The sequence below is a fragment of the Psychrobacter halodurans genome, assembly GCF_017498075.1.
GTDB classification, from domain to species: Bacteria; Pseudomonadota; Gammaproteobacteria; order Pseudomonadales; family Moraxellaceae; genus Psychrobacter; species Psychrobacter celer.
In genome coordinates this window covers 115,343-168,458 of the sequence record NZ_JAGBKN010000003.1, presented here as the reverse complement: position 1 = coordinate 168,458, position 53,116 = coordinate 115,343, and the positions used below count along the sequence as shown (strand labels likewise).

44 protein-coding genes and 1 tRNA gene are annotated in these 53,116 nt (G+C 47.5%); 19 read left to right on the top strand and 26 right to left on the bottom strand.

The window, feature by feature from the left end:
* The first annotated feature begins 379 nt into the window (after positions 1-379).
* Complete coding sequence (locus tag J3491_RS02725) at positions 380-1,510, top strand: endonuclease/exonuclease/phosphatase family protein (RefSeq protein WP_100749192.1); 1,131 nt, start codon at positions 380-382, stop codon at positions 1,508-1,510.
* A gap of 567 nt (positions 1,511-2,077) precedes the next feature.
* Here the strand turns inward: J3491_RS02725 and J3491_RS02720 are convergent.
* Positions 2,078-2,153: transfer RNA gene (locus tag J3491_RS02720), tRNA-Asn, on the bottom strand.
* A 257-nt stretch (positions 2,154-2,410) separates the two neighbouring features.
* Positions 2,411-3,613: a pyridoxal phosphate-dependent aminotransferase gene (locus J3491_RS02715; RefSeq protein WP_207969118.1), complete on the bottom strand. Its 1,203-nt coding sequence runs from the start codon at positions 3,611-3,613 to the stop codon at positions 2,411-2,413.
* Between the two features lie 490 nt (positions 3,614-4,103).
* Here J3491_RS02715 and J3491_RS02710 point away from each other — a divergent pair, with 490 nt between their 5' ends.
* The gene (locus tag J3491_RS02710; protein WP_075101554.1) at positions 4,104-4,649 is read left to right on the top strand and encodes an acyl-CoA thioesterase; all 546 of its coding nucleotides are present in this window, start codon (positions 4,104-4,106) and stop codon (positions 4,647-4,649) included.
* Positions 4,650-4,759: 110 nt separating this feature from the next.
* Positions 4,760-5,845: a cation diffusion facilitator family transporter gene (locus J3491_RS02705; RefSeq protein WP_207969117.1), complete on the top strand. Its 1,086-nt coding sequence runs from the start codon at positions 4,760-4,762 to the stop codon at positions 5,843-5,845.
* A gap of 210 nt (positions 5,846-6,055) precedes the next feature.
* Here J3491_RS02705 and dps read toward each other — a convergent pair whose 3' ends face one another.
* Entirely contained in the window at positions 6,056-6,538 is a 483-nt protein-coding gene (gene dps / locus J3491_RS02700) for a DNA starvation/stationary phase protection protein Dps (RefSeq protein WP_075101556.1), read from the bottom strand.
* 450 nt (positions 6,539-6,988) lie between these two features.
* Between dps and uvrB the strand changes: the two genes are divergently transcribed.
* The 3 genes from uvrB to J3491_RS02685 all read left to right on the top strand — a co-directional run bounded on the left by uvrB (position 6,989) and on the right by J3491_RS02685 (position 11,089).
* Positions 6,989-9,100 carry an excinuclease ABC subunit UvrB gene (gene uvrB, locus J3491_RS02695; RefSeq protein ID WP_207969116.1) on the top strand — a complete coding sequence of 704 codons (2,112 nt, stop codon included), beginning with the start codon at positions 6,989-6,991 and terminating at the stop codon, positions 9,098-9,100.
* A 268-nt stretch (positions 9,101-9,368) separates the two neighbouring features.
* A complete protein-coding gene (locus tag J3491_RS02690; RefSeq protein ID WP_207969115.1) occupies positions 9,369-10,421 on the top strand; it encodes a pyridoxal phosphate-dependent aminotransferase in 1,053 nt (350 codons plus the stop codon).
* A gap of 293 nt (positions 10,422-10,714) precedes the next feature.
* Complete coding sequence (locus J3491_RS02685; protein ID WP_207969114.1) at positions 10,715-11,089, top strand: hypothetical protein; 375 nt, start codon at positions 10,715-10,717, stop codon at positions 11,087-11,089.
* Positions 11,090-11,393: 304 nt separating this feature from the next.
* Here the strand turns inward: J3491_RS02685 and J3491_RS02680 are convergent, their stop codons facing one another.
* From J3491_RS02680 to J3491_RS02670, 3 genes are all read right to left on the bottom strand, one after another.
* Positions 11,394-13,088, bottom strand: coding sequence for an alkaline phosphatase D family protein (locus J3491_RS02680; RefSeq protein WP_207969113.1), 1,695 nt, complete (start codon positions 13,086-13,088; stop codon positions 11,394-11,396).
* A 186-nt stretch (positions 13,089-13,274) separates the two neighbouring features.
* Positions 13,275-13,682 carry a hypothetical protein gene (locus tag J3491_RS02675; RefSeq protein ID WP_207969112.1) on the bottom strand — a complete coding sequence of 136 codons (408 nt, stop codon included), beginning with the start codon at positions 13,680-13,682 and terminating at the stop codon, positions 13,275-13,277.
* A 514-nt stretch (positions 13,683-14,196) separates the two neighbouring features.
* Complete coding sequence (locus tag J3491_RS02670) at positions 14,197-14,712, bottom strand: hypothetical protein (RefSeq protein ID WP_075101043.1); 516 nt, start codon at positions 14,710-14,712, stop codon at positions 14,197-14,199.
* Between the two features lie 342 nt (positions 14,713-15,054).
* On the opposite strand from J3491_RS02670, the gene recJ reads away from it, so the two are divergent.
* Positions 15,055-16,806 carry a single-stranded-DNA-specific exonuclease RecJ gene (gene recJ, locus J3491_RS02665; protein WP_207969111.1) on the top strand — a complete coding sequence of 584 codons (1,752 nt, stop codon included), beginning with the start codon at positions 15,055-15,057 and terminating at the stop codon, positions 16,804-16,806.
* Positions 16,807-16,876: 70 nt separating this feature from the next.
* Here recJ and J3491_RS02660 read toward each other — a convergent pair whose 3' ends face one another.
* The 7 genes from J3491_RS02660 to J3491_RS02630 form a co-directional block, all read right to left on the bottom strand.
* A complete protein-coding gene (locus J3491_RS02660; protein ID WP_207969110.1) occupies positions 16,877-17,542 on the bottom strand; it encodes a trimeric intracellular cation channel family protein in 666 nt (221 codons plus the stop codon).
* Between the two features lie 118 nt (positions 17,543-17,660).
* Complete coding sequence (locus J3491_RS02655) at positions 17,661-18,296, bottom strand: trimeric intracellular cation channel family protein (protein WP_207969109.1); 636 nt, start codon at positions 18,294-18,296, stop codon at positions 17,661-17,663.
* A gap of 105 nt (positions 18,297-18,401) precedes the next feature.
* A complete protein-coding gene (locus J3491_RS02650) occupies positions 18,402-19,562 on the bottom strand; it encodes a multidrug resistance efflux transporter family protein (RefSeq protein ID WP_207969108.1) in 1,161 nt (386 codons plus the stop codon).
* 143 nt (positions 19,563-19,705) lie between these two features.
* A complete protein-coding gene (queE, locus tag J3491_RS02645) occupies positions 19,706-20,437 on the bottom strand; it encodes a 7-carboxy-7-deazaguanine synthase QueE (RefSeq protein ID WP_207969107.1) in 732 nt (243 codons plus the stop codon).
* A gap of 459 nt (positions 20,438-20,896) precedes the next feature.
* The gene (gene dapD, locus J3491_RS02640) at positions 20,897-21,718 is read right to left on the bottom strand and encodes a 2,3,4,5-tetrahydropyridine-2,6-dicarboxylate N-succinyltransferase (protein WP_100749202.1); all 822 of its coding nucleotides are present in this window, start codon (positions 21,716-21,718) and stop codon (positions 20,897-20,899) included.
* Positions 21,719-21,819: 101 nt separating this feature from the next.
* Complete coding sequence (locus J3491_RS02635) at positions 21,820-22,779, bottom strand: alpha/beta fold hydrolase (RefSeq protein ID WP_207969106.1); 960 nt, start codon at positions 22,777-22,779, stop codon at positions 21,820-21,822.
* A gap of 59 nt (positions 22,780-22,838) precedes the next feature.
* Entirely contained in the window at positions 22,839-24,602 is a 1,764-nt protein-coding gene (locus J3491_RS02630; protein WP_243456051.1) for an amidohydrolase, read from the bottom strand.
* Positions 24,603-24,977: 375 nt separating this feature from the next.
* On the opposite strand from J3491_RS02630, the gene arsS reads away from it, so the two are divergent.
* The 3 genes from arsS (at position 24,978) to J3491_RS02615 (ending at position 27,396) form a co-directional block, all read left to right on the top strand.
* The gene (gene arsS / locus J3491_RS02625; RefSeq protein WP_207969105.1) at positions 24,978-25,955 is read left to right on the top strand and encodes an arsenosugar biosynthesis radical SAM (seleno)protein ArsS; all 978 of its coding nucleotides are present in this window, start codon (positions 24,978-24,980) and stop codon (positions 25,953-25,955) included.
* 80 nt (positions 25,956-26,035) lie between these two features.
* Complete coding sequence (locus J3491_RS02620; RefSeq protein ID WP_207969104.1) at positions 26,036-26,746, top strand: TIGR04283 family arsenosugar biosynthesis glycosyltransferase; 711 nt, start codon at positions 26,036-26,038, stop codon at positions 26,744-26,746.
* A 14-nt stretch (positions 26,747-26,760) separates the two neighbouring features.
* Positions 26,761-27,396 (top strand): TIGR04282 family arsenosugar biosynthesis glycosyltransferase, encoded by a 636-nt coding sequence (locus J3491_RS02615; protein WP_207969103.1) that lies wholly within the window; start codon positions 26,761-26,763, stop codon positions 27,394-27,396.
* A gap of 79 nt (positions 27,397-27,475) precedes the next feature.
* On the opposite strand, the gene mtnP is transcribed toward J3491_RS02615, so the two are convergent.
* A complete protein-coding gene (mtnP, locus tag J3491_RS02610) occupies positions 27,476-28,357 on the bottom strand; it encodes an S-methyl-5'-thioadenosine phosphorylase (RefSeq protein WP_207969102.1) in 882 nt (293 codons plus the stop codon).
* Between the two features lie 569 nt (positions 28,358-28,926).
* On the opposite strand from mtnP, the gene J3491_RS02605 reads away from it, so the two are divergent.
* Genes J3491_RS02605 through J3491_RS02595 form a run of 3 tightly spaced genes read left to right on the top strand, consistent with a single transcriptional unit; the run spans position 28,927 to position 32,501 of the window.
* Positions 28,927-29,940, top strand: a complete 1,014-nt coding sequence (locus J3491_RS02605; protein ID WP_207969101.1) for a TAXI family TRAP transporter solute-binding subunit — start codon at positions 28,927-28,929, stop codon at positions 29,938-29,940.
* Positions 29,921-30,445, top strand: a complete 525-nt coding sequence (locus tag J3491_RS02600) for a DUF1850 domain-containing protein (protein WP_207969100.1) — start codon at positions 29,921-29,923, stop codon at positions 30,443-30,445. The genes J3491_RS02605 and J3491_RS02600 overlap by 20 nt, the downstream gene beginning before the upstream one ends.
* A gap of 10 nt (positions 30,446-30,455) precedes the next feature.
* Positions 30,456-32,501, top strand: coding sequence for a TRAP transporter permease (locus J3491_RS02595; RefSeq protein ID WP_424108340.1), 2,046 nt, complete (start codon positions 30,456-30,458; stop codon positions 32,499-32,501).
* Between the two features lie 300 nt (positions 32,502-32,801).
* On the opposite strand, the gene lipA is transcribed toward J3491_RS02595, so the two are convergent.
* Together lipA and J3491_RS02585 are read right to left on the bottom strand one after the other, a co-directional pair.
* Positions 32,802-33,845 (bottom strand): lipoyl synthase, encoded by a 1,044-nt coding sequence (gene lipA / locus J3491_RS02590; RefSeq protein WP_192995664.1) that lies wholly within the window; start codon positions 33,843-33,845, stop codon positions 32,802-32,804.
* A 148-nt stretch (positions 33,846-33,993) separates the two neighbouring features.
* Positions 33,994-34,389, bottom strand: a complete 396-nt coding sequence (locus tag J3491_RS02585; RefSeq protein WP_207969098.1) for a carboxymuconolactone decarboxylase family protein — start codon at positions 34,387-34,389, stop codon at positions 33,994-33,996.
* Between the two features lie 438 nt (positions 34,390-34,827).
* Here J3491_RS02585 and acnB point away from each other — a divergent pair, with 438 nt between their 5' ends.
* Both acnB and J3491_RS02575 read left to right on the top strand, forming a co-directional pair.
* Entirely contained in the window at positions 34,828-37,431 is a 2,604-nt protein-coding gene (acnB, locus tag J3491_RS02580) for a bifunctional aconitate hydratase 2/2-methylisocitrate dehydratase (RefSeq protein ID WP_207969097.1), read from the top strand.
* Between the two features lie 214 nt (positions 37,432-37,645).
* Positions 37,646-38,092, top strand: a complete 447-nt coding sequence (locus J3491_RS02575; protein WP_207969096.1) for a PACE efflux transporter — start codon at positions 37,646-37,648, stop codon at positions 38,090-38,092.
* 97 nt (positions 38,093-38,189) lie between these two features.
* Here the strand turns inward: J3491_RS02575 and J3491_RS02570 are convergent, their stop codons facing one another.
* Positions 38,190-38,987, bottom strand: a complete 798-nt coding sequence (locus tag J3491_RS02570) for an enoyl-CoA hydratase/isomerase family protein (RefSeq protein WP_207969095.1) — start codon at positions 38,985-38,987, stop codon at positions 38,190-38,192.
* Between the two features lie 394 nt (positions 38,988-39,381).
* Here J3491_RS02570 and J3491_RS02565 point away from each other — a divergent pair, with 394 nt between their 5' ends.
* On the top strand, positions 39,382-40,194 hold the full coding sequence (locus J3491_RS02565) for an alpha/beta fold hydrolase (protein WP_207969094.1): 813 nt from the start codon (positions 39,382-39,384) through the stop codon (positions 40,192-40,194).
* Between the two features lie 138 nt (positions 40,195-40,332).
* Here J3491_RS02565 and J3491_RS02560 read toward each other — a convergent pair whose 3' ends face one another.
* The 4 genes from J3491_RS02560 to J3491_RS02545 form a co-directional block, all read right to left on the bottom strand.
* Positions 40,333-41,409, bottom strand: coding sequence for an HpcH/HpaI aldolase/citrate lyase family protein (locus tag J3491_RS02560; protein WP_207969093.1), 1,077 nt, complete (start codon positions 41,407-41,409; stop codon positions 40,333-40,335).
* Between the two features lie 372 nt (positions 41,410-41,781).
* The gene (locus tag J3491_RS02555; RefSeq protein WP_100749215.1) at positions 41,782-42,969 is read right to left on the bottom strand and encodes a cysteine protease StiP domain-containing protein; all 1,188 of its coding nucleotides are present in this window, start codon (positions 42,967-42,969) and stop codon (positions 41,782-41,784) included.
* A 53-nt stretch (positions 42,970-43,022) separates the two neighbouring features.
* On the bottom strand, positions 43,023-43,841 hold the full coding sequence (locus tag J3491_RS02550) for a hypothetical protein (protein ID WP_100749216.1): 819 nt from the start codon (positions 43,839-43,841) through the stop codon (positions 43,023-43,025).
* Entirely contained in the window at positions 43,838-45,085 is a 1,248-nt protein-coding gene (locus J3491_RS02545; RefSeq protein ID WP_207969092.1) for a phosphoribosyltransferase domain-containing protein, read from the bottom strand. Before J3491_RS02545 ends, J3491_RS02550 begins: the two co-directional genes overlap by 4 nt.
* Before the next feature lie 836 nt (positions 45,086-45,921).
* Between J3491_RS02545 and J3491_RS02540 the strand changes: the two genes are divergently transcribed.
* Positions 45,922-46,647, top strand: a complete 726-nt coding sequence (locus tag J3491_RS02540) for a hypothetical protein (RefSeq protein ID WP_207969091.1) — start codon at positions 45,922-45,924, stop codon at positions 46,645-46,647.
* Positions 46,648-46,778: 131 nt separating this feature from the next.
* Positions 46,779-47,525, top strand: a complete 747-nt coding sequence (locus J3491_RS02535; RefSeq protein WP_207969090.1) for an MHYT domain-containing protein — start codon at positions 46,779-46,781, stop codon at positions 47,523-47,525.
* Between the two features lie 195 nt (positions 47,526-47,720).
* Here J3491_RS02535 and J3491_RS02530 read toward each other — a convergent pair whose 3' ends face one another.
* Positions 47,721-48,581: an ATP-grasp domain-containing protein gene (locus J3491_RS02530; RefSeq protein ID WP_341534372.1), complete on the bottom strand. Its 861-nt coding sequence runs from the start codon at positions 48,579-48,581 to the stop codon at positions 47,721-47,723.
* Between the two features lie 6 nt (positions 48,582-48,587).
* Positions 48,588-48,845, bottom strand: a complete 258-nt coding sequence (locus tag J3491_RS12060) for a hypothetical protein (protein ID WP_341534371.1) — start codon at positions 48,843-48,845, stop codon at positions 48,588-48,590.
* 409 nt (positions 48,846-49,254) lie between these two features.
* Between J3491_RS12060 and J3491_RS02525 the strand changes: the two genes are divergently transcribed.
* Positions 49,255-50,502: a TerD family protein gene (locus tag J3491_RS02525; RefSeq protein WP_207969089.1), complete on the top strand. Its 1,248-nt coding sequence runs from the start codon at positions 49,255-49,257 to the stop codon at positions 50,500-50,502.
* 145 nt (positions 50,503-50,647) lie between these two features.
* Here the strand turns inward: J3491_RS02525 and J3491_RS02520 are convergent, their stop codons facing one another.
* From J3491_RS02520 to J3491_RS02510, 3 genes are all read right to left on the bottom strand, one after another.
* The gene (locus J3491_RS02520) at positions 50,648-51,256 is read right to left on the bottom strand and encodes a TerD family protein (RefSeq protein ID WP_075101067.1); all 609 of its coding nucleotides are present in this window, start codon (positions 51,254-51,256) and stop codon (positions 50,648-50,650) included.
* A 46-nt stretch (positions 51,257-51,302) separates the two neighbouring features.
* A complete protein-coding gene (locus J3491_RS02515) occupies positions 51,303-52,055 on the bottom strand; it encodes a TIGR00266 family protein (RefSeq protein ID WP_075101068.1) in 753 nt (250 codons plus the stop codon).
* Positions 52,056-52,400: 345 nt separating this feature from the next.
* Complete coding sequence (locus J3491_RS02510) at positions 52,401-52,976, bottom strand: TerD family protein (RefSeq protein WP_075101069.1); 576 nt, start codon at positions 52,974-52,976, stop codon at positions 52,401-52,403.
* Positions 52,977-53,116 lie beyond the last annotated feature (140 nt).

Here is a 53,116-nt window from a genome sequence, read left to right as displayed (position 1 = left end):
TAAGCGTCTATTTTTACCAATGAAGCGGCAAAAAAGAGTCCTGTCCCTACGGCTGATGCTAAAATTGCGCCATACTGCGTTGCAAACCTAGCTAAACCATCTGCCTTATCGTCGCTTTGCGCCTTGTCTGGAAAAATTTTAGCGATCAGCAGTGCCTATTTGTGAATGTTCAACACGCCCTAGTATGCAGATACTTGACATTGTAATGTTTTATAGTTGTTGTCATATAATTCGGCTGTAGCAGTAGGCGTCACTGGATTGAAGTGCTAAAGTAAGCGCTAGCATCAGTATCGTGAGCCGTACGCCTAAAGATGCCTGAACACCCAACATATCTTATGCAGCGGCAAACCAAAATTTCAATCAACGGTTAATACATACTATGGATCTTTCACTATTATATTATTCTGTCCAGTGGCTAGCAGGGCTTGTCGCGTTTGTGACGATTTGGGGCTGGCTGCCGCTGGATAATTGGTGGGTGCGCGGTGTCGAGTTTCCTCGTATTCAGATCATGGTGCTGGGGGTGATCGCTTGGGTTGGTATGCTGGTATTTTGGCCAGACTGGCAGCTAGGGCAGTGGTTATTGTTTGTGGTTTTGAGCATCACATTGGCGTTTCAGCTAAGAATGGTGTTGCCCTATACCAAACTATGGAAAAAAGAAGTACAACAAGCAAAATCCAAACCTGCAGGGCAAGCGCATCAACTAAAACTCATGGTGTCAAATGTCCTAACGCCCAATGATCATACCCAAAAGCTGGTCGAGCTGGTCAAGCAAAAGCAGCCCGATATTTTAATCACCTTAGAGAGTGATAAAAAGTGGGAAAAAGCACTGGAGCAGATTGAGCCAGACTATCCTTATACCGTCAAGGTGCCATTAGACAATTTATATGGCATGCACCTATACTCGAAACTTGAACTGATCGATCCTGAGGTCAAGTATTTGATGATAGATGACATACCGTCGATTCACTCACAGCTGCGCCTGCAAAATGGTCAAGTGATTTGGCTATACTGCCTACACCCCATGCCACCCAGTCCTACTGAAGCCGACAAATCGACCACTCGCGATGCCGAGCTGCTAATGGTCGGCAAACACATCAAAGAGCACGATCAAACCGCCATACTGGCAGGCGATCTCAATGACGTGGCTTGGTCGAAGACGACGCGCCGCTTTCAGCGCATCTCAGGCTTGCTAGACCCGCGTATCGGTCGCCATTTTATCAATACCTTTCATGTCAATTATCCATTTTTGCGCTGGGCGCTTGATCATATTTTTCACAGTGCTTGCTTCACAGTCGTTGATATTCAGCGTTTGCCGTCTATAGGCTCTGACCACTTTCCAGTCATGACGACGCTGCAGTATGAGCCAGAGGAAGCCGAGCAACAACAAAAAAACGCCCCAACAGCCGAAGTAGACGATATCAAAGAGACAGATAACAAAATAGAAGAGGGCAAAGAAGAAGGCGAAAAAGTCTCTAAAGAGCATGCTAAAAAGCAGCAGTTATTGGGATAGAATAGGGTAGTAGGCTAGATTGGTTCTAGATAAGTCACGAGCCGCCAAACAAGGCAAGTGTGGCAGTAAGCGGGTGTACAAATGTAAGCATATGCTTACGCGAAATAAGGTCTTTAGCCTCTAGGCGCATCAAAGTGATTGCCCTACAATACAACCATCAACACAAGGAGAGGCAAGGATGCAGTGTTGAGGCAGTATCGATAAAAGCACAGGTCAGCCCGCTGTCTTATAGATGACTGTTTATGACTTAGGATAAGTCGACATGGAAGAAATAATAATAACAACAACATGAAGCGCCGTAAGCCCTGAACCAATCGCCCTAGGTTCGGGGCTTTTCTTTGTCTGCCTATCTTCTCTTTATTTGCTGATCTTAGCCGCCATACCACCGAGGCGTTACACTCCTTAAATTCCATGCTACAAGCGCCGAGCTAAAAGAAACCAGACTGCTGACAAAGCCAAACTGCATAAAAAACAGACGACCATAAAAAAACCCTCATCAAAGTGATGAGGGTTTTGGCAAATGCCATAATTGAATTAAAAATAATTCAAAATTTTACAACTAAAATGTGGCTCTCCAACCTGGGCTCGAACCAGGGACACACGGATTAACAGTCCGTTGCTCTACCAACTGAGCTATTGGAGAATAGGCTGTACGTACATGATACGTGACAACAAGACTTAGAAAGTCTCTAACGAGTTCTTGCTAAGTGGGGCGTATTCTAGCAAAGATAAAAAATACGTCAAGCCTTTTTTTGCATAAATTGCAAAGATTGTCATTTTAATGAGAAAAGAGAGCTATTTTATCAAAAGCCGTCATAAAAAAACGCCCACATAACAAATATGGGGCGTCTTTTTTATAGTTTTTAACAATCAAGCTATTTAGCTTAAAAGCCTTTTTGCTTATTCAGCAACGTCCAAGTCAGCCACGGCTTTTTCGATACGTGATAGCGCATCTTTTAGCGTCGCTTCGTCAGTGGCATAAGAGATGCGCATATAGCCGCCAAGACCAAAGGCATCACCAGGGACGACCGCTACGCCGACTTTATCCAGCAGCCATGCGGAAAACTCTGTACATGAAGACAGGCCAGCGGCTTTGATCAATGGCTTGATTTGAGGATAGACGTAAAATGCGCCATCAGGACGCAGGCACGTGATGCCTTTAATGGCATTTAGACCATCAACGACCAGATCACAACGCTTCTCAAAGGCTTCTACCATCGGTGCCAGTACGCTTTGGTCACCACTGATGGCGGCTTCGGCGGCCACTTGGCTGATAGAGGTTGGGCATGAAGTGGACTGCGACTGTACTTTTTTCATCGCGCCGATGAGTTTGGCAGGGCCACCAGCGTAGCCGATGCGCCAACCTGTCATGGCATAGGCTTTTGATACGCCGTTTAGGATGATGGCGCGCTCTTTTAGCTCAGGTGCGGCGTTTAAGATATTGTAGAATTTATCACCCGTCCAGCGAATGTGCTCATACATATCATCTGAGGCCACATAGACTTGTGGGTGTTTTTTCAATACTTCCGCAATGGCTTTTAGCTCATCCAACATATAGATCATACCTGTTGGGTTCGATGGGCTGTTTAGCACTAGCAGTTTGGTTTTGTCCGTGATGGCGGCTTCTAACTGCTCGGCGGTGATTTTGAAGTCTTGTGCTGCTGGGCATTCGACGATGACGGGTTTACCGCCTGCGATGATGACCATATCAGGATAGCTGACCCAGTAAGGTGCTGGGATGATGACTTCGTCGCCTGGATTGATAAAGGCTTGGGCAAGGTTAAAGAAAGACTGCTTACCACCGACCGATACTAGGATTTCATTTGGCTCATAGCTGATGTCGTTATCACGTTTGAACTTATCAATGATGGCTTTTTTGAGCTCTGGTGTACCATCGACAGCGGTGTACTTGGTAAAACCGTTATTGATTGCATCAATGGCTGCCTTTTTGATGTGCTCTGGCGTATCAAAGTCAGGTTCGCCAGCACCTAGGCCGATGATGTCTTTACCAGAGGCTTTTAGCTCTTTGGCTTTATTGGTAATCGCTAGCGTTGGTGATGGTTTGATGCTATTGACGCGGTCAGACAGTTGCAACTCGCTCATGAGGGATCCTTTTTATAGTGAAGGGTGGTTGGAGGTGGCTGATGTTAATTATATAACGTTTTTATCGTCATCAGGGCATGATGTTGATATATAGTCAATCCTAAATAAAACGGGCAGTGACTATATAGGCCACGTGCTACTGATAGGTAGTTTGCGCGGCCTTTGTCGGTGTAGTGCCTATTGTAAAGTAGCTCAACTGTAAAGAGGCTCAACTATAGACTGAATATTGTAGCACGCTGATATTTCGCTGTCGCATGGGGCTGGTAACAAAAATTATGGTGATGCTGCATAAAATTCATCCCAGCCACACTGTGTCGTTTTCTATTTATATTGAATTATCTATATTTACCGATGGGCTATTATTTATATTTTATTTACACAATGTAGACCATCTGATGACACAGGGGCGTTTGTGATATATAGCGAGCTGCTGTATAAATGATAAGCAAGCTAAAAACATAAATACGTGTACAACCCTTTAAGGAACATTATGCCGCAGTTCAACACCAGCTCCACCGCCAAAAAAGCCCCTTTAAACCACGAATTGTATATGTCGGTGCTGATGACGCCTGATATGGCAAATTTTATCGGCAATGTCCATGGTGGCGATTTGCTTAAGATGCTCGATCAGGTCGCTTATGCCTGTGCCAGCCGTTATAGCGGCAACTATGTGGTGACGCTATCGGTCGATCAAGTGATGTTTCGGGAGCCTATCTATGTCGGAGAGCTGGTGACATTTGCTGCTAGTGTCAATTATGTGGGTACGACTTCAATGGAGGTGGGTATTCGCGTTGAGGCCGAAGATGTGCGTGCGCGTACGGTACGCCATACCAATAGCTGCTATTTTACCATGGTTGCAATCGATGACAATGGTAAGCCAACGCCAGCGCCGCCTCTTGAGATCAAAAACGAGATGCAGCAATGCCGTGCCGATGCGGCCTTGGCGCGCAAAAAGCTGCGTATGGAGAGCTCACACCGCCCCAGTTGCGATATCGATAAGATGACTGGCGAGCGAGGTGGTGAGCCGCGTAGTTAGAGCATGCCCGGCAATCTGCACGGCAGGCGATTGTTTTCTTTTTATCTCACTATCTTTGCATCACTGCCCTATATAACCTGTTTATATGAGTCAGCGATAACGAGGCTAACATGACCATCAAGCCAAAAGACACCTTATCGAATGACGCGTTAGCACCGAGAGGCCGTACTCGCGGCACAGGCACTGTCAAAAACCAGTCTGACGACCAGACACATCGCCATGCTAAGCCGGCAGATAAAAAACCTGCGGGTTCATTGATTACGGTCTTGATCGCTGTTGGGGCAAATCTGATTATCGCCATTGCAAAGACGGTCGCGGCCTTTATGACTGGCTCTGCCTCTATGATTGCTGAGTCTGCGCACTCTTGGGCGGATGCTGGCAATGGGGCGCTGCTGATAGTCGCAGAAAAAAAGTCCGTCAAACCTGCCGATAGAAGCCATCCGCTCGGCTATGGTAAAGAGTCCTATGTCTGGTCGATGATTGCGGCTTTTGGCGTGTTTATGGCAGGCTCTATCGTCTCTATCTACACCGGTATCACCGAATGGAATGCCGCTGAGAGCGAGACCAACTATACCATCGGCTTTGTTATCTTGGCCATCGCCTTTGTCCTCGAGGGTTTTTCGTTGGTGCAGGCTTATTTGCAAAGTAAAAAACACGGCAAAGCCATCAATGTCAGTGCAATTGGTTATGTGGTCGACACCTCCAATCCAACACTGCGCGGGGTGTTTTTCGAGGACTTGGCAGCGGTTGTCGGTTTGGTAATCGCAGCGGCAGCGATGGGGATGCATGCTTATACAGGCCAGCCGTTTTGGGATGCGCTTGGCTCCATCATCGTGGGCGTGTTATTGGGCGCTGTGGCGATATTTTTGATCAGTCGTAACCGCGACTTTTTGGTTGGCTATAAAGTGTCTGATAGCATGCACGATTATGCGCTCAGTGAACTGCTCAACCACCCTGATATCGATAGCGTGTCGTACCTGCATTTAGAATGGGTCGGTCCCAAAAAGATATTTATGGTCGCTGCAGTCGATATCGCAGGCAACCAAAAAGAAGAAAAAATCGCGCAAAAATTTGAAGATATCGAAAACCAGTTTCGAGACAATCCCCTGTTTCAAGAAGCCATTCTCACGTTATCTGTACCAAATGCAGCCGTACTGACACCCCCTAGTGATGCAGGTAAAGCGCATCTTTCATAGCATGTTTTATGACATCAGCCAGCATCTCAACCAGCGCATAAATGACAAAGCGTGGTTAGGTTGACCTTAGTAATAAACATCGCATATTTATATTTATCACCACAAAAGTCGTACCCACAAAAAAAGCCACCTTTATTGGTGGCTTTTCTATGATTATTTTTCATTAATTATGATTATAAATTGATTTGACCGCTATGGATCAAGCCCATATTACTTCTTTGGAGCGTTGGCACCGATAAACCATGCGTCTTTGTCGACGATACGGCTCACCTCTGTTAATAAATCTGCCGTGTCTTCATCGCCTGCATCACCCGCGGTATCGATTGCTTCGCGCAGTGAGGCGGCGATGGTTTTGTAGCGTTTGGTCAGCTCGCGCACATGTTCATCGACCTCAGTGATATCGGTGGGATACGTCTCTAAAATCGAGTCCTCAACCACCCGTTTTGAGATGCCGTTGGCTTTACCACCCAATATTACGATGCGCTCAGCTACCGTGTCATAAGCTTCTGTCAGGCGCTCATAGGTCTCGTCTAGTAACTGATGCACACCGATAAAACCTGTGCCCTGAAGATTCCAGTGGCACTGCTTGCTATCCATGCTTAGATCGATCAAGTTGGCCAAATTGGCGTTTAGCAAATCCACCATTTTTTTGGCAGTGTCATCATTGATACCACTTGCATAACGTTCTCTCATATTTTGCTCCATTATTATCATTGTAAATAAAAAATCATTGGTTTAAGACGGTCTTAAATAGAATACTGAACTTGTTGTTATTGATGTATCCGTGGTCTTGCTGAATGAATCGTTATAAATGATAGCAGTTTGTCACGCGGTTGGAACCGTTAAGCATAGGCTTTATGAAGGGGTCATGTAATGGGTTTGTTAATCATGAAAGCCTTTGTAACGTTTGCAGGCGTTCTGTGAATTTTTATATTCAACTCTATTCAACAAGGGTGACTGACACCGCGATAATGGCAGCAAAATATATCGCCACCGCATCATAATTTGACTTAAAAAAGAGCCTTTTGGACGCAAAAAGCTCTAACGGGCAGCGATTGGTTAACCTTTAAAAACGGTGGATGGGGCCCCATATTGTTATAAACCTTGAGAATTGTTATAAACCTTGAGAAGAAGAAAACCAATATGCGAATGCCCGAACCGCGCTCGTCGCGTCAGTTAAATCAATTGGCCACTCAGCTACAAGGCGAAGCTGAAATCAGTGGTGTCAATGCGTCAGGAACGCAGATATCAAGCCGCGCCTTTGAGATGGTGACCGACTTTGAGCCAGCAGGCGATCAGCCGCAAGCGATTGAGAAATTGGTCAATGGTGTCAATAAAGGAATGGATGAGCAGTTACTTCTTGGCGTAACGGGCTCTGGTAAGACTTATACCATGGCCAAGGTCATCTCCGAAACTCAGCGCCCGACCATTATCATGGCGCACAACAAAACCCTTGCCGCCCAGCTATATGGTGAGTTTAAGTCGTTTTTCCCCAATAACGCTGTTGAGTATTTTGTCAGTTATTATGACTATTATCAGCCCGAGGCGTATGTGGCGGCCAGTGATACCTTTATCGAAAAAGACAGCGCCATCAATGATCATATCGACCAGATGCGTCTATCTGCGACGCGCGCCCTGCTTGAGCGCCGCGATGCCATCATTGTCGCATCCGTCTCTTGTATCTACGGTCTGGGTGATCCTGAGAGTTATCTTAAAATGCTCTTGCACGTCGTCGTCGGTGACAAGATCGATCGTACCGCGACCATCAAACGTCTGGTCGAGATGCAATATACCCGCAACGAGCTGGATTTTGGCCGTGGTACTTACCGTCTGCGCGGTGAGCTTTTGGATATCTACCCTGCAGAATCTGAGCAGCTCGCGGTACGTATTCATCTGTTTGATGATGAGGTAGAAAAAATCACATGGTTTGATCCCTTGACAGGCAAAACCGTGCGCAGCGTGCCGCGTATTACTATTTATCCAAAGTCGCATTATGTGACACCGCGTAATCGCCTTGAGGCCGCCAGCGAGACCATTCGTGCTGAGCTTGAGCCGCGTCTTGAGTATTTTCGTGACAACAATAAGCTGGTCGAAGCGCAGCGCCTCAAAGAGCGTACCCAGTACGATCTAGAAATGATTCAGCAGCTAGGTTACTGTAATGGTATCGAAAACTACTCACAGCATCTCTCTGGTCGGCCCTGGGGAGAGGCGCCGCCGACGTTGTTTGATTATGTACCAGAGGATGCGCTGCTGTTTATCGATGAGTCGCATGTGACGGTCTCGCAGATTGGAGCGATGTATAAAGGCGATAGATCACGCAAAGAAAACTTGGTGAACTATGGTTTTCGCCTGCCAAGCGCGATGAATAACCGGCCGATGAAGTTTGAAGAGTGGGAGCGTATCAAGCCCAAAACCATTTATGTCAGCGCCACGCCAGCACAATATGAGCTTGAGCGTAGTGAGCAAATCGTCGAGCAAGTGGTACGTCCGACGGGGCTGATTGACCCTGAGATTGAGATACGTCCTGTATTGACCCAAGTCGATGATGTGCTCTCAGAGATTACCAAACGCCGTGAGCTTGATGAGCGTGTGCTGATTACCACCTTGACCAAACGCATGGCGGAGGATTTGACCAGCTATCTTCAGGAGTATGATGTCAAGGTCGCCTATCTGCACTCAGACATCGATACGGTGGAGCGCATGCAGATTATCCATGAGCTGCGTACGGGTGTGCACGATGTGCTGGTCGGTATTAACCTCTTGCGTGAAGGACTGGATATGCCTGAGGTGTCATTGGTGGCGATATTTGATGCCGACAAAGAAGGGTTTTTGCGCTCTGAGAGATCTTTAATTCAGACCATCGGCCGCGCCGCGCGCCACTTAAATGGTAAAGCGATTCTTTATGCCGATCGTATGACGCCGAGTATGGAAAAGGCGATAGAGGAAACCGATCGCCGCCGCGAAAAGCAGATTGCCTTTAACATCGAGCATAATATCACGCCAAAAGGTGCGCGCCGTAGCATCACCGATAAGATTGATACCGGTGAGAGTGTGGATGCCAATGACAATCAAGTGATCCCAGTCAAGAGCAACCTGCCTGATGTTGATATCAGTATCTTGCGTAGCCCTGATTTGCTCGCCAAAGAAATCAAACGTTTAGAGAAGCAGATGCAGCAGCTGTCTCGCGATCTCAAGTTTGAGGAAGCCGCAAAAACGCGTGACAAAGTCTTAGAGCTAAAAGCGCATTTGCTCTAATAAATTATTTGTATTGTCATTAACATTTCTTTGTATTTAAATGTTAAAAGGTGAGTTGCATATTTGTAGCTCACCTTTTTATGATCTACTAAACACTTGAAATAATATGGCTTTTTGCCGAATACAATTAATAACTTATGTTTTGGGTTTGGGGAACTTGTAATCATACCAAATGCCACTTAATATGATATCAATGATTAAATTTGATCTTATTCTTACTCTTACTCTTACTCATACTCTCCACTGACAGTTAGGTGTATCGTCCATCATGCAAAATAATAAAATGATAGAGTTAAATGCGAACGAAAACTCGCTGGGCATGTCGGATTCTGCCAAAAAAGCCGTTACAGAGTCTTTAAGTGAAGGTTTTCGTTATCCAGATAATGCACGTGCTGCACTCATTAGTAAAGTTGCCAGCATTCATGGCGTGGCAGAAAACCAAATCTCATTGGGTAATGGCTCGACTGAAAATATGCGAGCTACCATTCAGATGCTGCAACATAAAGCATTTACGGAGGGCCGAGAGTTTCAGATGGTAATCCCTGTACCAACGTTTGATTGCGCAGAGATGTATGCAAACTCTATCGGGGCGTCTGTAGTCAAGATACCATTAACTGCCGAAAACTATGATTTAGATCTTCAAAGACTGCAAAAAGCGGCCGACGAGTTTAGCGGTATTAGCTTGTTATATGTTTGTAATCCTAATAATCCAACCGGAACCATTACATCAACGAACCAGCTTAAAACATGGATAGGTAACGCACCAGACAACCACTACTTTTTATTAGATCAAGCTTACTTAGAATACGTGAATGACCCAAGCTTTGAGAGTGGGGTTGAGTGGGTAAAACAAGGGTTATCAGACAATCTTATTGTGATTCATACTTTCTCAAAGTTATGTGCCTTGGCTGGTATGCGAGTGGGCTATGCGATTTCTAACCCGAAAGCTATTGAAGCTGTCGAAGCATTTATGTCTATGGATAACACCAACTTATCAGGTGCGGTCGCCGCCATTGCGACATTAAATGATGCAGAGTTTTTAGAGTTAAGTTTGCGCACGACCAATCAGTCGCGCCAGATGATTGAAACAGTATTGGACGAGCTTGGACTTCGCTACTTACCATCCCAGACCAATTTTATTTTTCATGAAATAAAAGGTGACTTAAAAACCTACATCGCTAGAATGCGAGACAGTGGCATCAAGGTCGGTCGAGACTTTCCACCTGTCACGGGGTTCAACCGCGTAACGTTGGGTACGCCTGATGAGATGGCAGTATTTATCGAAGTGCTAAAGTCGTTTCGCAAAAAAGGCTGGGTGTGATAAGCCTCTAAACAAGCCATCCACTTTTACCAACATCAAACGCAGTTTTACATATCCCGCCTTAAAAAACAGCCATGCCTCTTATAGGATAAAGAAATCAAGCACGCTCTAGCCACCCGATGAATCAAAGCCAGTATTGGGCGCTCGTCATAAAGATAAGTATAACGGCAGGGGCAGGCGTGCGACTGTATGGTTGAATCCTATAACACTGATGCCAGTAGTATTGGCAATATCAGCATTTTTAGAATAAGGACACGCACCAGTAAAAGCTATTAAGAATAAAGGATGGATATATGTTTGATATCAAGTCGTTTTTTAAGCGAGAAGTAGAAAAAAAGCTTATTGATGTGGATGATTATATTTTTATGCCCGAGCGCGTCGAGATGATGCTCGAAGGCGGTCAGTTAAATTGCGTGCTAAACAGTGATGGCCGCGTCGATATTTTTTATAGTAAGCAGGGCGTGACAGAGGTCAGTTCAGCGGCGCGCAAGCATCCCTTTACCGCATTTGAGACCGAGTTACATCACGGTGTTTATGATGATGTGATTCATGATTTGATCAAAGAAGTCGATAAAATCATCGATAGCTCGTCCAAGTATTTTCGCCGCAGTAAAATATTGCCAACGGCGGCGGCTTTGCCTAGCAGCTCTGCGGCGACTGATAAGTAGTCATCAGTGAACAGTGAATGCAGCAGATGAGTTTAAAATTGCTAAATATGCTTAAAAACCACAAATAGTAAAAGGGTGCGTCAGCTAACGCACCCTTTTGCTATCAGACAGTTAAGATCGGATATAGTCGGTTTTAAAGAAAACAGATACATTAGATGCCAACGCGGCACTGGTATAAATCTTTTTGCCGTACTATGCCTGCACCGCTCGATGTTGCGTAAAACTCATCCCAGTCTCGCTGTTTCGTTTTTATACTGAAATACTGAACTCACTGTCGTTCAATAGTTCAGTGGGCGCTAAAGATTTATGCCTCGCTCATCGCCGCTGGGTTTGTTGTCGTCTTTTTGATTGATACGGCCTTGTCCGCCGCGGCTAGGGCAGCCACATTGCTGATAGGGCGAGACTGGACTGCATCAACTAAATGATGGGCGCGTGATTGTGTGGCCAATCCTTTGGCAAACTGGGTGCTACTATCACGGACGGTGAGCGTATCGGTATAGTACCATTCACACTGAAACGCCTGCTCGGTGATGTCTAGTAGCATATAGCCGTGGTCGGTTTGGTTGTTAAACTTTTGGTGCGGATTGACGTCGGGCCCTGTATTTGGCTCAGTAAAGGCAAGTGAGGTGAGGGCAGGGCAAACAAACTCAACCGCCAGCGCACCTGCACCAGTTGCTGGATTATAGCTGTCACTATCAAAAGGGTTTTTGGCGACATCAAAGGCAAAAGAGGCGTGATAGTCCCCCGTCAACACGACGGTGTTTTTGATGTCGTTATTGTCAATATAGTCTAATAGGCGATCGCGCGCACTGGCATAGCCGTTCCAGATGTCGCCTGAGCTGCTGGCAAAAGCGCCTTTAAAAGGTGACAAGATTACTTGCTGACCCAATATTTGCCATGTGGCGCCACGGCGTTTGCTCTCAGACATATTCAGATAGAGCCAGTTTTCTTGCTCAAGCCCCAATAGCTGGCGTTCTGGCTCCTGACTGGCGGCTGCATCGAGCTTTTCGCGGCCAAAGATGCGCGTGTCGAGCATGTTTAAATCAAACAATTTACCAAACTCAAAACGCCGATAAATACGTAGCTGGCTGTCAAGAGCATTGCTTTTGTCGTCCCGAATGGGCATCCACTCATGATACGCACGGACAGCCGCCATTTTGCGCTCTAAATAGCTGCCTTTGCTGTCGTTATGAAAGCGTGCACCCCCTTTCCATGAGTTATCAGCGATTTCATGGTCGTCCCAAACCGCGATAAAAGGATGCTGGCGATGGCATTCTTGTAGGTCGATATCCGTGCGATAACACGCATAGCGTTGGCGATAGTCGTCTAGGCTGATGATCTCGTTTTTGGGAAACAGCGGGCGCTCTTCTATCAGTGACTGATCGCGATAAAACCCTTCCTTGTATTCATAGATATAATCTCCCAAATGCACCACGGCGGAGATATCGGCTTGTTTGGCGATATGGGCATAGCCATTAAAGTACCCAAAACCATAGTTGGAGCAGGACACCACTGCCAAGCGCACACGCTCTATCTCGCTCGCTGCCATATCAGACGGCGGAATGGTACGGGTACGGCCAGTAGGCGAGATATAGCCCAGGGCTTCAAAGGTATAATAATACGTGGTATCAGGCTGAAGGGAGGTGGGGTCGACTTTGATAGTAAAGTCAGAGGCGGCGGTAGCAATGGCGCGGCCTTGGGCGACGATATTGGTCAGATCAGGGTCTGTGGCGACCTTATAGCCGACAGGGATGCTGGTGGCCTCAATACTGCCGTCATTGGTGATACGGGTCCACAGTATCACCCTATCTTGTAGTGGGTCGCCACTTGCGATGCCATGTACAAAGGGCTGGGCACCTTGGTAACCCAAATCATCGACGTCGTCTAGTGCCACCACGGGGCGCTCGTCATCGTCTGATGAGCAGGCGCTCAGCTGCGTCAACAGAGTCCCCGCCACGGTCGCTTGACCGCCCATTTTTATAAAATCACGTCTTTTCATCATTCATCCTTGATCTGATACAAAAGTAAAGTCCATTGACTGATAATCTATCGTAATAGACAGCGTGACGCAATCGTTAACCTGCCTATTGGCGTTATATCTACTGATAAAGGATTTTAATTAATGATAAAGGATTTTGACTAACGGGAGGTATGCTTGAGTAAATCGCATTCCATGACAGTCTAATTATTTCATAAAACTTGCATAGCAGCTCTGCAGTGATTTTGCGACGACTCGGGTAACCAGCTGCGTGCGATAGCTAGGGTCGATGGCCGCGTTGCCCAGCTCGACGAGGCTGACTTGCTGCGGGGCTTGCTCACTGACGCAGCCACAGACATTGCTTTTTATGGTTTCTTGCTGCGTCTCGGTCATGGCAACGCTAGCGATACGCCACGCATTTTGTTTTTCGATTTGGCTGCGGCATTGGTTGTCAATGGCTGCGCGAAACACATTCATACCGATCTCATTGGCGGTACCAATGGCAGTGCCAGCGTCATTATTGACGCCGCCTGTGGTGGTGCAGCCGCTCAAGGCAAGCGCAGTCAGTAAGGCAGTAGATGCCAGTGTTTTTTTTGTAAGCCCGTGTTTTTTCACAGAATACTCCTTGGTATGGTTATAAAAATAATGGTTGTAAAGGTAATGGTTATAAAGATAAACATGGTGCCACGATAGTCCTAAAAAAGCACATAAAAAAACCAGCAAAGGCCATTTATTTTGGTCTTCGCTGGCGTTTTAGGATCGCGCAGAGCATCAAAGCGAGACTGAAATAAGTAGATCCCAGTCTAGCGAACTGATGCAGCGTATCTTTTTTATATAGGGCGTGTTGGACATTCAAATGTGGCACTGGCGGCGGCTATTTTTCAGGCAATACGCAGTGAAATTTTCGAAGCCTAGTCATTCTAGGGTAGACAATTTCGTCATGTATTGGCAAAAAATAGCCCCGCCCCGAAGGGCTGATGCTAAAATCACCCCAAACGGTGTTGTAAACCTAGCTAAGGCCTCGACATTATCGTCGGTTTACGCCTAGTTTAGTGAGGTTTTATCTATCAGCAGTCCTAATATTTGAATGTTCAATACGCCCTAGTTCTTTTATTTAGTAATGCCGATATTAGACGTTTTTACCGTGCTGCTTTTGCTGAATGTCTTTGGCCAACTTATAGCAGTCGTTGATATGGTCGGTGGCGATTTTCTTAAAAATAGTATAGCCCATCGTTGCAGCCACCAACTGCCCACCCAACGGGATAAATTTGGTCACTTGTTTGGCAGCGATACGACCACCAAAACCTTGAATGGTTTTTTTGACGAGACCGCGCGTCGCCATCAAACCTGCAAAGTCAACCGTACGGTCTCTAATCGCGCTCCAGTGCACTTCGCGTGACTCCAAGTCAATCGCTGATTTACGGTCTTCGATCAAGCCAAAGCGCTCACTGATCTCAGGGATGAGCTGGGTCAACATGCCTGCATCGACTGCCACATCAAAAAATGGCACAGGTACGATGGCGACACCAGCTGAGACTCTGGCACGTTTTTTGACTAAACCCAGACATTCTTGTTTGACTTTATCAAGATCAAGATTGGGGTCGATGGTATTAGGGAGTTTTTCAGCGACTGGTGTGGTTTTCATAAAAGGTCCTTGTACGTTTTTTTAGATAATGAATAATAGGGTTTTTATATCACTCACAGTGAAAATATATTGATTGACATCTATTTTATGGATTTATCGGTAGCATACAATCATCGCTTTGTAGCAAAATGCAGAAAATTACAGTCACTGTGCACCGTTTTTGTAAAGTTAGCCTAAGCCAGAGGTGTGCGCAAACATAGAGCGTAAGCACTGTATGTGCTGCTGAAGGCTGACAAAGTGTTTTAAAAAGTGTTTTAAGAAGTCAAAAGCAATCGTAAAGAATAAACCTGACCGCTATAAATTGGCATTGTGACCCTGCATGAAAGCCAGTAGAATACCATCATGCTAAATTTAACCCCCCGTTATACCAGCACTCGCATCGACGAGTTGCCCGCCGCTTTGCAGCCTCTTGCCGCCCATTCACCGACGCTTGCCCGACTATACGCTGGTCGCGGCATCACCAATCCTGAGCAGCTGGAGATCAGTCTCTCTGGGCTACTGCCCGCTGAGCAGCTGCATGGTGTCACCAAAGCTGTGGATCTGTTAGATGCTGCCATTGATAAAGGTCAGCGGATTTTGATCGTCGGCGACTTTGACTGCGACGGCGCGACCAGCACGGCGCTGATGATGCGCGTGCTCACTAAGATGGGCGCGGTGGTGGACTTTTTGGTGCCAGATCGCTTTAAGTATGGCTATGGGCTGACGCCTGAGATTGTGGAGCTGGGGATAGAGACTTATCAGCCAGATATGATCGTGACGGTGGACAATGGCATCTCCAGTCATGAAGGTGTCGCCCGTGCGCAGGCCGATGGCATTACGGTGATTATCACCGACCATCACTTGACCACCAAAGCGACCCCGCCAGCTGAAGCGGTGGTCAATCCCAATCAGCTCGACTGTCATTTTTCCAGCAAAGCATTGGTGGGGGTTGGCGTGGCGTTTTATGTGCTGGGCCGCTTGGCAAAACGACGCCGTACAGCTGGTAAGTCCACTGTACAAGTCAGCCAGTATTTAGATTTGGTGGCGCTTGGCACGATTGCTGATGTTGGCGTACTGGACAAAAACAACCGTATCTTGGTGCATCATGGGCTAACTGCCATTCGTCAAGGACGCTGCTGCATGGGTATCTTGGCGCTCCTCGAGCAAGCAGGCCGTGATCCAAAGCAGCTGCACGCGCAGGACTTTGGGTTTGTCTTAGGCCCTCGTATCAACGCTGCTGGGCGTATGGATAACATGCGTATCGGCATTGAGTGCTTGTTGACCGAAGACTGGCACACCGCACAGCGTTTGGCGCAAGAGCTAGAACAGCTAAACCGTACGCGCCGTCAGGTAGAAGGCGAGATGCGGGCGCAGGCGGACAATATCGTACAAACGCTAGCAGGCACCGCCAGTAGCACCGATAAGCGCAGTATTATTTTGTATCAAGACGATTGGCACCAAGGCGTCATCGGTATCGTCGCTGGACGATTAAAAGAAACGCATTATCTGCCCAGCATTGTCTTTGCGCCAGCAGATAAAGCGTGTACCGGAGACGATGATGCGATCAAAGGCTCTGCGCGGTCGATTGCAGGCGTGCATATTCGTGATGCCATTGAGCTGGTCGCTGAGCGCTATCCTGACTTGATCAGTCACTTTGGTGGCCATGCGATGGCGGCAGGCTTGACGATCAAGCGTCGTCACTTTGACGGGTTTGTGGCGGCATTCAATGAGGTCATGGCAGAGATAGATGACGAGGTGTTTGCTGAGCAAAAACTCACTGACGGGCCACTGCAGGCCAGCGACTTTAGCCTATGGTTTGCCGAGCATTTGGCAGATGCCAGTATCTGGGGTCATGGCTTTGCACCGCCGATATTTGATGGGGTATTTGAGGTATTAAGCTTTAAGGTTTTAAAAGACAAGCACTTGAAGCTATCACTGCGTTATCCCGACGTGCAGTATCCGATTGACGCCATTTATTTTAACTTTGATAGCGCGGCGTGGGATTATCGCGCCCAGCAAGTGCATGTATTGTTTGAGCTGGACATCAACGAGTGGAACGGCAAACAAAGCTTACAACTCATGATCAAAGACTTGGCAGTGGTAGCAGCGGCGTAGCTCGTAAAGCGCTTTTACCGCCAGTGCTTTGACTGTTTAGCATTGAGACCCGCGTGCCAGCGCCGTGTGATTAATATCGCCATTCTATGGTCGGAAACTGCCAATCATAACGTATCGCCAGCATGCGCAAAATAAAAATCGTACTCATCGCTGAGACGTCAGCCACCCAAGGCGTCACGCCGAGATTGTGCAGCGCAAAGTAGAGAATGCCGCCTGCCAACGCCGCGGTGATATAAATCTCTTGCTGCAAAACCAGCGGTATCTCATTGCAGATCATATCGCGGATAATACCGCCGACCACAATGGTAATTACCCCTAGGAGTAAGGCCACTGGCACGTTGGCGTCCATACTGTCTGCGACTTTGATGCCGATGAGGGTAAAGGCTGATAGGCCAATGGTGTCTGAGAGTTTGAGAAACCTATCGACGCGTCTGGAGTTTGGGTGAAAAAATATCTGCATCACCAGTGAAGACAAAGTAATGACGGTCAAGTAGCTCATATCGACCATCCAAAACAGCGGATGACGGTCTAAAATGACATCACGTACCGTACCGCCACCGATGGCAGTGACAATAGACACCAGCAGACAACCAAAGACATCGAAGTTTTTGTGCTTAGCCAGTATCGTACCTGAGACGCTACAAGCGACGATACCGATCATATCAAACAGATATATCAGCGAGCGCGGATCGAACGTGGTGATCAGAGCAGCAGGGTCTAATGCGATGGTCAACATGCGCAAGTCTCATTAGGTGAGGATGGGGCAGCGGGTCGAATCGGCAGAAGAGGACAGAGGCTATCTGCAATCAATCTGACAATCTGATATTAGTTAGCTGCCAATGAATCGTCAACCCTTAATCAACTAAGCGAATAGACGGCAGATGCCAGTCAAACCTCAGTGCCAACATCCGCACGGCAAAAATCACAAACAGCATAATAAACTCATTGATGCCAGCATCGACCCCCAAATACTGCAGCAGCAGATAGGTTGTAGAGCCTATGATGCTGGCCGTGATATAAATCTCACGCTGTAGCACCAGCGGTATCTCATTACAGATAATATCACGTAATAGCCCACCGATAATCGCGGTCCAAACCCCCATCATAATCGCAATAATCGGTGACATATCTTGCGTGAGCGCCACCTTAAAACCAATGACACTAAATGCGGCCAAGCCAATAGCATCAAAGAGCTTTAGCGCATTGTCAATATTATGATAAAGGTGAAAAAATATCTGTAAAATAAGCGAGGTCACCGTGATGACGATCACATAATTGAGATCCGTCATCCAAAACAGCGGATGACGATCAAGCGCCATATCACGTAGTGTACCACCGCCGATGGCATTGACCAGCGATACCAAAATACAGCCAGCAATATCAAAGCCTTTGTGCTGCGCCAGCAAGGTCCCCGCGATCGCGCAGGCTATCACCCCTACCATATCCAGTAAGTACAACAAGATATCAGGGAAAATCAAATCATTAACCATCGTTATAGTACCAAGTCGTGACCGTCAAAATGAGATGACTGAGCGCAATAAAGGCTATTGCATTCGTCGTGTAGCAAAAAAATCAACGAGACAGCTGTGTACGACTTAGCCATCCTTGGCAAAAAATATCAGCCCGATAATGATCAAACCAATACCGAGCAAACCCATCGCTGAAGGTATCGAGTTACCCAGTAATAATATCCCACCGATAAGGGCAAATATCACCTCACTGGCTTGGGTGGCATCGACGCCAGCCACCTCGCTTGAGGTCACCGCCTGACCGCGCGCGTACAAAAATATAGTAGTAGCCGCCACCCCGGCCAACAAAGCCACCAGTAATGTATTAAACACCTGTGTGCTATCGGGCAGCTCGGGTCGCACTATCATGCCCAAAAGCAGCCAAAATGGCAAACTCCCCAGAGTCATTAGCCAAACTTTGTTAAAGGCATTGTGTAGTAAGGTAGTCTCAATCGAGGGAATACGATGGATCAGAGTTTGCAGTAGTGACGGCGCAGGTGCGGCGGCAGGCAGAGCATTTAGAGCGATGCTGGTGGTACTAGTGTCATATAAAGTAGGCGGCAGATCATAAGCTTCTGAGATGAGTGGCTCGTCATGGGTGTCGGCAATGCCAGATACGGCGTGCGACTGATCTGCCAAGTCAGTGGGTAACGCTGGCGTGCGGGAATTACGAGTAACTTGCCAGACCAACTGGTTGCCAATCGGGTAGCTAAAAGCGGCAATAAGGGCGGGCAGTGCGCCATAGAGCAGCATCTGTGCCATAGGGACGGCATGGGCAATATCAGTGTCGGCAAGTGCAGCGGCGTGCAAGCCCTCACTGACATTGACCATCACCACCCCAACAAACACTAAAAGGGCATAAAGGATGAATTTTTTATCAAAACGCTGGCCAAAGACCATCAGCACCAATAAGCTGGTCACGACGGTAAACATAAAGGTCGCCGCGACCACCCAGCCTGCCACATGATCGGCGGCATAGCAGATACCTGCATAAAACAGCCCAAAGCCAATACTGCCTGTGAGACACCAAAAAACCCAGTGCTGAAAAAAGACCGCTGTCAAAGCTTTGAGGCACCCCATCCCTTGCTGAAACAAGATGATGCCGGTGATTATCAGCCACATAAAGACATAGCGCAGACTCGCCGACCAAAACCAGTGGCCGCCTGCCGCGCTCATCATCTCATTTAAAATAAATGTCGAGCTAAAAAACGCGCCCGCCACTAAGCCCAGTAGTATTAGCTTGACCATCCTTGTGCCCTTATCCTTATTTCCGTGTCGTGTGAGCGATTTATACCGTTTTTCTTGTATCCTTGATACAGCTATTTAGGCGTTTAGGATAACGCCGAGGCGATGTCCTATCGTTATTTACCTTTTCACTGTTTGCCTGTTCACTATTTACCTTTAACATCTGCCCAAATGATTTTGTGCAATTGCAGCTGAAAGCGCACGGGCAGGGCGTCGGTCAGTATCCATTCGGCAAGCTCGCGGGCAAGCACAGGCACCTCTGGACTGACCGCGTCATCGATATCATCTGCAATAGTAAACATCGGCGAAAACCAAACCGTGCCGACGCGTTTATCCAGCTGATGCTCAATGAGTGTGGCTTTTGCCCAGTCATAGTCAGTGCGGTTCATAATGACAAACTTAATCTGATCATGCTGGGTTAAGTGGTCAAGATTTGACCAAAGGTTTTTATCAGCTTCGCCTGAGCTTGGAGTTTTGAGATCCATGACTTTGCTGACCGCCGCTGGTACGTCTTTGACACTGAGCGCCCCTGCCGTCTCAAGGGAAATCTCATAGCCATCGCTGAGCAGGCGTTGCATCAGCTCGATGGCATTGGGCTGCGCCAATGGTTCACCGCCCGTCAGACAAATCCGCTTGCACGGATAGGTTTTGATTGTCGCTATGATGGCATCTAATGACTGACGCTCGCCACCTGTAAAGGCATACTTAGTATCGCAGTAGACGCATCTGAGCGGACAGCCGGTTAAGCGGACAAATATGGTCGGTAAGCCTGAGGTCAGCGCCTCACCTTGTAGCGAGTAAAAAATCTCTGTCAAACGCAGACCTGCGCTCGGGTCGGTGACAGGAATGGCGGCGGTGCGTAACGGCGACTGGTTCATAATGGTTTCAAATACAATATAGTTTCAACGACAAGTGAGCGTTGATAAGGCGATAGTTTGATAAAACGCTCGGCGATAAGCTTGTGCAAAAAGTCAGGTCGTAGGTGCGGCCGATTTATGCGAGGATAGCGCAAAAAATCACGGTGAATTATAACGTAACCAATGATATTACACTGCGGCTAATACATAAAAAATTAAAACATAAAAAAAGATGCTGAAGCCATGCTCCAGCATCTGTATATAAAGCTATTTTACTAGGGCGTGTCCTCATTTTAAAAATGGTGATAAAAATGAGATAAATCGCAGTCAAACAAGGAAGATGGCGCAAGTAATATCGAGATATTAGTCAGCTATTTGACACCGTTTGGCCAGATTTAGCCCATTTAGATGGCTATCGATTGAATTGAGGACACGCCCTAAAAACAGTTTGGTATAAAAACCAACGTATACGCGAGCAGATTAATCTAAGCGTAGCAGCTCATTGACCGCTGTCTTTGCGCGCGTCTGTGCATCGACTTTTTTGACGATGATGGCGGCATAGAGGCTATGGCTACCGTCTTTTGATGGCAAGCTACCTGGTACGACGACAGAGCCTGCGGGTACGCGGCCGCGATGAATCTCGCCTGTCTCGCGATCATAAATGCGTGTTGATTGACCGATATACACGCCCATAGAGATGACCGCGCCTTCTTCGACGATGACGCCTTCAACGATCTCAGAGCGCGCACCGATAAAGCAGTTGTCTTCAATGATGGTCGGGTTGGCTTGTAGTGGCTCAAGCACGCCGCCGATACCCACGCCGCCTGAGAGATGCACGTTTTTGCCGATTTGGGCACATGAGCCGACCGTCGCCCATGTATCAACCATCGCGCCTTGATCGACATAAGCGCCGATATTGACGTATGATGGCATCAGCACCGCGCCTGCCGCGACATATGAGCCTTTACGAGCGACCGCAGGTGGCACGACACGTACACCAGCTTCTTTAAACTGCGCTTCGGTCCAGTCAGCAAATTTGGTCGGTACTTTGTCATAAAACTGCACATGTTCGCCAGCGGCTTGTACGTAGTTGTCATTTAGGCGAAATGACAATAGTACTGCTTTTTTGGCCCACTGATTGACGACCCATTCGCCATCCTTTTTTTCTGCTACGCGCAGGCTGCCGTTATCTAGTTGCTCAAGCACTTGCTCGATGGCATCGCGCACATCTTGCGGCATGGTGCTTGGGCTATATTCGTTACGGTTTTCAAAGGCTTGTTCGATGGTTTGTTGTAATGACATAAAGGTTCCTAAAATTAATAAAAGAGAAGTCTTATAACAAAATAAGGGCGTAAATGTGGTGAAAAAACACGTTCGCTGTATTGTCGCTAATTTGACCGCTTTTAGCAAACGTCCGCAGTATTATCTTCTATCCATTCTAGGATATCTTGATAAACGGTTTGATGGTCTTTTTCATGGAGCGGCTCATGACGCATATTTGGATAAAGCTGGATATCGACGTTGCTAAAGTTTTGCTGGTTTAAGCGGGTGACGATGCGACGAATGCCGCGACCCATATTGCCGATAGGGTCGTCCTCGCCGCTGATAAAGAGCATCGGAAAGTCCTTGGTAATGGTGGCAGCCCAGTGTTTATTCAGCCCCGTTTCCATCAAACAAAACAGCGTCATAAAGCCGTTATTGGTAAAGTCAAAGCCTGTCAATGGATCAGCCTCATAGTCTGCGATGGCTTCGGGGTTTTGATTTAACCAAGCAAACTCAGATTCTGATTGGCGGTTCTTTAGCTTGCTATTGAGGACTTTATTCATGACCGTGGCAAATACAGGATTTGGGGTTTTTGGGGCGACTTTTGCCAAGAGTTTATTGGCAGGTACCAGCACTTTGGTCAAGGGGTTGGCATCTGCACTGCCCATCAAGATAGCACCTGCAAAGCGATGAGCGTGATGTTTGAGGACATTGCGGACGATAAAGGAGCCCATTGAGTGCCCCATGACAAAGTGTGGCACCTCCGGATGACGCGCTTGTAACTGATCTGCCATCACGATGACGTCTTTTAGCAATGACTGCATAGGATGCTCGTCAGCGAAAAACCCTAAGTCCGCTTGGGTTTTGACGGTTTTACCATGGCCTAAATGGTCGTAAGTGGCGACGGCGATACCGTGATCGGCCAAAAACTGCGCAAAATCTGCATAGCGGCCACTATGCTCGGCCATACCGTGTACGACGAGTAGGGTGGCCTTGATATGGGTTTGCGTATCGCTTGGCACAAAAAACGTATGATGTAGATGGTGGATATTGTCTGAGGACAAAATATGCTCGTGACTGCTATCGGTGCTACTACTCATAAAAAACTCCTATGATTCGGTAAAATATGGGACGAATGATGGGTCATATCATTTGGCTGCTATTGTACTGGACGCTGATAAATAGTGTTGCCTTCTTTGATGGTTTTTACTACTTTAATATTGCGGATATCGGCTGGTTTTATGGTCAGCGGGTTGTTATCTAAAATCACCAAATCCGCGAGTTTACCAGGAGCCAGTGTGCCTTTGGTGTCTTCTTCAAAATACTGATACGCCGCGTTGCTGGTGATGGCCTTGAGAGCTTGGTACGGCGTGATGCGTTCATCAGCACCGATGACTTGACCTGTACGTGAGGTGCGATTGACCGCTGTCCAAACAGAAAACAGCGGATCGACTGGCGTGACAGTGTCGTCGGAGTGATTGGTATAAGGGATGCCCATTTGATCAACTGTGGCAAGAGGGCTTAAGGAATTGGCGCGTTTTTCGCCCAAGTTTGTGATATGGACATCGCCCCAAAAATAAGCGTGGTTGGTAAAAAATGACGGCACCATATTGTACTTTTTAAACGCCGCTAGCTGGTCTGGCCGCGCAAACTGCGTATGAATCGGCACGATACGGCGGTCTTTATCAGCAGCTTGCCCCGTTTGTTTGACCGCATATTCGTGCGCTTGGAGGATCATATCAGTGGCCGCGTCACCATTATTATGAATAAATAACTGATTGTCATTTTTATAGGCTTTGACAAACATCTCATTCATCTTCTCTTGGCTGATACTCGGCAAGCCGCGGCAGTCGCTCTCGCAGTCTGGTACAGGCGTCAGATAGGGCTGAGTAAAATAAGCGGTCTTGCCTTGCGGGGAGCCGTCGGCGATGATTTTGGTGCCTTGTACCTTAAAACCGTTTTGATAGGTTTGCCATTTAAAGTCTTTATCGGCCAAGTTTTCGTCCAAATCACTAACCCCTGCCAAGGAGACCAAGTCGATTTTTAGCTTACCATTATCGGCTTGTTTTTGAAAAAACTGAATAGCATCACGGGTCGTAGAGCCGTCTTGCGCTGTGGTCACGCCGTACTTGGCGTAGTAGTCTTGGGTTTGATCAAAAAACTGCGCTTGCTTGGGCTCAAGCGTCTTAAGCAGTTGATACATAAGCGGATACATCGCTGTCTCTTGTAGCAGACCATTTGGCTCGTTTGAGCCTTTGACTCGGGCGATATTACCACCTTCAGGTGACTGGCTATCGGCAGTGATGTCCATAGCAGCCAGCGCGTCGGAGTTGGCAACCCCCATATGACCGCTGGTGTGCTGCAAATACACTGGGTTGTTTGGCAAAACGCTATCAATCTCTTCTTTGGTCGGATGGCGATCCTCAGTGAGCTGAGTCTCATCATAACCCCAGCCAAATATCCACTCGCCATCAGCGATGTTATTGTCTTTTTTATAAGCCTTTAACGCTAGCAGCATTTTATCGATATTGTCTATCTTACCAATCGGCGGCGCGCTCAAATCCACTTGTCCCATAGTGTTGGACACCAAGCCAAAATGACTGTGTGGATCGATAAATCCTGGCAGCAGCGTCTGATGTTGCAAGTCGACGGTCGCGGCGTTTTTATAGTTGTCTTGCGCGTGTTTTAAGCTACCAACATAAGCAATCTTACCGTTTTGGGTGACCAATGCTTGCGCCAGTTGCGGCTTGTCGCCCTCCATGGTAATGATATTGCCGTTGTAATAGATGGTTGCTTGACTGGTCGCTGTTTGTACCGCCACCGCGCTGTCTTGATTGTCTGCTGTCAGATTTGCTGCACAGCCGATCATGCTCAGTAGGCCAATGCCTAATAAGGCCGGTCTTATAAATAGATGTGTGCTCATTTTTTTCCCTAGTCTTGTCTTTTCTCATGAATGATAAATGTACTGTGCGCTTTGCCAAAAGATGCCGATAGAACCAATCTAACTATAATGCCAAATGCGGTCAATATCCTTGGGCGATTTGTTGCTTTTCTATCCTGTGGGAGCCAGTAGCGCCTAGAGCATGCATTAATGCTGATATGGAATAACCAGCTAAATACTTAATATTAATGATAATACAGAAGAAAAAATAAGGTATGATTTATGAAGTCTCCTTTATTTTTTTGCTGAATGATAAGCATATGATGTGGACCATGCCCGCGCCTGCATCAAGGCAACATCAAAGTTTTAGCACGATTTTTTATCGCAAAAAGACACCTAACTGGATGCCATATCGTTATGAAATCTACTATTGAGCTACTCGAAGCGACGGATTTTCCTGCTATCAACAGATGTAAGCTTACAACTCTACAAGTCAATATGGGCTATCTGTGTAATATGTCTTGTGTGCATTGTCATGTCGCAGCCAGTCCATACCGCACCGAGATGATGTCGCGTGAGTTGGTTGAGCTTATTGCGCAAGTGCTGCAAGCGCAAAATATCGATACACTTGATTTGACCGGCGGCGCGCCTGAGATGCACGAGGATTTTAAATACTTGGTAAAAGAAGCGCGTAAGCTTGGCGTCAAAGTCATTGATCGTTGTAACTTGACGATCTTGATAAAAGAAGGCTATGAAGACATGGCGCAGTTTTTGGCAGATAACGAGGTGGAAGTGGTTGCCTCACTGCCGTGTTATTCGCTTGAAAACGTCGATAAACAGCGCGGCAAAGGCGCATTTGATGACAGTATCCTAGGGCTGCATAAGCTCAACGCTTTGGGCTATGGAAGGGCAAATACAGGTTTGATTTTGAACTTGGTTTATAACCCGCAAGGCGCGACCCTACCGCCCAATCAGCAGATGCTAGAGGCGGACTATAAGCGCGAGCTCAAAGCACACTTTGATATTGAGTTCAATCAGCTATTTGCTCTGACGAACATGCCCATTCAGCGCTTTGGTGCAGTCTTGCTTGCCAAAAACGAGTTCTATCCTTATATGACGCTGCTCAAAGACAACTACGATGCGCACAATCTCAAAGACGTCATGTGCCGCGAGACCATCAGTGTCAATTGGCTGGGCGAATTGTTTGATTGTGATTTTAATCAGCAGCTGCAGATACCGGTGCCGAATAAATCGCGCCGGCATCTAAAAGACTTATTGACGCAAAATCCTGAGGGTGATGACATCGCGATTGCCGATCATTGCTACGGCTGTACGGCAGGACAGGGCAGTAGCTGCGGCGGCGCGTTAGAAAGCGATCAGACGAAAGTGGTTTAGCGTTTTCAGGTACTGTTTTTCAAACTAAGATAAGCCACACCAACCATGACTGAACGCTAAATAGGAAGTAACCAGATAGCATGCCCACAATTTCTATCATCATTCCTATACTCAACGAGGCAGATAACCTGCCGCATTTGTTTGTACACATCATCGGGCTAAACCCACCTCCGCAGCAAGTGATATTGATTGATGGTGGCTCAAATGATGAGTCTTTGGCATTGACTCAAAGCCTTATTACAGATTTGAGAGTGATTCAGCAGTCAGACATCGACTGGCAAGTGATTCAGTCACAAGCTGGTCGCGCGCGGCAAATGAACAAAGGCGCAGCGCTCGCTACTGGTGATGTACTGCTGTTTTTGCATGCAGATACCAAATTGCCACCTCAAGCTATTACGGATATAAAAACTGCTACCCAAGATAAAAAATGGGGTCGTTTTGACGTACGTCTAGATAGCCCTGATTGGATGCTAAAGCGAGTCAGCAAAATGATAAACTTACGCTCGCGGCTAACTGGTATTGCCACGGGTGACCAAGCTATTTTTATCAAACGAGATTGGTTTGAGCAAATTGGTGGCTATCCCGATCAAGCGTTGATGGAGGATGTTGAGATTAGTAAACGTCTAAAAACCATTGGCAAACCTGCTTGTTTAACCAGTCAAGTCATCACCTCAGCACGGCGCTGGCAGCAGCATGGCACGTGCCGCACGATATTACTGATGTGGCGGCTGCGCTTCGATTATTGGCGCGGCGTACCTGCTGACAATATTTGGCAGCGCTATTACCGATAAAACAAACCCTTATCATGAATCAAAACTCATCAACCTGTATTATTATCTTTGCCAAATTCCCCGCGGCGGGCAAGGCAAAAACGCGCTTGCAGCCAGTGCTTGGGATGGCAGGGGGCGCTCGTATGGCGCGTAAACTGCTTTTGCATAGTACCCGTCAGGCGCGAGCGACAGGGTTTACGGTTGAGCTATGCGTCAGTCCTGCGCCAAGCGATCCATGCTGGCAGACGCTGGGTTTACCCAAGTCATTGCAATGGTCAGCACAAGCCGATGGCGATCTGGGATTACGTATGCTTACCGCCAGTACGCAGGCTTTGAAAAAGTTTGAAAAGGTATTGCTGATAGGGAGCGATTGCCCCAGTTTGACAGCGGCAGTGATTCAAAATGCCGCGCAGCAGTTACATAACTCATCTAATAAAGTTGATAGCGTAATGATTCCCGCCTTTGATGGCGGTTATGTACTGTTTGGTTTTAAGAAGATTTATGCCAGTCTATTTGCAGATATCAAGTGGAGTACCGCAAGCGTTGCCTCTATTACTCAGCAGCGTATTCAAGATTTAAACTGGTCATTGGCTTTGTTAGCGCCTTTGCCTGATATCGATGAGCCTGAGGATTTACAGTATCTGCCCGTAGGCTGGCTGGATACCATCTGAATAACTCTTAGGTTTAAACGACTTAAAATGCTAAAGCCATCAAATATTTTGGTGGTTTTTTATGCAATAACGATTGATACTATTTGGGTAATAGCGCTGAAATCCTGGTCTTGGTTTTATCACTCATCGCTTCTATTGGCGTGACTAATGCTTGCGCTAGAGCTGTATGAGCGATAGATTTGGGCTGCTCGCTAGCGAGTAGGGCGACTGCTTCTTTAATCACTTGCTGGGCGTTATCGGCATTTTTCATCAGGTTTTGGATGGCATAGTCGGCGCTGACGGCTTCCTCGGTAGGGTGCCAGCTATCAAAATCGGTCACTAACGCAAGCGTGGCATAGGCAATGCTGGTTTCACGCGCGAGTTTGGCTTCTGGCATATTGGTCATGCCGATGATGTCAGCGTTCATTTGCCGATACCACTGCGACTCTGCACGAGTAGAGAACTGTGGCCCTTCGATACAAACGTAAGTCGCTTTTGAGTGGCACCGCCCATCGGCAATATTGGCTTTATCATAAGATCTCGTCAAAACCTCAGACATAGCAGGGCAAAGCGGATCAGCCATCGACACATGAGCGACTGCGCCATCCCCAAAGAAACTACTAACACGCTGCTTGGTCATATCAATCATTTGATTAGGGACGACCATATCTAAAGGCTTTAGGTTTTCTTGTAATGAGCCGACCGCTGATACCGAGATGATATAACGCACGCCTAGCGTTTTTAGCGCATAGATATTGGCGCGGTACGGCACCTCGGACGGCATGAATTTATGACCCTGACCATGACGGGCCAAAAAGGCGACGGTAGTGCCGGTCAGCTCGCCCAATACAATGTCATCAGACGGCTCACCGAAAGGCGTCTCAACTTTAACGCGCCGTTTATTGGTCAAGTCTGCCATCTGATACAGGCCACTGCCGCCGATGATGGCGATATCAGCGGTTTGTTTTGTTGCTGAGGTCATAGGGCGCTCCCTGATGTTTTGTGATAAGTATTTATTGAGAATATAGCACTCTCTTTACGTAGGAATGTCATTACTTTGCATCGCTATCTTTGGGCAGAGAGTCACATAGGGTCATTTGCAGTTATTGATAGTCATCGTGTCTCTTATATCTATCATAAAGGTTTACAAAAAAGCGAGGTTTTGTTTAAATGGTTTGGTTATTGAAACATGGTTTCGCATATCAAAACTACAGCTTTTGTATATATAGTGAGTTCAGTATAAAAACGATACAGTGGGGCTGGGATAAATTTTACGCAGCCTCTGTCGGCGCAGGCACAGCACGCAAGGAAAATTTATCCCAGTCCCACATTGACATATAATGTATCTGTTTTATTTAGAATCGACTATAGTTGATCCACTATAAAAGAAATGCAGTAAGACAGGAAAGCATTTTGCGCAGTATTTGTTTGCGTCGCCACAGGCAGTTTATTTACCATAAGAATTGCTATAGTATTACAGGTCTGTAACGTATCTATTTTTAAAGACTATGCGTTTAGACAAGCGTATAAAACATTTCAAGGATGAATGCCATGCTCAACTCTTCAAAATCTCCTTTGCTTTTATCGGCGATGTTAAGTGCTGTTTTAGGCCTAACCGCGTGCTCTTCTCCAAGCTCAGAAAACACAGACAATGCAGCGGCAGAAAGTAGTGCCACTGCAGACGATAAGCTGGACACAAAGTTTGTCACCATCGCCACAGGCGGCGCATCTGGCCCTTATAATATTATTGGTACAGCATTGTCTGAGGTTTATGCCAAAACCTTTGGGGTCAACTCAAAGACGCAGACCACAGGCGCATCAGTTGAAAACGTCAATTTATTAACCCAAGGCAAGGTAGATATGGTGTTGGCGCTGAGCGATGTCGTCACTGATGCCGTCGACGGCAAAAACAACTTCGATCAGCCAATTGACAACATTCAACAGATCGCTGTGCTATACCCGAATGTGGTTCAGATCGTGACGTCTCAACAGTCAGGCATCAAAAATATCGAAGATCTGCGTGGTAAGCGTATTGCGGTTGGTGATCAAGGTTCAGGCACAGAGGTGAATGCGCGCACCCTATTAGAAGGCTTTGGTATTACTTATGATGATATCACCGTCGACTATTTAGGCTTTGCTGAAGCGGCTGATGGTATGAAGGCTGGCAAAATCGAAGCGGCGTTCTTTAGTAGTGGTCTACCAAACTCGTCATTGATGGAGCTAGAGCAGGGCTTAGATTTGCAGCTGGTCACTATCGATCAAGACAAGTTGAATGAGATCATCACCACCAAACCGTATTTTAAAACCTTTGAGATACCAGCGGGTACTTACGGCAACGATGCCGCGATACCGACGGCCGCGATTATGAATGCGTTGTTGGTGCGTTCGGATTTATCTGAAGACGATGGTTATAAGCTGACTAAGGCTTTGTTTGATAATTTGGACGGCCTAAAAACCGCGCATCAAGCAGCCAATGATATCAGCTTAGAGTCTGCCAACACTGGTATGGTGGCCCCAATCCATCCTGGCGCAAAAAAGTACTACGATGAGCAAGCAGCCAAGTAAACGTCTATGGTTATTAACTAGCGCGGCACTGATGGCTGCGCTAGTTTTTTTTGTGCTATGGGCCAGCGTATCCCAGCAGCCCGTTGTCGAAGTGCAAGTCGATGGCACCACCTGTTATTTTACTGAGCCAAGCTTTGAGCTGCGCTGGATCCATTCTGTAGAAAAGCAGTGGTGGGAGGAGCAGTATCAGCGTACAGACGACGGTCTGCTGTTGACCACTACCTATTTTGAAGCGTTTGGTGCAGGTACGCCGTCGACTGAAGCGCTGGCCCCCACAAAAAAACCTGGCTATTTGGGTTATCAAATCAACGAAAAACTGCCTAGCCTTAATTGGGTAGTGTCTAGATTGACCAAGGGTGAGCTAAATTATGCCGACCATCGGCTTTTGGTTCATGAGTGGGCGCCAGATTATTCTGAAGTAACGATTACGCCCAAGACGTATCATTTAATTGACAGATTACAAAAGGACTTTTGTCATGAACTCGCAAGTGACGGATCACGATAATGTGACAACGATGTCAGCCAATCATGCTGATCGGCCCATCCATTCCAATACTGATGCTAATACCAATGTAGATGCCGAGCTTGACGCGCAAGCTCATAATCAGGCCATATTAGAAAAGTATGATCGAGAGTCGATCACCCGTCACATCACTCAAGGTCCAGTTAAGTATTTTATCGCTGGAATTTGCATTTTATATTCTATCTTTCACTTGTATATCACCTTCAATCCGATGCCAGCTTTGCTACAGCGCTCTGTACACGTCGGTGTTGGATTTGCCCTGATATTTCTGATATTTCCAGCCAGTAAAAAAAGCAGCCGTAAGCGCGTCGCTTGGTATGACTGGATTTGGTTCTTGCTATCATTGTCTGGCATGGCTTATCTGATATACGAGTATCAAGATATCGTGACCTCACGTGGTGGTATGGCCAATCCGGTCGATGTGATATTTTCTATCATCACCGTCATTTGTGTGTTAGAGGGCAGTCGCCGTATCACTGGTTGGATTTTGCCGATATTGGCATCGATATTTTTGGCTTATCCATTTGTCAGCCATCTAGATTTTATGCCTGATCGATTGCTCACGCGTCCTTATGATATGGGCGATATCTTTGGTCAGTTGTTTTTAAAAACGGAAGGTCTGTATTCTGTGGCGATTGGCGCGTCAGTGACGTTTATTTTCTTGTTTATTTTATTTGGCGCGTTTTTGGCGCGCTCTGGTATGGGTCAGCTGTTTAATGATTTGGCATTGGCTATTGCTGGGGATAAGAAAGGCGGCCCTGCCAAGGTGGCAGTCATCTCAAGCGGCTTTATGGGTAGTATCAATGGCTCAGCATTATCGAACGTTGTCAGCACCGGCGCGTTTACCATCCCATTGATGAAAAAAGTCGGTTATCACAAAGACTTTTCGGGAGCAGTAGAAGCCAGCGCGTCAGTTGGTGGGCAGATATTGCCACCGATTATGGGAGCCAGTGCCTTTATCATGGCGGAGACCACAGGGCTACCTTATAGCACCATTGCTCTAGCGGCTTTATTGCCGGCAGTGCTCTACTATCTGGGCGTTATTGCTCAAGTGCATTTTCGTGCGGGTCGCCGTGACCTAAAAGGCATTGCCAAAGAAAACCTGCCCGCCGTCAAAGAAGTATTAAAAGCGCGCGGTCATATGCTACTACCGATTGTGTTTTTGATTTATTTATTGATTGAAAACGTACCCGTCGGCTATGCCGCGGCCTATACCATTGGCTTCACGGTTGCCATTAGTATGCTACGCAAAGAGACCAGAATGGGGTTTTCGGACATTTTGGGTGCACTAGAAGATGGTGCTCGCCAGTCGCTGGCGGTGATGGCGGCCTGTGCGGTCGTCGGAGTAATCATTGGCGTTGTTAGCTTAACCAGCTTTGGGACGGTGATGACCTCATCCATCGTGACATTAGGAGCTGGGTCGTTATTCTTAACCCTAATATTGACCATGCTTGCCTCTATGGTACTCGGCATGGGGCTACCGTCTATTCCTGCGTATATCATTACCGCAACGATGGCAGCGCCTGCACTAGCAGGTTTTGATATTCCTATTTTATCAGCGCATATGTTCGTGTTTTATTTCGGTATTTTTGCCAATATTACGCCGCCTGTCTGTCTGGCAGCCTTTGCCGGTGCGGGTATATCTGGTGGTGACCCGATGAAGACAGGGTTTTTGTCGTTGAAGCTGGCATTGGCCGGATTTATCGTGCCGTTTATGTTTATTTATAGTCCGACGATGCTGATGATAGATCCCACGGGTCTGGCAGTCACGGCAAAAGACTTTCCGCTGCCGCCTATCCTTGATATCGTGACAGTGGTATTGACATCGGTAACAGGGGTTATTGCTTTAGGGGCGGCGCTAGAGGGCTATTTTAGGGGCGCTATGAGTCCACTCACGCGTGGCATATTGGCCATCGGCGCGTTACTACTGATTTATCCTGAACTGACCACAGGCTTGGTAGGTGGGATTATCGTGCTAATTATCGCTGTTTGGAACATAAAAACCGCTGAAAAGCCCACACCGACATTAACGGTTTAAAGCGTTAGGTATCTATATTAGGGCGTGTCCTTAATTCAATCGATAGCCATTTAAATGGGCTAAAAATGGCTAAATCTGGCCAAACGGTGTCAAATAGCTGACTAATATCTTGATATTATCTGCGCTATTTTCCTTGTTTGACAGCGATTTATCTCATTTTTATCGCCATTTTTAAAATGAGGACACACCCTAAGAGATTGGTTCATTTGTAAAATAAAAAAGGGTGAGTAACAAAATCTGTTACTCACCCTTTTTCTATTAAAATCACAGGTCAACGGTTGCTCAAACCTGATTCAGGCATTAACAACCAAGTTTACCCTCAGCCTCGAGTGCTTTTTTGCTACGGATTGGCGCAGGGCAGTCTTCACCGTAGTATTGACGATCGGCAAAGTAGCTGGAGCGTACCATCGGGCCTGCCCAAATGCTAAAGAAGCCAATCTTTTTGCCATAATCCATATAGCGCTGAAACTCGTCTGGATGCACGTAGCGATCAACAGGCGCATGATCCTTACTGGGCTGCAGATACTGACCGATAGTAATCATATCGACATCATGGGCTTTTAAGTCATCAAGCAGCGCATAGACCTCTTCTTCTGTCTCACCAAGACCGACCATAAAGCCGCACTTGGTGGCGATATCAGGACGACGCGCTTTGTACAGTTTAAGCAAATCGAGCGAATGCTGATAATCAGAGCCAGGACGGAAGGCTTTATATAGACGCGGCACAGTTTCGATATTATGGTTAAAGACATCTGGCGGGGTTTCAGTGAGTAAGTCCAAAGCAATCTCCATACGACCACGGAAATCTGGCACCAATATCTCGATCAAGCAGTTTGGGCTTAGCGCGCGCGATTCGTTCAATACTTCTACAAAATGCCCAGCGCCGCCATCCTTTAGATCATCGCGATCGACAGAGGTGATCACCGCATATTTAAGACCCAAGCCTTGGATGGTCTCAGCAGTGTGGCGCGGCTCGTCTTTATCAAGCGCATTTGGACGACCATGACCCACATCACAGAACGGACAGCGACGGGTACAGATATCGCCCATAATCATAAAGGTCGCGGTACCATCGGCAAAGCACTGCGGCAGGTTGGGGCAGGCAGCTTCTTCACAGACGGTATAGAGCTTTTGTTCGCGCAGTGTGGCTTTGATGCGTGCAACTTCCGCAGGGGAAGACATCTTGACCCGAATCCAATCAGGCTTTTTTTTGGCCTCGACCGTTGGGATGACCTTAATGGGAATACGGGCAACTTTATCATAGCCACGTAGCTTTTCGCCTTGCACTGCTTTTTTGGGTTTGGCCTTGGCAGCAGGGACATAGGTTTGTACGGCAGTCGTCATAATAGAGTTATCTCTTAACCCTTTATAGTATAAGGGTTTATGGAATGATCGGAATGTTTTATAAGTGTCGGTATTATAGCAGGGATTTTACAGTCTGTTTTTGTACAATATCGTTAAGAGTACTATGAAATGTCTTATCACCATAGTTTTAAATATCTATATCAATGTCCAGCTCATTTAAGATTTCTATGGCAGCGCGAAACGCTTCTTGAGTGGCAGGCGCGCCGCAATAGGGCAAACTGTGCATCAGTACCTCTCGAATCTCGGCAACGCTCGCACCGTTATTAATGGCACCGCGAATATGACCTTTTAGCTCAGTCGGACTTTTTTGTGCAATCAAAAAAGCAATGGTAATTAACGAGCGATATTTGCGCGGTAATACTGAATCATCTTGCCACGTACTGCCCCAAGCATGCTCGATGATCCAGTCTTGTAGCGGCTGGGTAAAGCCAGTAGCGTTATCTAATGAGCGTTTGACATGTGCTTCGCCCATCACTTCAGTGCGTACTTGTAGGCCGTTTTGGTAAGCGGTGTTGTCTGCCATATTGTGGTCGTCCCTGTTGTTTATTGTATGTGGTATGGATATTTTAACTTGCTATCTCTGAGGTTTTTTGCCGTGTTTTGTATTTAGGCGTATGCGTAGTTTTTTCAAGTCTGTGTTGCTCTATAAGCGGCCATCTGTATTTTTAAAAGCGCGATTGTTATGTCATTTATGTTGATTATACGGGCAAAAAATGACCTCTAAGACAGCTGGTCATCTTTAGACGGATAAGGAAATAATCAGTCCTCTGATTGATGGTACTATTTTTATAATAAATGTCCAATATGGCCTTATTCTGAGCCTTTTAAAGCCATAGCCATTAACATTTAGAGCGTTTTAAGCTATGATTGCACGGATAATTATTTCATCTAGTACACAGACGCAGGCGGTCATGCTGACTCCCACGTATTGTGCTAACCCCAACTGACGAGGACGACTATTGTGTTAGAAGCTTATCGTAAACATGTCGAAGAACGTGCCGAGCTAGGAACTGTACCGCTACCACTGAATGAAAAGCAAGTAGCAGAATTGGTTGAACTATTAAAAAACCCACCAGCAGGCGAAGATGAGTTTTTGATGAACCTGCTAGAAAACCGTATTCCTGCTGGCGTTGACCAAGCTGCTTACGTTAAAGCTGCATTTTTGGCTGCTATCTTAAAGGGCGAAACCTCGTCTCCACTTATCAGTAAGAAAAAAGCGGTTGAAATCCTAGGTACCATGCAAGGTGGCTACAATGTCCAACCATTGGTTGCCGCTCTTGATGATGAAGACGTTGCTCAAGACGCTGCTGAAGCGTTGAAAAAGACGTTGCTGGTATTTGACGCGTTCAATGACGTGACTGAAAAAGCCGAAGCGGGTAACGACATCGCAAAAGAAGTGATTCAGTCTTGGGCTGACGCTGAGTGGTTCTTAAACCGCCCAGAAGTACCAAAAAAATCGACTTATACGACGTTTAAAGTCACAGGCGAGACCAACACTGACGATCTATCTCCTGCGCAAGACGCGTGGAGCCGTCCTGATATTCCACTGCATTCACTAGCTATGCACAAAAACTCTCGCGACGGCATCACTGCTGACGAAGAAGGCGTGGTCGGTCCAATGAAGCAGATCGAAGCGCTCAAAGAAAAAGGCCATCCGCTCGCTTATGTTGGTGACGTTGTCGGTACCGGCTCTAGCCGTAAGTCTGCGACCAACTCAGTACTATGGCTGATGGGCGAAGACATCCCGAACGTACCAAACAAGCGCGGCGGCGGTCTGGTACTTGGTAACAACATCGCTCCTATCTTCTTTAACACCATGGAAGACTCTGGCGCCTTGCCAATCGAAAAAGTGGCGGTTGATAAGCTAAACATGGGCGATGTGTTTGACATCTATCCACATGATGGCAAAATCACCAAGCATGACTCAGACGAGATCATCTCAGAGTTCAAACTAAACTCGCCAACCTTGCTCGACGAAGTGCGCGCTGGTGGCCGTATTCCATTGATCGTTGGTCGTGGTTTGACTAACCGTGCGCGTGAGTACATGGGTCTGGGTCATTCAGACGTATTTGCGAAACCAGAAGAGCCAGCCGATACCGGTAAAGGCTTTACCCTTGCACAAAAAATGGTCGGTAAAGCGTGTGGCCTAGAAGGCGTACGCCCAGGTATGTACTGTGAGCCAAAAATGACTACCGTTGGCTCTCAGGATACCACAGGTCCAATGACGCGTGATGAGCTAAAAGACTTGGCATGTTTGGGCTTCCAAGCAGACCTTGTCATGCAGTCATTCTGTCATACGGCCGCTTATCCAAAGCCAGTTGACGTTGAGACGCAGCATACGCTACCTGACTTTATCATGAACCGCGGCGGCGTTAGCTTACGTCCAGGTGATGGTATCATTCACTCTTGGCTCAACCGTATGCTCCTTCCAGATACCGTTGGTACTGGTGGTGACTCGCATACTCGTTTCCCAATGGGCATCTCGTTCCCAGCGGGTTCTGGTTTGGTAGCCTTCGCAGCCGCGACTGGTGTGATGCCGCTAGATATGCCTGAGTCTGTTCGTGTCCGTTTCGTCGGTGAGCGTCAGCCTGGTATCACCCTACGTGACCTCGTCCATGCCATCCCTTATCAAGCCATCAAAGAAGGTTACTTGACGGTTGATAAAAAAGGCAAAATCAACGAGTTTAACGGTCGTATCCTTGAGATCGAAGGTCTAGAAGACTTGACCGCTGAGCAAGCGTTTGAGCTATCTGATGCCTCCGCTGAGCGTAGTGCTGCTGGTTGTACCATCACGCTATCTGAAGAGTCGGTAACTGAGTATCTAAACTCAAACATCACCCTACTTAAGTGGATGATCTCTGAAGGCTATGGCGATGCACGTACCATCAGCCGCCGTATCGAGCAGATGCAAGACTGGCTTGCCAACCCAAGCCTCATGCGTGCTGACGACGATGCAGAATACGCCATTGATATGACTATCGATATGAGCGAGATCAAAGAGCCAATCCTGTGCTGCCCGAACGATCCAGACGATGCCAAGACTCTAGCTGACGTGGCTGGCGACACCATCGATGAAGTATTTATCGGCTCGTGTATGACCAACATCGGTCACTTCCGCGCGGCAGGTAAATTGCTACAAGACGTACCAGCAGGAAGCCTGAAGACGCGTCTATGGATCGCACCACCAACTAAGATGGATGCACGCCAGTTGATGGAAGAAGGTTACTACAACGTCTACGCACAAGCCGGCGCTCGTACTGAGATGCCAGGCTGCTCACTATGTATGGGTAACCAAGCACGTATCGCACCGAAATCTACTGCGGTATCGACGTCGACTCGTAACTTCCCGAACCGTCTCGGTCAAGGCGCCAACGTTTATCTGGCGTCAGCTGAGCTTGCAGCAGTGGCCGCGGTACTGGGTAAACTGCCTACCAACGACGAGTATCAGCAGTATGCTGGCATGCTAAACAGCATGGGCGATGAAGTGTATCAGTACATGAACTTCGATCGTATGGAAGAGTACACTGAAGAAGCGGATAAGATTAACGTTGCTCAGTTGACCTAAGTTTCATTTAAACGCTTTAGTCAGATGAAATAAACCCCGTGTCAAAATGATGCGGGGTTTTTCGTGTTAAATGCACTGGCTGATTTTTTTATTATTTCAGGTATAATATAAGTGCAGGCGGAAACCGTGGCTCTGCGCTTTTTTCTCTTTTCTATCTCGGGACGGACCGATACTTTGATTATGCACTTATCATTCAGGTGCTTTGGAGTCTTGGTTGATTACTTTATCCCCACTCAAACGTCGCCTCGTCTATGTGGCTGTCTTTGAAATCATCGCGATTATCTCGTCCACCTATATATTGATGATGCTCAGTGGTAGTGATGCCGCAGAGTCGTTACCAGTGGCGGTGATGGTGTCATTGGCGGCGGTGATTTGGAACTTTTTATACAATACCGTATTTGAAGCATGGGAGCGCCGCCGGCAAGTAGCAGCGCGTACACTGCTGATTCGTAGCGTTCATGCCATTGGGTTTGAAGGCGGGCTGGTCTTGATTTGCTTGCCACTTTATATGCTTTGGTACGATGTTGGTTTGGTGGCAGCCTTTATGATGGAGGCGGCGTTATTGTTGTATTTCTTGGTATATACTTTTATATTTACCTTGGTATTTGACAAGATATTTACTTTGCCAAATTACTATAAGCCAGCTGCTACCTCTTCATAAAAGCCCACGTTATCTCATTTCATCCAAAAAAGGCTGCCTGATGGCAGCCTTTTTGATGATAGTACATTTCGAGTGTTATCAGAGCCTTCCTAGCGGGTTAGCGACCGGTATAAACTGGTTTGCGCTTTTCGATAAAGGCGCTGACTCCTTCGATGAAGTCATCGGTTTTGGCCAGCATGGCTTGCTGCTGTACTTCCATATCGAGTGCTTCATTTAGCCCTGCGTAGGCGTGGGTGTTTAGCATATGTTTCATGCTGGATAGTGCTTGAGCTGGCAGGGCGCTTAGACGAGAAGCAAGTTTTGCTACCGCATCATCTAATTCAGCAGGCGCCACAACTTGACTGACCAAGTTTAGCTCAGCCATGTCTTGCGCGCTGATTTTGTCGCCTAGCATCACAAGCTCGGTGGTCTTTGCAGGGCCTACCAGCTGGTTTAGTAAATATACACCGCCTGCATCAGGGACGAGGCCGATGTGGACGAATGCTTGCACGAATTTGGCGTTGTCGGCGGTGATACGAAAGTCACAGGTGAGTGCTAGGTTCATGCCTGCACCGGCCACTGCACCTTCTAATTTAGCAATAATCGGCTTGTGAATATGGCGTAGCTTTAAGCTGACTTCGCCTGCGCCTTCGACCATGCCCTTTAGTTTATTGGACATCACCTCTTTGTCGATGCCTTCAGACAGCATCTCTTTGATATCACCGCCGCTAGAAAAATTACCGCCAGCGCCTTGTAGGACAATCACTCGAACGTCGTTATCAGCATCGGCTTGCTCAAGGGCGGTCAATACGCTTTTTTTTAGTGGTGTGCTAAAAGCATTGAGACTCTTTGGGTCATTTAGGGTGATGGTGGCGATATGGTTTTCGCTTTGATACTCAACAAGAGAGGATGACATTGGATTTCCTTATATGAATGGTCTTATGACGTTGGCTAATCGTATCGCTAGATGAATCAGAAGATAAATCAGACACATGGCTAGCAAGCTCAAGCTGCTCAATGAAACGCTTTTTTCTGGCGCGCTATGCCTACGCCGCTCGATGCGACAAAAAACAACTTATCATCTCGCGGTATCATGTATAGCGATTGACAATATTGGCTTGTAGCGTCCGCCTTTGTAGATGGCGGCGTGGATCAGCGGCTTTGATTACTTACTATAGCAGCTTGTTCTGATTATAAAAGCAAGTTTTGTGGGCGCTAAAGACACGGCTATATAAAGGTCAAATATGCTAAACTGTCAATACCCAAAATAAGTCACCAACCTCTCTTATTTATCAGACAAGGAAGTGGTTATGCCAACGGTCCATATCAATAACACAGACATTTATTACGAAGACAGCGCGCCAAATGATACGCAAAAACCAGTCATGGTGTTTGCTCATGGCTTGTTATGGAATACGCAGATGTATGACAAGCAAGTGGCATACTTCCGAGAGCACTATCGCTGTATTGCCTATGATTTTCGTGGTCAAGGTCAATCGCAGATCACCAAGTCAGGCTACGATATGGACACGCTAACAGAGGACACATTAGCCTTGCTGGCGGCACTACATATCGAAAAGTGTCATTTTGTCGGGCTATCAATGGGAGGGTTTGTGGCGCAGCGTATCGCCATCAAAGCCCCAGAGCGCTTACTATCACTTATCTTACTGGAGACGTCTGCCGATCCAGAAGACCCAAAAAACGTGCCACAGTATCGTAAGCTGGTTAAAGCCATACGCTGGATGGGCATCAAGCGCGTCAGTAATAAAGTGATGCCGATTATGTTTGGCAGTAGTTTTTTGGCAGACAAATCACGCAAGTCTGAGCGTAAAGAGTGGCTCACGATGCTACAAGGTAATCGTAAGGGTGGCGTCATCAAGGCGACGATGGGAGTGATTGAGCGCTTAGGTACTTACGATCAGCTAGGTGCGATTACCACGCCGACCTTGATCGTCGTCGGGGATGAGGATGCGGCAACGCCGTATGAAAAGGCCGAGCGTATGCATTTTGCGATCAAAGGCTCAAAGCTTGCGATTGTCAAAGGTGCAGGCCATACCGCCACTGTGGAAGAGCCTGAGCAGGTCAATCGCATTATTGGTCAGTTTTTAGAGTGCTGCGTCTAATATTGCCTTAGCGTTTGCATTGGTACAACACCCAAAAAGCCGCTATCACAGCTGTGGTAGCGGCTTTTTTGATTGATAGGTGCGTGTCATTTATCTTGATTTTATCAGTGTGTTTACCATAAGGACACGCCCCAATCTCTAGAGGCGAGCGCGATACTCGCTACTGCTATCATCTATCGCGCCAAATACCTCAGCGCGGTTGACGATCTCTGTCGCCCAAGCACGATGCGTGGCAGGCTCGAGCATGGTGTTATTGTACTTAAATACCGCTTTGGCCTCGCTATGCAGTATCGCTTGTGCTTCATCTAAGGTGCTAAGAGAGACGCAGTACGCCTGCTGCACCAACGCAATTTGGCTTGGGTGTATGACGGTCTTGCCGACCAAACCCAAGCTGACATCGCGGGTCAGCTCCTGCATAAATAGCGTTGGCTGATCTAGATACTCAAAGACGGGCGCTGTCAGATAAAACCCGTGCGGTACAAAGCAGCCGAGTAGCTGATAGGCCAGTGTGCCAATAGGGGTATCATAGACGATGCTGTTTTTTGGGCGACGTAAGCGCAGCGCGGCAAATAAGTCATTGCCGCCGATACGTAGGGCAAAGACTGGTTGATTAAAGGCTTCTTTAAAGCCGATGGCCAGCTCTTGGTTATGCCGCGGATTAAAGAGCGCTGCGGTCTCGAGCGTCGGCATCAACAGCTGGGTACTGCTAATATTTTGACAAGCCAGTCGCCAGTTGGACAAGCTATACATATCCACTTTTGGCAATACAAAACCATCGATAAGGTCGATATGAGCGTAGTCTGCGAGCTGTTGTAGCATCGCTGGGCTGCGCGGACGCACAAAGACCAAGGGACGTGTCGGTAGCTGGGCGGGCGGCTGGGATTCTAGCGCCGCTGGTTTGCAGGGTTGATTGATTGTATCGACATGCTCAGCCCACGTGTTTAGTAAGTCTTGTAAGCGCTCGAGTGCCAGCTCGACATCGCTATGACCGACAGCGTCCTCTAGACAAATGATAATACTATTAATCGTCGGTAGCTTGTCGCGTTTGATGACCTGCCAGATGTCTTGGCGCGTGGCCGGCATATACAGGCTAGCACCGAGCTGATAAGGGTGATGCGTATGCGGTCTCACCATGGCATGGCGCTCGGTGATGAGGTGGGCATAAGATTGAGTGTGCGCGTATAGGTTTGATTGGTTTTTGGGTATATCGGACATAATGGGTATCGTAGTTGTGATGAATGAAAGGGTAAAACGTTATCATCGTTTCACTCAAAAAAAACAATACAGGACGGCTGGTCTATGTTTTTACTTCTCACACGATAGGCTGAGTAAGCAAAAACATAGACCAGCGCGGCGATGTTATTAGGATAGCGCTTTTTTAAGCTGGCTTTAGCGCGTGTCTGCAATGGAACTATGAGGTTAAAAATGAGATATATTTTTGTCCAGTTAGGGTCAGCTCAAAGCTCATATCAGTATATTAGCTAAGAATGAGACACCTTTTGGCATAAATATAGCCATTTTTAACCCGTAAATCATGAAAGTTGTCATTGAAGACACGCCCTAGTATAAGCGATATGACTATGTATATTAACAGTCGTCTTTGCTGCGTTGTTTGATAAGGGTGATGGCGTGATAGGGTAGTATTTTATCACCTAATACACTGATATGGATATCTCGCTCGTGACATAAATGTCGTAATAGTAGCGTATCGGGATGATCGGCGCAGGCCAGTAAGATACGCTCAGGGTCTCGGCGTAGTATCGCTCTGGTAGCCTCGGCAATGGTTGGCTTGATGCGATTGCGGTTGGTGATGTGATAGTCGGTGGCAATGCTATCGATTAAACCTGCGGTCCGATAGCGTGGCTGCTGATACATCGGCAAGCACTGCATGGGGCGCTGGAGGGTTTGCCGCGCACGATCGATTTGCTCGATAAAGGCGAGGCTGTGATCGATTGCACGCAGCTCCTCATAAAACACGCTGCGGTGTAGTCCTGACTGCGGCTCGGTATACAAACTGCGAGAAATCAGTCCCGACACAGTACTGTTTAATAGTCCCGATGGAATCAGCCAGTCCTCATTGCTTGCTGCCAGCCACGCCACCCCTGCAGGATCGGCCAACGTCAGTAGAGGGACGACGCTTGCGCCTTGATGAAAAATATTGGCAAAGTGCGGCTGATTGGGTTGATTAAAAGGCCGCAAGCTACGCTCAAGCTCTTGATAAATCGCGCCTTTGCCCGTCCAGCCATCGACAAAGACAATCGGGCTGCTTGGATGCGCGTCCAGTATCATCTGCAGCGCGACAGGGTCAAGCCCGCGATCTCGGATGATGCTGATACCATAATGTACACTAGGCAAAGCGTAGCTGCTATCGCTATCTGACCTGTCACCATCTGATAGGGCACGCTGCAATAACACACCGATGGGCAAACCTGCCCGCACTAAGCTGACCAGTACCAGCGGCTGCTCATTATCCACTGTTTGCCCAAAGATATCGTGCAATGTATAAGCCAAATTAGCGATATCGCTTGCCGTTCTATCTGCACCCTGCGCTAGTGCTTGCTGATACAGCTGCTCATGCATGGCGGTCGGTGCCTGCTCTAGTGTCAGCATATCAGAGTAATGACGCTGGCCACTTTGGATCAGCGCTTCTTTTTGGCTGACAGGGACATCGGCGACTGCTTGTTTGTCGACGATGTCGAGTAGTACGGTGACATCAGAGGGCAGGTAGCTGCCTGAGCCGTATTGTGCGAATGTTTGCATATTAGGATGGGTCATAAAGATAGTTACTTATATAAGCGATTGTCATTATTCACGATATCTACAGGCCGTTAGCGGCTAATATTGTCATGCATCTGACCGTGATTTGGCATGCCATACCAGTCCAGCAGCTGCAAAAATGGCAAATCGGCCAAGCTGTCCCCAAAGCCAAAGCTAGGACGCTGAGCATCTAGGTGCTGCGCTAATAAAAACTGCACGGCATGACGCTTATGCACCGCATGCGGTAGGATGGCCAAATTATTGGCATTTACATGGACATAAAAGTCTGTCTCAAAGCCGCGTATGAGCGTTGGCAGTTTTTCTGCCAGCGCTGCCAACGCCTGATGGTCTTTTTGGCCATGCTTGATCGCCAGATAAATTGTCAAGTCCTGATGAGCGCTGCCACGCCCAAAGCGGTCGCGATGCGCGGTAAACACTAAATGGCTACTGGCACTCTGCGCATGCTTGGTAAATACCGCGCTTAGCTGCGCCAGCTTGTCTTGCAGAGGCAACAGTGCGTCATACATATGCTGCTGCCATGCGCCTAGTGGCTCGCCATTAGAGCTTAAAATAACCGCGCCGTGGGTGAGTATTTGCCAGCTATCAAACGGCAGTTTTACCCGTTTGATTTCATGACGATCGCGGGCTGTGACCACTATCAGCTCAGTGCTGGCAAGTAACCAATTAAAAAACGCCGCTTGCCGTTGACTCATAAAACTCAGCGGCTCGCCTTGTTTGTTGACGGAGGCGCAGACCAAGTGTTCAGGTGCAGCGGTAGGCAGCTGCCATGCATCAATTTTGCGCTGAGTTTGAAATAGCGTATCGTCTAGATCCATAAGGGCGTAGGGTTTGACGATATGAGGGCTGGGTTGAAAAAACATCGTGCTCATATTTTACCACCTACTATCAGTACATTGTCTAAATCCTGCCACATCTCATCGACGCTATCAGCCGCAGTTTCCACACACAGTACAATCAAGTCCCACGCCTTTGGCTCGACGTTATATACAAAGTTGGTCATGCCAAGACCATAATGATCACGAAAGCTTAGCATCGTACCGATCGCGCCGCCAAGAGCAATCGGCGAGCGTGTCAGCGCGCCAAATTTGACGGCAGCTTGCGTTTGGCTTTCTAGCCACTCTGCCAACAAAAACGGCAACCAAACAAACTCATTACTGCCTAATACCAATATGCGCGCAGGCCACTGAGGCTGGCTGGGTGATATCTGCTCGCGAAAGCGTGTAAATACCGTTTGGAAGTGCGCCAAATAACGATCAAACCCCTTTGTACTATCGAGCGTTGGGAAGCGCCCCCAATTGCCAGTGTCACCTAACGGCTGGCTACCAGCTTCGGTGGTATCGACGGCTGGCATCGTGATCGGCTCAGGATTGGGGGCATCTGTCCAAGTCCATGCGCCAGACAATAAGTGATGACGATAAAAATCAATATCAGGCAGGCGGCTAGATATAGTGTCTGCGGTATCCGTGGTTTCTTGCTGTTGATTGAGTGACCAATCAACCAGCGTGGTCAGATGTACTTGTGCTAGCTGACTAAGACCAGCGTGACGTAGGGCGGTGACGACATTGACGCAGGTGTTGCCTGTCGAGGCCTCGTCATCGACCATAATAAGCGTCTTACTCGCAAGTAATTGCGCTTGCGTCGCTTGATCTGCACTTTGGTAAATCAAGTGCTGGCTGGCGTGACTGTGATCTTCGCTAAAAGTCGTCAGCAGACATGCGCTGTCGTTAGATGCGGCGTCAGCGCTATGCTGGGCGTGACGGGTGGAGTTGAGCAGTAGCGCGTTGGGGTAGCGGGTTTGCAGCGCTTGATGCACGCCTGCTGATAGGCCCACCGCAGTCTCCGCCATACCAATCACCAAAATAGGCTCGGGCAAATGGCTGGGAATCAACGCGGCCAAATCAGTAAAAGCGGTACGCATGGTGCTGGGAGCGACAGGAATATGGCGACCTAAGACTTTTGAGACAAACAAAAATGCGCGCTTAGGATTGATGCGCTGGGCAAAGCCCAATAAATCATTTAATTGATACGCTGCATTGCCGTTATGGCTATTGGTTTGATACGTGAGATCAAGGGTACCGCGAGGTAGCTCGATGGTGGTACGCTGCTTTGGCATTCATTTTCCTTTTAGGATTATTCAAATATGCTTAGGTTTATACTTGGTTTTTATACTGAAATTTTACACGGAAGCCTTACATTGGCACACTTTATGTCATGTGCGACTGGCACTCATTTTGCGCGGCATCAGCGCGTTTAAATTTATATAAGTGCTTTATTTTCGATTGATTGTAGGTTAACCATAGGCGCATGATAACTGAAATCAGCGGTCGCCGTTTAGGTTTTGTAGATATCTATGATGACGGTCGGGCGCTGTCATTTTTGGCTATTTTTTGACCGTTTTTTTAACCAAAAAGCGAGTTCTTTATTGATCATGTTTCAGTTGTAATATTCACACATTTATTCGTCTTAGTCTTAGCGATTAATAAAGAAACCGCCGCCTATAAGGATAGCCACGATACGATAAAGGTGATAATGCCTGATCTGCGCCCAGCATCCAATGATAGAAAATCCTCACCAAGGCCATGGCATTCAAGCCTTATGGCGATTTTTAAACAATAAACCCACCCTCCGCGTGAGCGTTTAGCCACCTATCGGATAATCTTGCCATTTATCGGTCAATGCCGGCTATCTGCTTGCGAGGCAATATGTATTCATTGATAATGCAGCCAAAATTACTTCTGTAAAGTAACCAGATAGTAACGAGATTTTGAGCAGCTAATATATAAAAAACCATGTGTTCGCTGGCAATACTGCTATTGCTGATTGATACGTTAAAAAAGTCGCAAAACAGGTGTACGTCTGGCGATATTTTGGTGACCTAATCAGCGCTGCAGTTTACCAAAATAACTCAGCACGAAAAAGTTTGGCTGTATTGTTAAAAAGGAGTGAGCGTTGAGATTCTCTTGTGCACTAGAAACCGCCTCGGAACGCATCCGTTTGGTCAATGTGATTTCACCATTGATCAAAGCTGGCTATCAGCTTGTCTCACAAAGACAAGAGCCGTCAAGCAATGGCGGCAACATCATACAGGTGGTGGCCAAAAGCCAAGGCGCGAAGACGCAAGCGGATTTGATCGCTGACTTGTCTGCCATCGACGGGTGTACGCTGTTTAAGCTGGAAATTGAAGAAGACGAGGCGGCGCCGGTGGCGACTCCGATACCATCGGCACCTACTGCTCCAACAATAGACGAAAAAAGCGTACTGGCCGCTATCGGTGTGCGGTATCCAGACATAGCCGAGGTGGTCACTCAGTACAAAGCCAGTCTGCCGGCCGAAAGACGCGTCAGTGCCATGCATGAGCTGGGCCGCAAGGTTGGCGGCGGTATCTATCAGCGTGACTATGCGCTTGGTAGTCCGCTCAAGATGTCTGCTGCCATCAGCCGCGAATTGGTGCCTGCACTCAAAGTGTTTTCTAAAATCAAGGCCCGTGACCATGTCATTACTTTGGTGAAATGTCCGTTTTGTCAGTCATCCGAGCATTCGCATTCAGGCTGCCATTTTGTGGTGGGTTATATAGAAGGCTTTTTGGCAAGCAACCCTGCGGTGGGCAGAGTGCGCGCAGAAGAAACCAGCTGCGGTGCGGGCAGTACCCATGTTTGCGAGTTTACTATCTGGTAAAAGTCACTCATGGGTCAAATAACACCTATGACAAAAAAGTAATGAGCGTCTCAAGTACGGCGACTCGTACAACTCTTAAATGGCTTAAATGGCTTGGGCTCACTGTTTATAAAAATGTAAAGGGCGAAAAAATGATAGAAGTTGAATATAACCTAATGTTGGTGCTTGTCTTGTATGCCATCGCTGTGTTTGGCTCGTATGTTGGTCTAAACTTGGCCATCCGAGTTCCGTCTGCTAAGCCTGGCAATGACTTGTACTTTTGGGTAGCGCTGTCCTCGCTCGCCATCGGTGGTGCGATTTGGTCGATGCACTATATCGGTATGATGGCCGTGGATATGAAGATGCCCGTGACCTATGATGTGGGCTTGACGATTGTGTCGATGCTGCTGGCGGTACTGTTTGTGGCGGTCGGTGTGGTCATCGTTGGCCGCGGTGTACCAAGTGTGGCAAAACTGCTCGGCGGCGGGATATTGACAGGTCTTGGCGTGGCCGCCATGCACTATACCGGCATGGCATCCATGCAGATGGAAGCAACCATGTCCTATAATACCCCGCTTTTGCTCACCTCGATAGCGATTGCCATTGCCGCATCGATCGCTGCGCTATGGTTGGCCTTTAATCTGCGCGGCAATCTACAACGTTTTGGCAGTGCCTTTATCATGGGTATTGCGGTGTGCGGGATGCACTACACAGGTATGGCCGCGATGGAGATGCAAATGGCTCATACGGGTGAGGTGATGTCTATGGCGCATAGCAGCTCAGACGCTTTTATGTCATCGATGCTTATCTTTATCGGCTCGGCCATCGTCCTAAGCTTGCTGTGGGTCATTGCCTCTAAAAATGCGCCGCAAAAGGCAGCACTGGTATTTGGTGAGTGATATCTCATACTGCAGCCCGATGAGATTAGGGCGTGTCGTCAGCTCAATCAATATCTCAATCAATTCAATTGAAGGCATGCTTTAAGCAAAAAGGTTTTTAGAGTACGCTCTAAAAACTTTTTTTGATGCAGACCCTTATTTTAAAGCAATTATCTTTAAAATAAGGGTCTGCATCAAGGGTAATAAACAGCAGTTTTATTTAATTTTGACACTGGTCATCAAAGAGCGCACCTGACAGGGAGTGATTTGCTCAATGACGTCAGCCAGTTTGGGCTTGTCGCTCAGGCCCAGCCAATAACCAAAGCCAATTTGGGTCAAGTCGACAGCGCTGTGCGCCGTATAGCCGATACCACCTGAGGGGCGGCTGTTAATCTCAAGGACACGGTGCTGACCGTCGCTATCAGCCTTGGTTTGGACGCTAACGATACCGTCGCAGCCAAAGGCACTAATCAATGGAATCACCACTGCCATCACCTCCTGATCGTAGCCGACATGCTGGATTTTTCCTGTCTTATGGCGTGTAACGGCCGCCAGCACCTCACCGTATTCACACACCACATCGATAGAGTATTCTTGGCCTGATAGATAGGGCATCAGTAACATAGGGATAGGGCGCTCATGCACCATCTGGCTATGGCTATATGCGTGCAAAAACTGCTCGGTGCTAATTTTTTTCTCTTCAGTAAAGTACAGATGCTCAAAGCTGTCATAAAGGTCAGCTGCTGCCTTTCCAGTATCAAGCCGCCAAAACCCTTGGGCAAAAATACCTGTGACCGGTTTGACACACAGCGGCTGATCGCCGTATTTATCCAGCAATGCTTCAAGCTCGGCTAGGGTATCAAACCGCCACGCCTCGGCCACAGGAATGTCATGCGCCTGACAGTGCTGCATAAAGGCAAACTTATCATCGATGGACGCTAGGGCGTCGACACTGGTGGCTCCTGTCAGTAGGCGGATGCCAGCCGCCGCAAACGCGTCGCGCTTTGCTTCGTAGTCTATGCTGTTGCGTCCAGTCAAAAGGACTTTGACCTGCTGCTGCTGGGCTTGTTCGAGCACAAATTGTCAGCGCGGCACATCAAAAGGAGGTATTTGCTTGGGATCATCACTTGCGGACGCTAAAGGCTCACGATACACCGTATCGGCCAGCGCAAAGATCTCAGGCCTATCATGGCGATGTGAGGCAATGATATGCAGTGGTGCACTCGTTTTGGTTTTTAGAGCTTGCAGGCTAGCGAGCATATCGCGCTGACTGGATTGACCTTCAGCCAACCAGACGGCTAGGGGCGCTGAGTGATGAGTAGCGTTTACAGGGTTGTTCATGGGTCTCTCAGATGCTAAGGGTTAGGGGAATAATATCGTGATTCGATCGTCACTGTTTCTCAAGCACTTTATTATCAGAGCTTTATTTATCAGCATTTTATGGCATAGGGATAGTGAGCGTACTTTAATATCAGTAGCACTGGGCTTATTTTCAACTGACTGCTACTATAGGGCAATGTATAAGGCGTGTCTTCGATTCACGCGATAGCTATCTAAATGGGCTAAAAATGGCCAAATTTTACCAAACATCGTCAAATAGCAGGTCAATATTCCGATACTAACGGCGCTATTTTCCTTGTTTGACGGCAATTTATCTCATTTTTATCACCATTTTGAAATGCAGACACGCCCTAGTATGATCCATTAAGCAATAAAAAATAAGCATTATTACTTATAAGAAGGACAGAATATGAGCCAAAACCAACCGCAACAATTGGTGGCGGGTGCCAACGCGCCATTACCCAATGACCATATCAGTATTCGTATCATAAGCCAAAACGCGGTAGATTGCGCCGCCTATCGCTTAACTAGCGATGGCAAGGTACGCGGTGATGGCGACATGATATTTTATGGTCAGACCCGCAGCGACGACGGCAATGTCAGCTTTCGCGGCCATGACAGCGATGGGTTTTTTGATATCAATTTGCCCGCGCAGCCTGCCAATATCGACAAGATTGCTTTGGCATTCTCTAGCGAGCAAACGCTGGCGCAAATCGGTGATGTGGATATTCAGGTACTGCAGGGCAGCCAAGTATTATTGACCTGCCAGCTAAATGGTACTGGTCGCTCCGAAAAAGCCATTATCTTGGCCGAATGCTACCGCCGGCAGGGCAGTTGGAAGTTTCGTTTTATCGCGCAGGGGTTTAATGGCGGTCTCAAGCCATTATCTGAGCATTTCGGGGTCGAGATTGCCGATGAAGCGCCAGTGCCAAGCCAAGCAGCAACTCAAGCACAAACGATCAATACACAAAAACCCAATCGACCTGCTCAGGCCACCCCGCCGCCGATACCCGCCAGTCCTACGGTAAATTTGAACAAAATCACCTTAACCAAAAACCAGTCCAGCATCAATCTAAAAAAACGCGACAATTTTGGTAAAATCGCGGTCAATCTCAACTGGAACCAGCGGCCAAATGCCGATCAAAAAACGCCCAAAAAAGGACTGTTGGGTGACTTGTTTAAGCAGCATAAGTCTGGCGGCATCGATTTGGATGTCGGTGCGATGATTCATCTAAAAAATGGCGAAAAAACCTTGATTCAAGCACTGGGCAATCGCTTTGGTAGCTTGCAGTCGGCGCCTTATGTGTGCTTACGCGCTGATGATAGAACCGGGCAGGTGAGTGGCGGTGAATGGCTCGATATCAATGGCCAACAGTGGTCGCAGATTGAGGAGGTGTTTATTTTTGCCTTTATTTATGAGGGTGTGCCAAACTGGGCCCAAACCGATGGGGTGGTGACCATTCACGTGCCAGAGCAGCCACCGATTGAGACTCGTCTGACAGAAGGCACCGGCAACCTGCCTATGTGTGCCATCGCGCGACTGGTCAATCAGCAAGGCAGCATCAATGTCGAGCGTATCAACCAATACTTTAAAGGTCACCAAGAAATGGATAAGGCCTTTCATTGGGGCTTTAGCTGGAAGCGTGGACGTAAGTAAGACCTAATTCCAATCTTCAAGTCCCAATACTCAAGTATCAGTATTGAAGCATCCGTATTCAAATATCAATCAGCCCGTCTATGATAAATAGACGGGCTGATTTTTTGTAAACAAAAACAGTTATAGTAAATAGAAATAGTACCTATTAAGCATGCGGGGTAATCGCAGGCATCAAGTCATGAAAGGTACGACCAGAGGCAGTCTCGCCGATGGCGTGCATCTTCCACTCGCCGTTATGACGATAGACCTTGGCCATAATCATCGCAGTATGACCGCCTTGTGCGGATAAATTATAGCGCGCCACCTCAGCGTTGTTGCTGGCGTTGACGATACGGCAAAACGCATTTTCGACGGTCTCAAACGTCTGACCGGTAAAGCTATTGACCGTAAATACCAGTGACGTCACATTGCTTGGGACGCGCGCGAGATCGACGTTGATGACCTCATCGTCGCCGTCACCATCGCCAGTACGGTTGTCGCCTGTATGGACGATGCTGCCGTCTTTTGATTTTAGCTGGCTAAACCAAATCGCATCGACGGCTTGTTTGCTGCTGTCGAACATGATGCAAGAGGCGTCAAGATCGATAGAATCGCCGCCGCTACCACCGCCAAACAATTTACCCAAAAACCCGCCTTTTTGTGCTTGAGGCCCTTGTGCCACATCCCAGCCGAGGCCCAGTTTGACTTGTGTCAGCTCGCCGCCAGCTTCTTTGCTTAAAGAGATTTTTTGCCCTTTTTGTAGATTAACTGCCATGAGATTGTCCTTATAATAATTGTGAGTAAAAACGAACAGCGCCGCGCTATAAGATATTGTCTAAAAAGCCACCACCGCCGCCGCGACCGCCTGAGCTAGTGCCTAGGATGCTTTGTAGCCAGCCTTGGTAGCTGTCACGGTTGCGTGAGCAGATGATGACTTTGCCGCTACCTGAGAAGTTTAGCACCATACCTTCGCCGCTGGTGACGGAGTTGATGATATTGCTCATGATGCCTTTTTTCTTACTGGTCGACACCGACAGTTTATAGTCTAAGTTTGAGTCCCAGCAGACCACGTGACCATTATCGATGATGACGTCTTTGTCTGGTGTCACCTCAATCTCAAACAGCGAGCCAAAACCTGATACCACCACTTGACCTTGGCCTTGGGTCTGCATCACCATAAAGCCGCCGGTATCGCCAAATACTGCGCCGCCAAGGTTGCGCTGAATATTGGCTCTGATATCGACGCCTGTTTGCGCGGCGACAAAAGCCCCATCACTGAGTGTGTATTGCTGCTTGCCAACCTCGATGATTTGCATATCGCCATCTAGCGTTGGTGCAAGCAGGCAGTCTCCTTCGCCGCCCGTCGCTTCTATCTGCTGCTGAAATAGGGATTCGTCATTGGCAAAGCGGCGCATCAACGACTGCATCAGCCCGCCTTGTAGTTTGCCTTTTAACTCAAGATTGGACTCCATCATAACCATGGCGTTGGCTTCACAATAGATAGAGTCGCCCTTTTTTAGATTGCAGTGCAAAAAAGGCTCAATGGTACCGATTAAGCTAAATGTCGCGGCCATAGGGGGCAAATCCTTCTTTTAATCTTTTTGATAGAGACGATGTCACAGGGGCTGATAGATCATCTTTATGCTGCGTAATAAACATAAAGCCATCAAATGTGAAAAATGAGCACACTTGATGGCTTATTTGCTGCCGCAGTCCTATATAGATGGTAACTGCATAGATGGTGACTGCGACGATGGAGGGTTTAAACTTTGATAGATTTAAACCTTGATAAGTTTAGATCTTGATAAGTTTAGATCTTGATAAGTTTAGATCTTGATAAGTTTAGATCTTGATAAGTTTAGATCTTGATAAGTTTAGATCTTGATAAGTTTAAACCCAGATAAGGTTAAACGATGGCGTTATACATTTACGCCATAAGAAGCCGCTAATGGGCCAAGACCGCCATTAAAGCCTTGTCCAACCGCGCGGAATTTCCAATCGCCGTTGTGACGATATAGCTCACCGAAGATCATAGCCGTCTCGGTGCTGCCGTCTTCTGATAGGTCGTAGCGAGCGATTTCGGCTTGTCCATTATCATTGACCACGCGGATATAAGCGTCGCCCACTTGGCCGAAGTTTTGGTTACGAGCTTGGCCTTCATAGATGATGGCACAGATGGCGACTTTGCTAACATCCGCTGGGACATTGGCTAGGTTGATTTTGATTTTTTCATCATCGCCGTCGCCTTCGCCAGTACGGTTGTCACCGGTGTGCTCGACCGCGCCGTTGTCTGACTTTAGGTTGTTAAAGAAGATAAAGTCTTGATCGTTACGAACTTTACCCGCTTCATTCAACAAAAAGCCGATGGCGTCTAAGTCAAACTCTTGACCGTCGGTCGCACGCGGATCCCAGCCAAGACCGACTGTGATGTTGGTCAAGCCTGGCGCTTCTTTTGATAAGTTTACGTTGCCGCCTTTTGTTAAGCTAATAGCCATATAAATATCCTATGAATTAATAATTAAGGGTTTTTGGTGTTATAAGTTAAAAATAGAGCAGTCGTGGCTATCTGAGCACAAAAGATCAATAAATCGACCTGTACGCCATATCCTGCCTATCATTACGTCTAATATACTAA

Excerpts from the sequence above, each read along its gene's own strand:
- J3491_RS02725 (WP_100749192.1), top strand. The coding sequence starts at position 380 with ATGGATCTTTCACTATTATATTATTCTGTCCAGTGGCTAGCAGGGCTT.
- J3491_RS02715 (WP_207969118.1), bottom strand. The coding sequence starts at position 3,613 with ATGAGCGAGTTGCAACTGTCTGACCGCGTCAATAGCATCAAACCATCA.
- J3491_RS02710 (WP_075101554.1), top strand. The coding sequence starts at position 4,104 with ATGCCGCAGTTCAACACCAGCTCCACCGCCAAAAAAGCCCCTTTAAAC.
- J3491_RS02705 (WP_207969117.1), top strand. The coding sequence starts at position 4,760 with ATGACCATCAAGCCAAAAGACACCTTATCGAATGACGCGTTAGCACCG.
- dps (WP_075101556.1), bottom strand. The coding sequence starts at position 6,538 with ATGAGAGAACGTTATGCAAGTGGTATCAATGATGACACTGCCAAAAAA.
- uvrB (WP_207969116.1), top strand. The coding sequence starts at position 6,989 with ATGCGAATGCCCGAACCGCGCTCGTCGCGTCAGTTAAATCAATTGGCC.
- J3491_RS02690 (WP_207969115.1), top strand. The coding sequence starts at position 9,369 with ATGCAAAATAATAAAATGATAGAGTTAAATGCGAACGAAAACTCGCTG.
- J3491_RS02685 (WP_207969114.1), top strand. The coding sequence starts at position 10,715 with ATGTTTGATATCAAGTCGTTTTTTAAGCGAGAAGTAGAAAAAAAGCTT.
- J3491_RS02680 (WP_207969113.1), bottom strand. The coding sequence starts at position 13,088 with ATGAAAAGACGTGATTTTATAAAAATGGGCGGTCAAGCGACCGTGGCG.
- J3491_RS02670 (WP_075101043.1), bottom strand. The coding sequence starts at position 14,712 with ATGAAAACCACACCAGTCGCTGAAAAACTCCCTAATACCATCGACCCC.
- recJ (WP_207969111.1), top strand. The coding sequence starts at position 15,055 with ATGCTAAATTTAACCCCCCGTTATACCAGCACTCGCATCGACGAGTTG.
- J3491_RS02660 (WP_207969110.1), bottom strand. The coding sequence starts at position 17,542 with ATGTTGACCATCGCATTAGACCCTGCTGCTCTGATCACCACGTTCGAT.
- J3491_RS02655 (WP_207969109.1), bottom strand. The coding sequence starts at position 18,296 with ATGGTTAATGATTTGATTTTCCCTGATATCTTGTTGTACTTACTGGAT.
- J3491_RS02650 (WP_207969108.1), bottom strand. The coding sequence starts at position 19,562 with ATGGTCAAGCTAATACTACTGGGCTTAGTGGCGGGCGCGTTTTTTAGC.
- queE (WP_207969107.1), bottom strand. The coding sequence starts at position 20,437 with ATGAACCAGTCGCCGTTACGCACCGCCGCCATTCCTGTCACCGACCCG.
- dapD (WP_100749202.1), bottom strand. The coding sequence starts at position 21,718 with ATGTCATTACAACAAACCATCGAACAAGCCTTTGAAAACCGTAACGAA.
- J3491_RS02635 (WP_207969106.1), bottom strand. The coding sequence starts at position 22,779 with ATGAGTAGTAGCACCGATAGCAGTCACGAGCATATTTTGTCCTCAGAC.
- J3491_RS02630 (WP_243456051.1), bottom strand. The coding sequence starts at position 24,602 with ATGAGCACACATCTATTTATAAGACCGGCCTTATTAGGCATTGGCCTA.
- arsS (WP_207969105.1), top strand. The coding sequence starts at position 24,978 with ATGAAATCTACTATTGAGCTACTCGAAGCGACGGATTTTCCTGCTATC.
- J3491_RS02620 (WP_207969104.1), top strand. The coding sequence starts at position 26,036 with ATGCCCACAATTTCTATCATCATTCCTATACTCAACGAGGCAGATAAC.
- J3491_RS02615 (WP_207969103.1), top strand. The coding sequence starts at position 26,761 with ATGAATCAAAACTCATCAACCTGTATTATTATCTTTGCCAAATTCCCC.
- mtnP (WP_207969102.1), bottom strand. The coding sequence starts at position 28,357 with ATGACCTCAGCAACAAAACAAACCGCTGATATCGCCATCATCGGCGGC.
- J3491_RS02605 (WP_207969101.1), top strand. The coding sequence starts at position 28,927 with ATGCTCAACTCTTCAAAATCTCCTTTGCTTTTATCGGCGATGTTAAGT.
- J3491_RS02600 (WP_207969100.1), top strand. The coding sequence starts at position 29,921 with ATGAGCAAGCAGCCAAGTAAACGTCTATGGTTATTAACTAGCGCGGCA.
- J3491_RS02595 (WP_424108340.1), top strand. The coding sequence starts at position 30,456 with ATGTCAGCCAATCATGCTGATCGGCCCATCCATTCCAATACTGATGCT.
- lipA (WP_192995664.1), bottom strand. The coding sequence starts at position 33,845 with ATGACGACTGCCGTACAAACCTATGTCCCTGCTGCCAAGGCCAAACCC.
- J3491_RS02585 (WP_207969098.1), bottom strand. The coding sequence starts at position 34,389 with ATGGCAGACAACACCGCTTACCAAAACGGCCTACAAGTACGCACTGAA.
- J3491_RS02570 (WP_207969095.1), bottom strand. The coding sequence starts at position 38,987 with ATGTCATCCTCTCTTGTTGAGTATCAAAGCGAAAACCATATCGCCACC.
- J3491_RS02565 (WP_207969094.1), top strand. The coding sequence starts at position 39,382 with ATGCCAACGGTCCATATCAATAACACAGACATTTATTACGAAGACAGC.
- J3491_RS02560 (WP_207969093.1), bottom strand. The coding sequence starts at position 41,409 with ATGTCCGATATACCCAAAAACCAATCAAACCTATACGCGCACACTCAA.
- J3491_RS02555 (WP_100749215.1), bottom strand. The coding sequence starts at position 42,969 with ATGACCCATCCTAATATGCAAACATTCGCACAATACGGCTCAGGCAGC.
- J3491_RS02550 (WP_100749216.1), bottom strand. The coding sequence starts at position 43,841 with ATGAGCACGATGTTTTTTCAACCCAGCCCTCATATCGTCAAACCCTAC.
- J3491_RS02545 (WP_207969092.1), bottom strand. The coding sequence starts at position 45,085 with ATGCCAAAGCAGCGTACCACCATCGAGCTACCTCGCGGTACCCTTGAT.
- J3491_RS02535 (WP_207969090.1), top strand. The coding sequence starts at position 46,779 with ATGATAGAAGTTGAATATAACCTAATGTTGGTGCTTGTCTTGTATGCC.
- J3491_RS12060 (WP_341534371.1), bottom strand. The coding sequence starts at position 48,845 with ATGAACAACCCTGTAAACGCTACTCATCACTCAGCGCCCCTAGCCGTC.
- J3491_RS02525 (WP_207969089.1), top strand. The coding sequence starts at position 49,255 with ATGAGCCAAAACCAACCGCAACAATTGGTGGCGGGTGCCAACGCGCCA.
- J3491_RS02520 (WP_075101067.1), bottom strand. The coding sequence starts at position 51,256 with ATGGCAGTTAATCTACAAAAAGGGCAAAAAATCTCTTTAAGCAAAGAA.
- J3491_RS02515 (WP_075101068.1), bottom strand. The coding sequence starts at position 52,055 with ATGGCCGCGACATTTAGCTTAATCGGTACCATTGAGCCTTTTTTGCAC.
- J3491_RS02510 (WP_075101069.1), bottom strand. The coding sequence starts at position 52,976 with ATGGCTATTAGCTTAACAAAAGGCGGCAACGTAAACTTATCAAAAGAA.